Genomic DNA, 56,534 nt, shown 5'->3' on the forward strand with positions numbered 1-56,534 from the left:
TGAAGCACCCGGACAGCAGACCGTCGAGATCAACGGCGACGGTCGCGTGCTCATGCCCGGCATGAGCGATGTCCACGTGCACCTGGTCGGCAACGCGAACACGTTCGTCGATCTGCTCGGTGAATCCGAAAGTCTCCTCGCAGCAAACACTCTCGCCGAAGCGGGACGGATGCTCCTGCGCGGCTTCACATCCGTGCGTGACATGGCGGGTGACACCGCAGGACTGAAGAAGGCCATCGACCGCGGGTCCTTTCCCGGCCCCCGCATCTACCCGTGCCAGGCCGCGATCTCGCAGACCGCAGGCCACGGCGATTTCGGATTCGTCTACGACACACCGTCCGCGCTGGGTGGCAACCAGTCCCGAGCGGAGGACATCGGGTTCATGCGGGTCGCGGACGGTCCGGAACGCATGCTCGCCGCGGTCCGCGAGCAGCTGAAGAAGGGCGCCTCCCAGATCAAGATCATGGTGGGCGGCGGCGCGGCGTCCATGTACGACCCGCTCTACACCTTGCAGTTCACTCCCGAGGAGCTCCGCGCCGGCGTCCGGGCTGCGGAGGACTACGGGACCTACGTCGCAACCCACGTCTACACGGATGCGGGGATCCGCCGTGCCGTCGAGGCCGGCGTGAAATCCATCGAACACGGACACCTCGCTTCCGAAGAGACCGTCGCGATGCTTGCCGAACGGGACGTGTGGCTGTCGATGCAGCCGTTCGCCGAGGCCGATCACCACTACCCGGACCCGGATCGGGCCGACAAGAATCGCCAGATCTGCAACGGCACCGACCAGGTGTACGGCTGGGCGAAGGCGCACGGTGTGAAGGTCGCCTTCGGAACCGATCTGCTCCTCGAACCGCAGGCCGCACCGCTGCAGAGCACGATGGTCACCCGCTTGGCCGACTTCTACACCAATATCGAGGCCCTGAAGATGGTGACGTCGGGCAACGCCGAGCTGCTGCACATGGCCGGCGAACGCGACCCGTACCGGCATGCGAAGCTCGGTGTTATCGCCGAAGGCGCATGGGCCGATGTCCTTCTCGTGGATGGTGACCCGACCGCCGACCTGTCGGTCCTCGGCGACCCCGCCAAGAATCTGGTGGCAATCGTAAAGGACGGCAAGGTCTTCAAGAACGCCCTCTGATCCCGCCTACCCGTTCGGACCCCGGCGCCGCCGAGGTCCGAACGGATCGTCCAGCCTCCGTGGAGAATTCCGATGAGCGACAGTACAGTACCGATCGACGAAAACGCGACGTCCGCGCCAACGGAGCGGCAGTCCATCCTGCGTGCGGAGGGCATCGTCGTCCGCGCATCGTGGGGGCACATCTTCGGCCCCCTCGACCTCACCATCGAAACCGGTGGCGTGACACTACTCTCGGCTCCGGACAGCCGGGCACGTACCGCACTGCTGCTGGCCCTGTGCGGCCGCATGCAGCTGTCGGCCGGGACCCTCACCGCGTTCGGGGCAATCCGGAATCCTCACGCGCTGTTCAAGAAGTCGGCGGTCGCGCTCATCCCGGAAATCGACTACGTCGAGCAGGCGATCACCGTCCAGGATGTGGTCACCGACCAGCTGCGCTGGAACGCGCCCTGGTACCAGCTCGTTCCCCGCGCGAGCGACGACGACATCGAACGGGTCTGCCGGCCGGTCTTCGGTGTCCATCCGGTTCCGAAATCGACAGCATTCGTCGAGGAACTACCCGAACTGGACAATGCACTACTGCGGATCGCGCTCGCGAACATCCGGCGACCACCGCTGCTGGTCGTCGGCGGTGTCGACGGCATGACCCGCGACCACAACCGGCAGCTGCTGCTCGAGCAACTCATCGAGCTGGGCCGGGAGCAAACCGTCGTCACTGCCGACGTCAACGCCTACGAACCGGAACCCGGTGTCCGGAACGTGATCGCCGTGCACGAACTCATCGAGAACGAGTTCGATGCCCTCGGGGACGAGGATCCCCTCTCCGACGAGTTCGCCCGTATCCAGCAGGAAGACGTGAGGTGATCGATGCTTGCCGGACTGTCACCGGGTAGCGACCTCGAGCGCTACTTCCGCGGTCGAATGCCGCGGCTCGCGCTCGTCGTCATCATCCTGATGCCGCTGCTCTACGGCGCCATGTACCTGTGGGCCTTCTGGAATCCCTTCGGCGAAGCCGACAAGATCCCGGTGGCACTGGTCAATGCGGATCGGGGGACCGTCGCCGACGGGCAACCGATGAATGCCGGCGACCAGGTCGCGCAGGCCCTGATCGAATCGGGTCAGCTGGATCTCGCGCTCGTCTCCGTCGAGGAGGCGAAGGACGGCGTCGCCAGCGGCAAGTACTACTTCTCCGTGACGCTGCCGGAGAATTTCAGCGAGGCGGTCGAATCCCCCAACGGAAACGACCCCGTGCAGGCGCAGCTGATCTTCACCTACAACGACACCAACAACTACCTGGCTACCGTGATCGGCCAGGACGCGGCCGAACAGGTCGTCAACCAGGTCAATGCGCAGATCGGGGCGCAGGGCGTCGGGACGGTCCTGACCGGGCTGAGTTCCGCCGGTCAGGGCCTCGAACAGGCAGCATCGGGCGCGGAGCAGCTGGCGGCCGGTCTCGTCACCGCCAACGACGGCGCGCAGGAGCTGGCGACGAACATGGTGACCGCGCGGGACGGCGCAGCCCAGCTGTCCTCCGCGATCGGTGAGATCGACGGGGCCGTCGACGCGGCGACCGGCCCGATCCTGTCGGCGATGGGCACCGTGGCCGGCAGCGGCGTGGACCCGGGCAACCTGGGAGCCCGCGCGGCGGCCCTCGGCAGCCGCATCGACGCGGTCGTCGCGGGCCAGGGCGGCGGCACCCAACAGGGCGTCGCTCTGGTCGATCGGGCCCTCGGAGTGCTCGGGACCATTCCCGGTCCCCAGGCACAGCAGATCGCCGATGCGCTCGGTCCGGTCCGCAACATGCTCTCCCCCCAGGTCGATTCCGCCGCGCTGAACGAACTGGCGACGCTGCGTGCAGAGGCCCTGGCCTTGTCGGCCGAGCTGAACGATCCCGGCAGCCCGCTCCGAATCGGCCTGAACCTGTTGCAGGACACGAACCTACGAGCCGATGTCGAAGCGGTCCGATCCGCCGCGGGCGAGCTCGACAGCGGTGCATCGCAGCTGAGCTCCGGCCTGGTCGAACTCACCGACGGCGCCGCGCAACTCGCCGGGGGAACCGAGCAACTCGTCGACGGCGCGCAGGAGCTGGCGAGCGCACTCGACGCCGGCGTCTCCCAGATCCCTCAGTGGACCGACTCGGAACGCGACGCGGTGGCCAAGACACTGGCCAGCCCCGTCGAACTCACCACGGAGTACACGCAGGAAGCGCCGACGTTCGGTACCGGCTTCTCGCCGTTCTTCATGTCTCTGTCCCTGTTCGTCGGCGGCATCATCACATGGATGCTGTTGACACCGTTGCAGTCCCGACCGATCGCCGCGGGCCTCGGATCGTTCCGGGTGGTCCTCGCCTCGTACGCGCCGGCCCTGGCGGTCGGCTTCCTGCAGGCGTTGATCCTGTACCTGGTCGTGCATCTCGCGGTCGGACTGAAACCCGTTTATGCTCTTGGCACGTTCCTGTTCCTGCTGCTGGTCAGCGCGACGTTCCTCGCGATGATCCAGGCGTTCAACGCGATCTTCGGTGAAGCGGTCGGCCGCGTGGTCACGCTGGCTTTCCTGATGCTGCAACTGGTCTCGGCCGGCGGCATCTATCCGGTGGAGACCACCGCGAAACCGTTCCAGTACATTCACCACTTCGATCCGATGAGCTACACGGTCACCGGCCTGCGCCAGCTCACCGTCGGCGGGATCGACTCGCGCCTCTGGATCTCGCTCGCCGTCCTGATCGGCATCCTCGCGGTGTCGCTGACAGCCAGCGCCCTGTCGGCCCGCCGCGACCGGCAGTACTCGATGGACCGTCTCTACCCCACGGTCGTCGTCTGATCCGTCCTGAACACGGCCCAGCCGTCCCCTCGGACGAATACCCATCCACAGCACACCGCAAGATCCGATTCGATGGAGGAAGTCATGACACTGGACGAACGTGCGGGACGGTTCCCGGCGGACCTGGACGAGAACACGAACGACATGATCGCACTCAACCCGGTCTTCACCCGGCCCGGCGAGGCCAGCCTGCTTCCGAAATTCCGGATGCCGAAGGGAGAATCGCTTCCGGAGACCGCCTACCAGATCATCCACGACGAGGCGATGCTCGACGGGAACGCGCGACTGAACCTCGCGACGTTCGTCGGTACCTGGATGGACGACCACGCCGCCCGCCTGTTCGCCGAGAGCGCGGACAAGAACATGATCGACAAGGACGAGTACCCGGCCACGGCCGCGATCGAGGCGCGCTGCTGGCAGATGCTCGCCGACCTGTGGCACGCCGACGACCCGGAGAACACGATCGGAACGTCGACGATCGGCTCGTCCGAGGCGTGCATGCTCGGCGGACTCGCGCTCAAGCGACGCTGGGAGGCGCGGCGGCGCGCCGAGGGCAAGCCGACGGACAGGCCGAACCTGATCCTGTCGAGCGCGGTGCAGGTCTGCTGGGAGAAGTTCTGCAACTACTGGGACGTCGAGGCCCGCTACGTACCGATCAGCGAGGAACACCGCGTCCTCGACGGCCACGACCTCGACAAGTACGTCGACGAGAACACGATCGGTGTCGTCGCGATCATGGGCGTCACCTACACGGGTATGTACGAACCGGTCGCGCAGATCGCCGCGGCCCTGGACAAGATCCAGGCCGACACCGGGCTGGACGTGAAGATCCACGTCGACGGCGCGTCCGGTGCGATGATCGCACCGTTCTGCCAGCCCGATCTGGAGTGGGACTTCCGGGTCGACCGGGTCGCGTCGATCAACACGTCCGGCCACAAGTACGGCCTGGTGTACCCGGGCATCGGATGGATCGTGTGGCGCGACCGCGAGGCGCTGCCGGAGCAGATGATCTTCTACGTCAGCTACCTCGGCGGGAACATGCCCACCCTGGCCCTGAACTTCTCGCGACCCGGTTCGCAGGTGCTGCTCCAGTACTACATGTTCCTGCGTCTGGGCTGGGAGGGCTATCGGCGGGTGCAGCAGAACTCGCTGGACATCGCGCAGTATCTGGCCGGCAAGATCGCCGAATTCGACGCGTTCGAGTTGTGGAACGACGGCGCCGACATCCCGGTCTTCGCGTGGCGGATGCGCCCGGGCCACACCGACAACTGGAACCTGTACCACCTGTCGGACCGGCTGCGACAGAAGGGCTGGCTCGTCCCGGCGTACCCGATGCCGGACAACCTCCCCGATGTCACGGTGCAGCGCATCGTGGTCCGTAACGGGCTGAGCTTCGATCTGGCGAACTCCCTGGTGGAGGACATCCGCACCGAGGTGGAGTTCCTCGACGGACTCACGTCACCGATGCCGGGCGCGGGGCAGGGCCCGCACTTCCACCACTGACGGGCCGAACCACCGGGCGCGCTGCCGGCATCCACGCAGGACCGGCAGCGCGTCCCCCCGCAGTTCCGCTCGCACTCCATTCCCACCCGCCGCCACCGTTCACCGCGAGGTTGCAGATGCAGATTCTCACGCCCGCCGCGCGTCCCGGATTCCACGTACGACCGACCCTGCCGAAACAGTGCTGGGGCTTCGTCGTCGGGTCGGCCTGCTTCGCGATCGGGTCCGCTCCGGGGCTGACCGGCATCCTCGGACCCTCCGCCAACGTCGTCTTCTTCGTCGGATCGTGGTTCTTCACCGCAGCCGCGCTGATCCAGTTGCTGCTCAGCGGGCCCATGACGACGGAAGTCGATGGTGCACAACTGATCCGGGCCGAATGGCTGTCGGCCGCCGTGCAGTTCTTCGGCACGCTGCTGTTCAACGTGAGCACCGGCGCGGCGTTGCGTGCCCACACCATCGCCGCCGAGAAACACTTCGTGTGGAACCCCGATGCCGCAGGGTCGGTGGCGTTCCTGCTCAGCGGTGTACTCGCCGTCGTCGCCTATTCGCACGTGGCGCGGATGTGGGAGCCTCGGGCCAGAGACTGGTGGGCCGTGTGGGTGAACATGGCGGGTTCGGTCGCCTTCGGGATTTCCGCGGTCGGCGCGTACATCACCCCGGCCGGGACCGCGGAGAGCGATTTCTGGTCGAACGCGGGGACGTTCGTCGGCGCACTGTGCTTCCTCGTCGCCGCGTTGCTGCCCCTGCCGCTCGGCAGCACAGCGAATCCGGCACCGGCCGGTTCGGTGACGGCCGAACCGAACAGGTAGGTCCACCGATGCCACCGACGCCGGCCCCTGTTGCCGGGTTCGATCAGTTGGTGCGGTGGCTGTCGCTCCACGGGTTGAGCATCGTCCTCTGGGTGACGGGTGCGCTGATCACGGCCCGCTTCGTGCAATGGGCGATCGGACGGATCACCCGGCGTATCGACGACGCCTTCGAAGAGTCCGATGCGCTGGTCCGCACCGAATCCGCGAAGCACCGTCATTCCGTCGCCCAGGTGATCGCGTGGATCCTGTATTCGGTCATCTACATCGTCGCTGCGTTCGGGGTCCTCCGTAATCTCGGGATGCCCGTCGCGGGCATCGTGGCTCCGGCCACGATCATCGGCGCCGCACTGGGATTCGGAGCCCAGCGGATCGTGCAGGACCTCCTCACGGGGTTCTTCATCATCACCGAGAAGCAGTACGGGTTCGGCGACCTCGTCAGCCTCGGCGTCTCCGGTTCCAGCGCGCCTGCGGAGGGCACCGTCGAGGACGTGACGCTGCGCATCACCCAGTTGCGTTCCACCGACGGCGAACTCATCACCGTGCCCAACGGCCAGATCATCAAGGCCGTCAACCTGTCCCGGGACTGGGCCCGGGCAGTCGTCGACATCCCGGTCCCGGTGGGTGTGGACATGGCCCAGGTGCACTCCTTCCTCGAACGAGTGGGTCACGAGGCATTTCACGACCCGTCCATCAGGCCACTGCTGCTCGACGAACCCACGGTCTACGGGCTGACCTCGATCGGGATCGAGACCATGACCGTGCGAGTGGTGGCGCGAACCCTGCCCGGCAAACAGTTCGAGGTCGACCGCGATCTGCGGTTCCGTATCGCCCATGCGTTCGGGCAGGCCGGTATCCAGCTCTCCCCCAGCACGATCGCTCACCCGGTCGCGCCCGGGAGACCCGCCGAACAGAGGACCGGTGCATGACACCCGACGGTCACGCCCACCCTTCCCGGGCGACGGGAGCGCCCCGGCGAATCGTCTTGCCGCGGTATCTGTTCGGCGGTCGCGCACGGACCACGACGGTTCTGCTGCTCGTCGTGTTCGTCGTCTCCCTTCTCCTGTATTGGCAACGCGCCGCGTACTACGCCGAACTCGACCGGCAGAACGCGGAACCGCCTCCCGCCCCCGCCCCCGCGACGACCAGTGACACACCGGTGCCGACGACCGCGGCGGTCTCCACGTCGACGCCCGCGCACTCCGTCGACGCACCCACGGTCACCTCTACCGGGACTTCCGCTGCCACGGCATCCCCCGAACCCGAAACCGGCCCGGGCACAACGTCCACGACGGTCGAGGTCGAGGAGACGCGCATCCGAACCACCGACACCGACCCGACGCAACCGGACACCGCGGACTCCGGCACGCCCGGCTGACCGGCTGCCCGGAACTCCGGAATCATCCCCCTCCGAGAGCGAGGTCACCATGGACACCGACGAACCCACCCGACGCGATACCTCGGCGATCGCACCGGAACCACCCGAACCGGCCGGCTGGCGGCCGCTGGTCCTGGTCTGCGTCACCGGTCTCATCGTGGTCTTCAACGCCACGGTGCTGTCCACCGCGATCGGCCGGGTCGTCGCCGATCTCGGTGCCACGGTCTCCCAGGTTCAGCTCGCCATCATCGCGTATGCGCTGATGGTGACGGCGTTCACCGTCACGGGCGGCAAGATCAGCGGGCTCCTCGGCGCGGCTCGCACGCAGCTGCTCGGTCTCGGCATCTACGCCGCGGGCATGCTCGTGTGCTTCGCCGCCGTCGATCCCCGGATGCTCATCGCCGGAGAAGCCGTGGCCGGACTCGGTGGCGCACTTCTGATCCCGAATTCTCTGGCCATTCTGGGCCAGGCATACAGCGGCGCCCGGCGCACGTTCGCGATCTCCGTCCAAGCAGGTACGACCGGTATCGGGGCGGCGTTGGCACTGCTGGTCGGTGGGCTGCTCGTACAGACCTGGGGGTGGCGAGCCCCGTTCCTCCTTCTCCTGATCGCGTTGGCCGTGGCATTCGTGATCGCGCTCGGAACCGATCTGCCGAGAACCGACTCGGGCGGTCTCCTCGATGTTCCGTCGATCGCGCTGTCCGCAGCCGGTGTGCTCCTGCTGGTGATCGGCATCAACCAGGCCGGTGAGTGGGGCCTGCTCCTGGCGCGCGACGCGTCGCCGCTCAGCCTGGCCGGAATCTCCCCGGTGCCGCTGCTGCTCGTACTCGGTGCGCTCGCCCTGCATGCCTTCCTGTCACGGCAACGCCGGTTGTCCGCGTCCGGCCGGGTACCGCTCCTGGACCCCGCGGTGCTCTCCACGACCAAGGCCCGTGCCTGCCTGATCGGTCTTCTCGCCATCAATCTGCTGATGGCGGGTACCAGCTATCTTCTGCCCCTGTACACGCAGATCGTTCTCGGCAAGAGCCCGTTGTCGTCCGCGATCATGATCCTGCCCCTCTCGATCGCCGCTCTGCTGTCGGCGACGTCGACACCGATGCTGATGCGGCGCCTGCCACCGCGGACCCTGCTCATCGCAGCACATCTCGTTTCGGCGAGCGGCGCGGCGCTGTTGGCCCTGACCGTGTCGAATCAGTGGGCGGGTCCGGGGACGTGGCTCGCGGAGATCCTCGTCGGACTCGGCCTGGGGGCGGGTCTGAGTGTGGGCAGCGCGATGTTGATGGAGTCCGCACGGCCGGAACTGTCCGGCGAGGTGGGCAGCGCGCGGGGGGTCGCCGACTTCCTGGGTATCTCGGCGGGCACCGCGATCAGCGGGGCGATCCTGTTGACGACCCTGGCGCAGGCAGCGACCACCCTGGTGACGAAGGACCCCGAAGTCGGACGCCTGGCGGTCCTGGACCTGACGCCCTCGTCGGTGGGTTTCGTCGACAACGACGACCTCGCGGGCCGGCTCGCGATGCTGGGCTTCGACTCTGCCGACATCGGCCGGGCCGTCGAGGTCAACGTCGAGGCTCGGCTCGTCGCCTTGCGGGCGGCACTGTTCACCCTCGCCGTCCTGACGCTCGCGCCGATCGTGGCATTCCGGAACCTGCCGTCGCGGATCGTCCGGCACGGGGAGGCCCGTCCGGCCACCGCCGAATGAGTCCCCGACCGTCGTGGTCCGGCCGGACGGCAGGGGTGAATCTTCCGGGATCACAACGCATTCGGGATCACACCGCATTCGGGATCTTCGCTATTGCTCCCGCAGCGGGCCGACGGCTCGGGACATCCTCGCGCGCAGCGCCCGGACCATCTCGGTGGCCAGCACCGCGTGCCCGGTCATCGTGAAGTGGATCCGGTCGGTGCTGAGCAACTCCGGCCGCAGTCGCAGCGGGTGCTCCCACAGATCCAGCAGCACCGCGTCGTAGTCGGCGGCGAGCGTCCGGACCAGGTCGTTGACCGCCATGACACCGTCGCGGAGGGCGAGCATGTCGTCGCCGACGAACGCGTCGGCCAGGGTGAGCGTGGTGACGGTCGCACCGGTGGCACGAGCCGACGCGAACAGCGACTCGAGATTGCCGGCGGTCCGCCGCAGGTCGGGTCGGCCGGACCACAGGTCGTTGGAACCGCACGTGATGTGGACCAGGTCCGGCGCGAACTCCAGCACGGTGGACAGCTGGGTCTCGACCACCTGTCCGCTGGTGGCGCCCATGCGTCCGGTGTTGAGATACGCCAGGTCCGGATGTGTGGCGCGCAGGGCCCCGGCGACCCGATCGGCCCACGGCGCGGTCGTGTAGCCGGGGCTGGGATCGCCGATGCCCTCGGCGATCGAGTCGCCCATCACGGCATAGCGCGTCCACGGGGCGTCGGCGAGGAGTGCCGCCTGGACCCCGGCGGGGAGGCACATGGGATCCGTCGCCTCGGTCCAGCGCGATGCGGGGACGGCGGTGTCGGACATCGAGTTCGTCATGGCTGACCTCCGTGTCGATGACAAAAGAGAGTACGATCGTTCGTACATATGACAGTACGACCGTTCGTCCACTTCGGCAAGGCATGAGAGGATGATTGCCGTGACGGAACCCGCCTCGACGTCCGACCTGCGGCTGCTCAAGGGCGCACGCACACGCGCGACCATCACCCGGCACGCCGTCGACATCGCGTCGGTCGAGGGACTCACCGGCGTGAGCATCGGACGCCTCGCAACGGATCTCGGCCTCAGCAAGAGCGGCGTCGCGACGCTGTTCGGCAGCAAGGAGAACCTGCAGGTCGCCGCCGTCGACGCAGCCCGGGAGGTGTTCGTCGAGCGCATCGTCCGGCCGGCCCTGAGCGAACCTGCGGGCCTACCCCGACTCCGGGCACTGATCGACCGGTGGCTGGACTACGTGACCGAACCGGTGTTTCCCGGTGGCTGTTTCCGCGCCGCCACCCTCACCGAGTTCGACAGCCGTCCCGGACCGGTCCGCGACGCACTCGCCCGCGATCGCCGGGACTGGCTGGGTCTGCTGGCCGGTGAATACCGACGCGCCCGCGAGGACGGAGCGGTCCCGGACCGCGACCCGGACGAGGCCGCTTTCGAGATCGACGCCGTCCTCGCGGCCACGAACACCGCACTGCGCCTGGACGATGCGCGCGCCGCTGCGACCGCCCGCTCGATCGTCGATCACATCCTGAACGCGAATCCGCGCTGAGCGGCAGTCAGCGCTGGCGATCCGCGGACGCTACCGTGCGCGGACACTCCGCGGCGCAAGCAGCACCCCGGCCGCAATCATGGCGACGGCCAGCGCGAAGTGCAGCCAATTGTCCGCGGTGTTGACAGGAACGAAATTCGCGGAACTGTCCATGTCGATCACCAATCCATATACCCACAGCACCGCGTAGATCACGCCACCACCGACGAGGAATGCCCGGGCGGAGGAGACGGTGCGCGCCATCGCGAGTCCGGCCACCCCGAAGAGCAGGTGCACGATGTTGTGGAGGATCGAGACGTTGAACACGCCGAGCAGCATCGCTTCGGAGTGATGGCCGGCGAAGGTCATGGTGTCGTAGTCGGTCGTGATTCCCGGAATGAACCCGAGAACGCCGACGAGGAGGAACAGCGCACCCACCACCAGGGCGGCGGTCTGCACAGGTGTGCGCGTCATATTTCGTGTTGCGTGCTCGGCCATGATGGTTCCCTTCTTTCGAGTTCTGCCGGCGGGCGAACTCTCGTGCGTTCGGGATCGGGAAGAGCGCTGCAGGGACCTCCGTGGCCTACCCGGGGGGACAGCCGGACAAACCTGCGTGAGTGCACACCCGGGATGTCGGACCCCGGGTGCACCATGGACGAGTGACCGACCTCGTCCTCGACCGCTTCTCCGCGCCCACCCGCGAGTGGTTCGCGGGCGCGTTCGCGGCGCCCACCGCCGCCCAGATGGGGGCGTGGGAGGCGATCTCGTCGGGGCAACACACCCTGGTGGTCGCCCCGACGGGCTCCGGCAAGACGCTCTCGGCGTTCCTGTGGTCCCTCGACCGGTTGGCGGCCGCACCCCGGGACACCCGCGGCACCCGGGTCCTGTACGTCTCGCCGCTCAAGGCACTGGCCGTCGACATCGAGCGGAACCTGCGCTCCCCGCTGGTCGGAATCACCCAGACCGCGAAACGCCTCGGCTCGGATCCGCCGGAGATCACGGTCGGAGTGCGCTCGGGCGACACCTCCCCTGCAGACCGGCGCAAGCTCGTCCAGAAGCCGCCGGACATTCTCATCACCACTCCCGAGTCGCTGTTCCTCATGCTCACCTCCGCGGCCCGCAGCACCCTCGCGACGGTCGAGACCGTGATCATCGACGAGGTACACGCGGTCGCGGCGACCAAACGCGGCGCGCACCTCGCAATCTCCCTCGAACGACTCGACCTGCTCCTTCCGCGGCCGGCGCAGCGGATCGGCCTGTCCGCGACGGTGCGCCCCCACGAGGAGGTCGGCCGGTTCCTGACGGGGCAGTCACCGATCCGGATCGTCGCACCCCCGGCGACCAAGACCTGGGACCTCACCGTCCGGGTGCCGGTGGAGGACATGACCGAACTCGGCGTCGCAGCACCGGACGAGGATTCCCTCTCCGCCACCCCGCAGGCGGGGTCCATCTGGCCGCACGTCGAGGAACAACTCGTCGACCTCATCACCGCACACCGATCGACGATCGTGTTCGCGAACTCGCGCCGCCTCGCCGAGCGACTGACGGCGCGGCTCAACGAGATCCACGCCGAACGCGTCGGCACCGCCGTGGACCGGGAACCCAGACCACCCGCGCAGATCGGCGCGCCGACCGAGGTGAGCTACGGCGCCGAACCACTCCTGGCCCGCGCGCACCACGGCTCGGTGAGCAAAGACCAGCGCGCGTTGATCGAGGACGACCTCAAATCGGGTCGGCTCGCGTGCGTCGTCGCGACGTCGAGCCTCGAACTCGGCATCGACATGGGCGCGGTCGACCTCGTGATCCAGGTGGAGGCCCCGCCCTCGGTCGCCAGTGGACTGCAACGCGTCGGCCGCGCCGGCCACCAGGTCGGCGAGGTCTCGCGCGGCGTGCTGTTCCCCAAGCACCGCACCGACCTGATCCACTGCGCGGTCACCGTCGAACGGATGGTCGCGGGCCGGATCGAAGCGCTTCAGGTGCCCGCGAACCCGCTGGACGTGCTGGCGCAGCAGACCGTGGCCGCGGCAGCGCTCGAACCGCTCGACATCGACGAGTGGTTCGACACCGTGCGCCGCACCGGATCGTTCGCCACGCTCCCACGCTCGGCGTACGAATCCACCCTGGACCTGCTCGCCGGCCGCTACCCTTCGGACGAATTCGCCGAACTGCGACCGCGTCTGGTGTGGGACCGCACCGACGGAACCCTCACCGGACGCCCCGGAGCGCAGCGCCTCGCGGTCACCTCCGGCGGAACGATCCCCGACCGCGGCCTGTTCACCGTCTACATGGTTGGCGAGAAGGCCACGCGGGTCGGCGAACTCGACGAGGAGATGGTGTACGAGTCGCGAGTCGGCGACGTCTTCGCGCTCGGCGCGACCAGCTGGCGGATCGAGGAGATCACCTTCGACCGCGTGCTGGTCTCCCCCGCCTACGGACGGCCCGGCCGGTTGCCGTTCTGGCACGGCGACGGGCAGGGCAGGCCCGCCGAACTCGGCGCCGCCCTCGGCGCGTTCGTCCGCGAACTGGGCCACGCCACCCCCGAGGTCGCCGAAACACGCTGCAAGGAAGGTGGACTCGACCACAACGCCACCACCAACCTGATCCGGCTGCTCGACGAGCAGCGCTCCGCGACCGGGCACCTGCCCACCGACCGCACGCTTGTGGTCGAACGGTTCCGCGACGAGCTCGGCGACTGGCGACTGGTGCTGCACTCGCCGTTCGGGTTGCGGGTGCACGCTCCGTGGGCACTCGCGGTCGGCGCGCGCCTGCAGGATCGGTACGGCGTCGAAGCGAGTCCGACGGCCTCCGACGACGGCATCATCGTCCGGTTGCCCGACACCGCGGACGATCCGCCCGGCGCGGAGATCTTCGTGTTCGACCGCGACGAAATCGAGGACCTGGTGACCGAGCAGGTGGGCGGATCGGCGCTGTTCGCGTCCCGCTTCCGCGAGTGCGCGGCACGGGCTCTGCTGCTGCCGCGCCGCAACCCCGGCAAGCGCGCACCGCTGTGGCAGCAGCGGCAACGTTCGGCCCAGTTGCTGGACGTGGCACGCCGGTACCCGACGTTCCCGATCCTGCTCGAGACGGTCCGCGAGTGCCTGCAGGACGTCTACGACCTGCCTGCGCTGCGAGATCTGTTCGGCCGCATCGCGCGTCGGCAGATCCGCCTGGTGGACGTCGAGACCGCCACCGCGTCCCCGTTCGCGAGCTCGCTGCTGTTCGACTACGTCGGCGCGTTCCTCTACGAGGGCGACAGTCCCCTCGCCGAACGCCGCGCGGCCGCGCTGTCGCTCGACTCGTCGTTGCTGGCCGAACTGCTCGGCCGCGTCGAGTTGCGGGAACTCCTCGACGCCGACGTCATCGTCGCGGCCGAACACGAACTGCAACGACTGGTGCCGGACCGGCGCGCCCGCGACGCCGAGGGGGTCGCGGACCTGCTGCGGCTGCTCGGGCCGCTGACCTCCGCGGAACTGCGCGAGCGCACCACCGCCGACCCGGCGGGGTGGGTTTCCGATCTGGCCGGGCAGAACCGGGTGCTGGAGGTGTCGTTCGCCGGCGCCCTGTGGTGGGCCGCGATCGAGGACGCATCCCGGCTGCGCGACGCCCTCGGTGTGCCGCTGCCGATCGGTGTCCCCGCGGCGTTCGTCGAACCGGTCGCCGATCCGCTCGGCGACCTGATCGGGCGGTTCGCCCGCACCCACGGACCGTTCACCACCGCGGAGGCCGCGGAGCGGTTCGGTCTCGGCGCCGCCGTCGTGCAGGACATCCTGCGTCGCCTGGCCGACGAGAAACGCGTCACGACAGGAGAATTCCGGCCCGGCGCGACGGGAGCGGAGTGGTGCGACACGGAGGTGCTGCGGCGACTGCGGCGCCGATCCCTGGCCGCGGCGCGACAGGAGGTGGAACCGGTCAGCACCGCGACCCTCGGCCGCTTCCTGCCCGCGTGGCACAGCATCGGCGGCGGGTTGCGCGGCATCGACGGCGTCGCGGCCGTCGTCGACCAGCTCGCCGGGTTCCCGGTGCCGGCCAGTGCCCTCGAGCCGCTCGTGCTCGCGCCCCGGGTGCGGGACTACTCCCCCGCGATGCTCGACGAATTGACCGCGACCGGGGAGGTGCTGTGGTCGGGGGCCGGCTCGATCTCGGGCAAGGACGGCTGGGTGTGCCTGCACCCGGCCGACGCCGCGGCGACCACCCTCGCACCGCCCACCGACATCGAGCTGGGCGACACCCACCGGGCGATCCTCGACGCGCTGGCCGGCGGCGGCGGATTCTTCTTCCGTCAGCTCGCCGACGCGCTGGCCGCGCAGGGCCTCGAGGTCACCGACGCGAGTGCCGCCGCGGCCCTGTGGGATCTGGTGTGGGCGGGACACATCGGCGGCGACACCCTCGCCCCGCTGCGCGCCCTGATCGGCGACACCTCCCGCGCCACACCGGCACACCGCGTCCCGCGCCGGGCGCCGCGTTCGCGCATGTACCGGGCCCGGCCGGTGTTGCCGGCGCGGACCGGGCCGCCGACGGTGGGCGGGCGGTGGGCGCTGCTGCCGGAACCGGAACCGCAGTCGACGGTGCGCGCCCACGCGACCGCCGAGCTGCTGCTCGAACGGTACGGGGTGGTGACGCGAGGGGCCGTAGCCGGTGAGTCCGTGCCGGGCGGCTTCGCGCTGATGTACAAGGTGCTCGCCCGTTTCGAGGAATCCGGTCGCTGCCGGCGCGGCTACTTCGTCGATTCGCTCGGCGGTGCCCAGTTCTCGACACCCGAGGTCGTCGACCGACTGCGGTCCTACGGCGAGTCCCTCGAGGGCCGCCACGCCGAGACCCCGACGGTGACGCTCGCAGCGTGCGACCCCGCCAACCCGTACGGCGCGGCACTGCCGTGGCCGGCGCCGCGCGCCGACGACACCACGCGGCACCGCCCGGGACGCAAGGCCGGCGGCCTGGTGGTGCTGGTCGACGGGAAGCTGGTGCTCTTCGTGGAGCGTGGCGGCCGTACCGTCCTGACGTTCGACGACGATCCCGGTGTGCTGCGAGGGGCGTGCGCGTCGCTCGCAGCCACCGTCAAGCGAGGCGGCGTCGACAAGATCGTGGTCGAGAAGGTCGACGGACTCTCGATCCACGGTCACGACTTCGCGGGGCTGCTCTCCGAGGCCGGGTTCTCGGCGACGCCGCGCGGCTACCGGTTACGGGCCTGACATGCCCGAAGGCGACACGGTGTATCGGACCGCGGCGCGGCTGCAGGCGGCACTGTCGGGAAAAACCCTGACGCGCTCCGATTTCCGGGTTCCTCGCTACGCCACCGTGGATTTGTCCGGCGCGGAGGTGGTGGGGACCGTCGCCTACGGCAAACACATCCTGACGCGCTTACCCGAGCACACGGTGCACACACACCTGATGATGGACGGTGAATGGCAGGTCTACGCCCGCGGCGCACGGTGGCGAAAACCAGCGTTCCGGGCGCGCCTGATCCTCGAGACGGCCGATGTGCAGGCGGTCGGTTTCGACCTCGGGATCGTCGAGGTTCTCCCGCGGGATCGAGAGTCCGACGCCATCGGGCATCTGGGACCGGACCTGCTCGGCCCGCTGTGGGATCCGGATCCGGCCGCCGCCAATCTCGCTCGCGACCCCGCACGGCCCATCGGACTGGCCCTGCTCGATCAGCGGGTCCTCGCCGGTATCGGGAACGTGTACCGCAGTGAGCTGTGCTTCCTGCGCGGGGTGCATCCCGGGGCGTCCGTCGCCGACGCGGGCGATCCCGCCGCCTGGGTGGACCTGGCGCACCGGCTGCTCGTCGCGAACCGCGACCGCGCCGTGCGCGTCACCACCGGCGACCGCCGGCCCGGCCGGAACCTGTGGGTGTACGGGCGGGCCGGGCAACCGTGCCGGCGCTGCGGAACCACCGTGGTGTCCGGGTCGCTGGGCGCGTCGACCGACCCGGAGCGGGTGTTCTACCGCTGCCCGTCCTGCCAGCCGGGCCTGCCGGGGCAGCATTGAGCGGGGCACCATTGCGGGGACTCGGGGTGCTGCAACTCAGTGATCCCGCAGCGCCTTGATCAGCTCACTCTTGCGTTTCGACGAATAGCCGCTCAGCCCGATCTCCTTGGCGCGCTTCTTCAATTCCGCGACGGTCCAGTCCTCGTACGAACCGGACTTGCCTCCTTTGCGTCCCACCGACGACCGGCCGCGCGAGGCGGCGGCATTGGAGATCCGTGCGGCCTTCTCCTTCGAGGCGCCGTCGTCGCGCAGATCCTGGTACAGCTTCTCGTCCTTGATCGACGACCTCGGCATCGCATTCCCCTTTCTTCCGGCGAACGGATACCCATCGTGGCGCGCGTCTATGCGCGGCCGGCGTGTTCGACCAGGCTGACGCAGTGCTGCACGAGCGTCTCGCGCGGCACGGTCACGGTGCCGTCCAGGTAGCCCATGAACAGGCTCGTCAGCGCACCGACGACACCGACGGCGACCATGTGCCGCTTCTCGGGGTCCGGGATCATCGTGAGCTGCTGCTGTACGAGCGTGACGAAGGCCGGGGCGAGTTCGACGCCGCTGGTGCCGATCGCGGGTTCGCGCAGCGGCGCCAGCAGCAGCACCCGCCCCATCGCCGGTTCGTCGACCATCAGCTCGACGAACGCGCGGACCGCCGCGTCGGCCCGCGATTCGGCCGGGGCTCCGGCGACCGCGGTGACGAGTGCGTCGCGCGCGCGGTCACCGACCTCGTCGTAGACGGCGCGGACGAACGTGTCCCGATCGCCGAAGCTTTCGTAGAAGTACCGTTCGGTCAGTCCGGCGGCGCGGCACACCGCGCGGACATTCGAGGCTGCCCGGTCGACCGCACCGAGCAGCTGTATTCCTGCCGTGAGCAGGGCCTCGCGCCGAACGCGGCGACGCTCCTCGAGGGCGGTTCCCGCCCAGCTTCGGCGCGTTGTCTCCACAGCTCAATCCTGTCATTGACCCCTGCGCGGGGGAATCCTACTCTGACAATATGCGTAGTCAGAACTCGCCGGTACCGCTCGGGCCGGATTCGCTCACCTGGAAGTACTTCGGCGGGTGGCGCGGCATGCTGTTCGGCCCGTGGGCCGGGTCGATGCAGAACATGCACCCGGGCCTCGGCACGGCCGTCGAGCAGCATTCGAAGTTCTTCGACGAACGCTGGGAACGGCTGTACCGCTCGCTGTACCCGATCTACGGTGTCGTCTTCGACGGACCCCGCGCCCCCGAGACCGCCCGTCAGGTGCGCGGCTACCACGACACCATCAAGGGCATCGACGCCCGCGGCCGCAAGTACCACGCGTTGGATCCCGACACGTTCTACTGGGCACACGCCACGTTCTTCTACAGCCTGGTCGTGTCCGTCGAATGGTTCGACGGACCGCTCCCCCTCGCCGACAAGCACCGATTGTTCGACGAACACGTGCAGTGGTACCGCCTGTACGGGATGTCGATGCGCCCGGTCCCCGAGTCGTGGGAGGCGTTCCTCGGCTATTGGGACCACATGTGCCGGAACGTCCTCGAGGACAACAAGGCCACCCGCGACGTCCTCGACCTGTCGCACCTCGACCGGCCGCCGTTCCTGCAGTGGTTCCCGGCACCGGTCTGGCGGGCCGTGCGTCCGGTCGTCACCCGCGGATTCCTGTGGCTGACCGTCGGTCTCTACGACCAGCCCGTGCGCGACCTGCTCGGCCTGTCGTGGTCGCGCCCCGAACAGCGCCTGCACCGACTGATCGGCCGTGCCATCGGCCTCGGCACCCGGCTCGTGCCGTGGCGCTACCGCTACCATCCGCGGGCCCGCGCCGGGTGGGACCGCACATCAGGCCGTATCCGGACCGAGGCCGCGATCGTGCACACACCGGCCCGGAACCTGCCGCCGCTCGACCGCCGCGACTCCCCCGTCCACTACAGCCCGGAGGTGGCTGCACGCGGAAGCCGGTGACGGCGGGGAAGCACGCGGACCCGGCGGCCGCATGCCACTCTGTCTGCATGAAGGTCGACGCCCACGCCATGCTGCACGGTCCCCTGTTCTCCCGGAGCCTGCCCCTCGACCGCAGCAACGCCGCCAGCCGCATCAGCGCGTACATCTACGGCAACATCCTGGTGCTGGCGGCGCTCGTGCCGGTGCCGGCCGAGGAGAAGCACGTCGGTATCGCGATCGTCCTGGGCACTACGTTGTCGACGTTCGTCGCTCACATCTTCGCCGAGGCGGTCGGGCACAGCGTGCGGCAGGGCGCGCAACTGACCGCCGCCGATCGCTGGCGGGAGGTCCGCAATTCGGTGCCGATCCTCAGCTCCGCGGTGATGCCCTGTGTGATCCTGATGGTCGGATGGATGGGCTGGCTCGAGCCGCGGACCGCGCAGTTGCTCGCCGAGGTCGCGGTGCTGGTGCGGATCGGCGGCATCGTCTTCGTCATCGGCAGGCTCAACCGTAAACGCCCCAGCAAGGGCTGGCTGATGAGCGCCGCGGCGATCACGCTGGTCGCGGTCACGGTCGTGCTCACGAAGGTCCTGCTGACCCACTGACGCCCTGAACCACCGGCCGGCCGAGGAACGCCTACCCCCAGACCGGCACCGGTTCGAGGATCTCCGCGCGGGCCTCGGGTGCCGCCGCCCGCAACGCGTCCGCGGACTGGTCGTCGGGCCGGCTCTGGGACCGCACCTCGGCGTCGACCCGAGCCCGATAGGTGTCGATCTCCCGATCCACCGTCGCCGCGTCCCAGTCCAGGATCGGCGCGACGAGCCGCGCGACCTGCTCGGCGCAGTGCACCCCGCGGTGCGGATATTCGATGGCGATCCGGGTGCGCCGCGCGAGCACGTCCTCGAGGTGCAGCGCGCCCTCCGCGGCGGCCGCGTAGACGACCTCGACCTGCAGGTACTGCGGCGCGTCGGTGAGCGGTTGCAGCAGTTCCGGCTTGCCGTCGGCGTAGGCGAGTACCTCTTCGACGAGCGCGCCGTACCGATCGAGCAGGTGTTTGATCCGGTACGGGTGTACCCGGTACTGCTCGGCGAGGTGCATCGTCTGGTTCACGAGCGCGAAGTAACCGTCCGCGCCGACCAGCGGCACCTTCTCGGTGATCGACGAGGCGATGCGCGACGGAATGTCCTCGGCCGCCAGATCGACGGCGTCCTCGGCCATCACGCGGTAGGTGGTGTACTTGCCGCCCGCGATCGCCACCAGTCCGGGCGAGACCCGCGCGACGGCGTGCTCGCGCGACAGTTTCGACGTCTCGTCGCTCTCCCCCGCGAGCAGTGGGCGCAGACCCGCGTACACGCCGTCGATGTCCTCGGGGGTCAGCGGGGTGACGAGCACCTCGTTGACGTGGTCGAGGATGTAGTCGATGTCGGCCTTCGTCGCCGCGGGGTGCGCGAGGTCGAGATTCCAGTCGGTGTCGGTGGTGCCGATGATCCAGTGGTTGCCCCACGGGATGACGAACAGCACCGACTTCTCGGTGCGCAGGATGATCGCGGAATCGGCGACGATGCGGTCGCGGGGCACGACGATGTGCACGCCCTTCGACGCGCGCACCCGGAACCGGCCGCGCTGACGCGACAGGGCCTGGATCTCGTCGGTCCACACACCGGTCGCGTTGATGACCACGTGTGCCTTCACCTCGGTGACGGAACCGTCCTCGGAATCGCGCACCTGCACGCCCGACACCCGGTCCGCTTCCCGCAGGAATCCGACCACCTGCGTCGACGTGCGCACGACCGCGCCGTAGTGCGCGGCGGTCCGTGCCACCGTCATCGTGTGCCGTGCGTCGTCGACGACCGTGTCGAAGTAGCGGATCCCGCCGATGAGCGACGACCGCTTGAGACCCGGCGCCATGCGCAGTGCCCCCGACCGGGTCAGGTGTTTCTGCGCGGGTACGGACTTCGCGCCGCCCATCCGGTCGTAGAGGAAGATCCCGGCGGCCATGTACGGCCGTTCCCACCCCCGGTGCGTGAGCGGGAACAGGAACTCGAGCGGTTTGACCAGATGTGGGGCGAGCGTCGTCAGCGACAGTTCCCGCTCCCGCAGCGCTTCTCGGACCAGGCCGAACTCGAGCTGTTCGAGGTACCGCAGACCACCGTGGAACATCTTCGACGACCGGCTCGAGGTGCCCGACGCGAAGTCCCGCGCCTCGACGAGAGCGACGCGCAGCCCGCGGGTCGCGGCGTCGAGCGCGGCGCCGGCACCGACCACACCGCCGCCGATGACGACCACATCGAACTGTTCGGAGCCCAGCCGCTGCCATGCCTCGCGGCGCTGCTCGGGTCCGAGGATCTGCACTCCCGGTTGGTTGCTCACCACGCCACTCCCCGTGCCTCGTCGACATATCCGGACCCAGGCTCACAACAGTAGACGAGAAGTCCGATGCCCCGTAAAACCGACCGATACTTGCTGTTGCCCTTCTGTGTCTCGGCGAAAGTGCGCAATACCTCCAATCACCGAAGCACGAGACACACCCGACTCGGTTTGCACGCGGTGAGCACACCACCGGCTGCCTCCCACCGGGTCGACCACGGCTGCTGGCCCGCGCACGACCAGGGCGACCGTTCACGACGAACCGGATCGATTGTGTCGGTGCCCGACGATACCGTCGAAGTCGCAGTCGAGCAGTGCGAGATGGTCCCGGCACACGAACCGATCGACGACGACACCATCGGCGAACCGATCGGACTCGACGACATCGACACCCGCGTCCGGTGGCTGCTGCGGAGTATGTACCGTCGGGTTTCGCGGGGTGTGCGATGTCAGTTGGTCGCGCGTACCCGCCGGAGCGGCAAGACGGACTCGGGGGCCGCGCAGGCCCCGCGGGTGCGGATCACCGACATCCACACTGCGTCCGGGCTGCGACGAACCGCTCAGCCGCCCGGCGGCTATCACACCGCATGTGCGAGGCGTGCAATGTGGGTGGGAATCGTGATCATGTGGCGCGGGTGAACCTCGCCAGACGCGGCTTGGCGGGGCGCAGAAGAGCGGTCGGTATCCGTGGCGGAAGGCCGGAGATCCGGACCATCGAGGACACCCCGGTCCGGAAGTGTCGGGAGAAGACGTGCCCGACCCCGGCGAGGCCTCGGCATCGCCGGGTCCGCCACAGCATTCCGGCCGCGCCACCCTCCGCGGGGTGCCACAGTCGACGACTTGTCCTGGGCCTGAAGCGTCGGTGTGGGACACGGTGGAACCCGCAGCATCGTGTGGTGGTGTGGGTAGCCGTGAGGGACGTGGATCTTCACCGCCTACCACGCAGGTGGCAGGAAGTACCAGATTTGCGTAGACGCTAGTAGTTTTCACCCCGTACCGCTGATCCTGAGCGCAACCCACCCGAGTGAGGACGGCCGTGAACCAGTACATCGCCGCAGTCGACCAGGGCACCACGTCGAGCCGCTGCATCGTCTTCGACCACGACGGCCGCATCGTCTCGGTCGCACAGACCGAACACGAGCAGATCTTCCCCCGTTCGGGCTGGGTCGAACACGACCCCGAGACGCTGTGGACGAACACCCGGGAAGTCGCGGCGCTGGCACTGGCCAAGGCCGACCTGCCCGTCGGCTCGATCGTCGCGATCGGCATCACGAATCAGCGTGAGACGGCGGTCGTGTGGGATCGCAGCACAGGGAAACCGGTGTACAACGCGATCGTGTGGCAGGACACCCGCACCGATCGCCTCATCGGTGAACTCGCCGGCAGCGAGGGCGTCGACCGGTATCGCAAGACCACGGGGCTGCCTCTGTCGACGTACTTTTCGGGCCCGAAGGTGCGGTGGATCCTCGACAACGTCGAGGGCGCCCGGGCGAAGGCCGAGGCAGGGCAGCTGGCCTTCGGCACCGTCGACAGCTGGATCGTGTGGAATCTGACCGGCGGCATCGGCAACGGCACGCAGGAACCGGGTGTGCACGTCACCGACGTCACCAATGCGTCGCGCACGATGCTGATGAATCTCGAGACACTGCAGTGGGATCCGCAGATCTGCGCGGACTTCGGAATTCCCATGTCGATGCTGCCGCAGATCCGGAGCTCCTCCGAGGTGTACGGCTACTCGCGTGAACGCGGCCCGCTCGCCGGCGTTCCGGTCGCCGGGATCCTCGGCGACCAGCAGGCCGCCACGTTCGGACAGGCGTGTCTGTCCCCCGGCGAGGCAAAGAACACCTACGGCACCGGAAACTTCCTGCTGCTCAACACCGGTACCACACCGGTGCGCAGCGAACACGGCCTGCTCACGACGGTCTGCTACCGGATCGGCGACGCGCCCGCGGTGTACGCGCTCGAAGGATCCGTCGCGGTAACCGGGTCGCTCGTGCAGTGGCTGCGCGACAATCTCGGAATCATCCGCACCGCAGCGGAAATCGAGGACCTCGCCGCGACCGTCCCGGACAACGGCGGCGCCTACTTCGTGCCGGCGTTCTCCGGGCTGTTCGCGCCCCGTTGGCGTCCCGATGCCCGCGGCGTCATCGCGGGCCTGACCCGGTTCGTCAACAAGGGCCACCTGGCGCGAGCCGCCCTGGAGGCCACCGCGTACCAGACCCGGGAGGTCATCGAGGCCATGCGCGCGGACTCCGGTGTGGAACTGCACACCCTGAAGGTCGACGGCGGCATGGTCGCCAATCGGACGCTGATGCAGTTCCAGGCCGACATCCTCGGCGTGCCCGTGGTGCGTCCGGTGGTCGCGGAGACGACCGCACTCGGCGCGGCCTATGCCGCCGGACTGGCCGTCGGGTTCTGGGAAGGCGAAGACGACCTCCGCCGCAACTGGGCGATGGGCCACACGTGGGAACCCGCCCTCGACGAGGCCGAACGCGAGCGGCTGTACGGCGAGTGGAACAAGGCTGTCGAACGCACCTACGACTGGACCTGAACCTGCGCGCGGGCATCTCCGGCGGCCCGCACCGCCGCACCCAGCCGCCTGACCGCCTCGGCGAGTTCGTCCTCCGCGGACGTCGCGAAACACAGTCGCGCGGAGCGCGTGTGGTCGCCGGCGACCGCGAACGCGTCGCCCGGCACGAATGCCACACCGAGACCCGCTGCGACGGGGAGCAACTCGGCGGCGGGCACCGCGAGGGGCAGTGTCGTCCAGGTGAACATGCCGCCGCGCACCGGCGAGTACGTGACGTCCGGGCCGAATTCCGCCGACAGAGCGTCGGTCAGGGCATGTGCGCGGGAACCGTACGTGCCGCGCAGGGTGGTCAGGTGGGCGTCGAGCCAGGCGGTATCGGCGAGCAGATCCGCGGCGATCCGCTGCGTCAGCGACGACCCGCACAGGTCGGCGCCCTGCTTGAGCAGTTCGACGGAGGCGCACACGTCGCGGTCGGCGAGCAACCAGCCGACGCGCAGCGCCGGGGCGATGATCTTCGACGCGCTGGACAGGCGGATCACCCGGTCGGTGTGGGAGGCGATCGGCGCCGGGGGCGGTGTACCGAACCAGAGGTCGCCGTACGGGTCGTCCTCGACGATGCGGAATCCGTAGCGCTCGGAGAGGGACGCGAGGTGCGCGCGCCGCGGCGCCGACAGCACCGCGCCGCGCGGATTGTGGAAGGTGGCGACGGTGTGCACGAGCACCGGACGCGCACCGCCGGCGAGCAGTTCCTCGAGCGCATCGGTGTCGAGCCCGTCGTCGTCGACCGGGATCGGGGCGAGGGTGGCCTCGGCGGCCCGGAACACCTGCAGCGCACCGGTGTACGACGGTTCCTCGACGACGACGAGATCGCCGGGATCGAGCAGTGCCTGCGCGATCAGGCTCAGCGCCTGCTGCGAGCCGTGGGTGACGACGACCTGCTGCGGATCGACGGCGCGGCCGAGACGGCCGCTCTCGCGGGCGGCGATCACCGTGCGCAGGTCCGCGAGCCCGCAGGTCTCGGTGTACTGGGCGCTCGCCGGGTCCGCGAGAGCGGACACCGCGGCCTCGGCGAGCCGCGCGGTCGGCAGCAGCTCGGCGGCCGGCAGACCGCCTGCGAGGCTGATGACCTCGGGACGGGACGTCAGTTCGAGCAGATCTCGGATGGCGGAACTGGTCAACCCGTCGAGACGGCGGGCTCGGATTCGTGTCATGAATACTCCACGAGCAGAGTGGTTTGCGAACGAGGCGAGCACCGAGCGTCCGGATCTGCGGGCGGAGAAGTGCCGTGACGAGCGACCGTGGGTACGGCCGGACCCGGAACAAGCCTACCTCATCACGGCACCACCATGTGAAATAGCAATCTCACACCGTGAGACGTGCCACGTTCAGTCCAGATCGTCGTGCCGCATCAGTTGCCGCGCCGCCTCGGTGATCGACCCGCTCAGCGACGGGTACACCGAGAAGGTCGCCGCGAGATCGTTGACCGACAGGTTGTTCTGTACGGCGATCGCGATCGGCAGGATCAGCTCCGACGCCGTCGCCGCCACCACGACGCCACCGATGACCACACCGGTCGCGGGACGGCAGAAGATCTTCACGAAACCGCGCTTGAGGCCCGCCATCTTCGCGCGGGGATTGGTGTTCAGCGGCAGCATCACGGTCCGCGCCGGGATCTCCCCGTTGTCGATCGCGGCCTGACTGACACCGACCGTGGCGATCTCCGGGCGCGTGAACACCGCGGACGCAACGGTTTTGAGCTTGATGGGGCTCACACCTTCGCCCAGCGCGTGATACATCGCGATGCGTCCCTGCATCGCCGCGACGGAGGCGAGCGGCAGCAGACCGGTGCAGTCGCCGGCCGCGTACACGCCCGACACCGCCGTTCGCGACACCCGGTCCACCGGAAGATAACCGCCGCGATCGAGCTCGAGGCCGACACGCTCGAGCCCGAGGCCGGAGGTGTTGGGAACCGAACCGACGGTCATCAGGGCATGGCTGCCCTCGACGATCCGACCGTCGGCGAGCAGCACGCGCACCCCGTCCTCGGTGCGTTCGACCACGTCCGCGCGGGCATGCTTGACGAGGGTGACCCCGCGCTCGGCGAATGCGTCCTCGAGCACGAGCGCGGCGTCCTCGTCCTCGTGCGGCAGCACGCGATCCCGACTCGACACGAGAGTGACCTGCACGCCGACCTCGGTGTACGCCGAGACGAATTCCGCACCGGTGACACCGGAACCGACGACGATCAGGTGCTCGGGCAGCTTGTCGAGGTCGTAGAGCTGCCGCCAGGTGAGGATGCGCTCGCCGTCCGGCACCGCGCCCGGCAGGACCCGGGGGCTCGCGCCGGTCGCGATGAGCACGACGTCGGCGTCGAGCACCTTCTCCTCGCCGGTGAACAGATTGGCGCGAACCTGATGGGCGGCCATGCCGATCTCACGGTCGATGAGTTCGCCGTGGCCGGAATAGATCGCCACCCCGGCCGCCTCGAGCTTGGTGCGGATGTCGGCGGACTGAGCGCGGGCCAGACCCTGGACGCGGGCGTGGACCTGCGGCAGCGACACGGCGGCGCGTTCGAGCTCGATGCCGAGGTCCGCGGCGCGGCGCATGTCGGTGCGCACGCCGGTCGACGCGATGAAGGTCTTCGACGGCACGCAATCGAACAGCACGCAGGCGCCGCCGATCCCGTCCGAATCGATCAGTGACACCGTCGCGCCGTACTGGGCCGCCACCAGCGCAGCCTCGTAGCCCGCAGGCCCACCGCCGATGATCACGATCCGGGTCATTTTTCTCCTCTGTATCGATTCCGAGATGGTCCTCGGGCCGGTTTCAGGGAGCGCAGGGTCACCACGCCCCCGCGACAACGCTATGCCACCCGGTGCGGGCAGCGCATACGGACACACGGAGCCGACGACGAGCGCCCCGAATCCTGCGGCGTGCGGTCACCGATTAGCCTTAGGCACGTGCCGATCTACGCCGCCTACGGGTCCAACATGCATCCGGAGCAGATGCTGCAGCGCTGCCCGCACTCACCGATGGCCGGCACCGGATGGTTGCACGGCTGGCGATTGACGTTCAGCGGTGCCGACCTCGGTTGGGAAGGTGCCCTCGCGACCGTCGTCGAGGACGAGGACGCGAAGGTCTTCGTGGTGCTCTACGACGTACCGGACGAGGACGAGCGCAGCCTCGACCGCTGGGAGGGCTCCGAACTGGGCTTCCACCGCAAGATCCGGGTGCGTGTGGATACCGCGGACGGGCCGGTTCTCGCGTGGCTGTACGTCGTGGACGCATACGAGGGCGGCCTGCCGTCCGCACGGTATCTCGGTGTCATGGCCGATGCCGCGGAGATCGCCGGTGCCCCGTCGGACTATGTCATGGATCTGCGGACCCGAAACAGCCGCAACGTCGGCCCGGGCAGGCCCGACGCGTTCTGACGAGCCCGCCGGGCCGTCAGCCCGCGTAGAACGGCACCGGCGCGCACACCCGCACCGACACCGCGTCGCCGGCCCGGAGGTCGTCGACGCTGCCGCGCAGCGAGCGGATCGCCGCGCCGGGACCGTCGACCCGCACCTCGCTGTGGGCGCCGCCGAAGGCGATGTCGCGGATCGTGAACGGCGAGTCGTCCAGTGCCGGTTCGACGGCGATCTGTTCGGGTCGCACCAGGATCCGGCCGGTGCCCCGGCCCGGGGCGATGAGCTGCACCTTCCCCACCGCCGTGTGGGCATGGTCGCCCTCGGCCTCGGCGTCGAGCACGATCGCTTCGCCCACGAACTCCCCCACCGCGATCGATGCCGGAGTCCGGTACACCTCCTCCGGGGTCCCGGCCTGCGCGAGCCGGCCGTCGAGCATCACCGCGACCCGGTCCGCGATTGCGAGCGCCTCAGCCTGATCGTGCGTCACCAGCACCGCCGCAACCTGCTGTTCCCGCAGCAGGACACGCACGTCGGCGCGCAGGCTGGATCGCAGGCCCGCGTCGAGCGCGCTGAACGGCTCGTCGAGCAGCACCACCGCAGGCCGCGGCGCGAGCGCCCGGGCCAGCGCGACCCGCTGCTGCTGCCCGCCGGACAGCTCGCTCGGCTTGCGCCGCCCCATCCCGGCGAGGCCGACCAGATCGAGCAGTTCCTCGACGCGACGGGCCCGCGCGGCCCGCTGCCGGACCCGCGAGTCCCAGGTGGGCCGGGTGAGTCCGTATCCGATGTTGCGGGCGACGTCCAGGTGCGGGAACAGCGCTCCCTCCTGAGGAACCAGGCCCACGCCGCGGCGCTCGGGCGGCAGGTCGGTCACGGTTCTTCCGTCCGCGACGACCCGGCCGGCGGCGGCCGGGTGCAGGCCCGCGATCACCCGCAGCAGCGTGGTCTTGCCCCCGCCGGACGGACCGAGCACCGCGAGCAGATCGCCCCGCGGAACCTCGACGGACACGTCTGTGACGACCTCGGTGCGCCCGTAGCGGGCACACACCTTGTCGACGGTCAGTCCGTTCACTCCTCACCACCACTTTCCGCGTCGACGCGACCGCGCAGCAGCCGGCCCAGGATCAGCGACGGCAGCGCGGCGATGAGCACGAGGATCACCGCATACGGTGCCGCCGAACCGTATTCGAGTGTTTCGGTGTGCTTCCACATGCCGGTCGCCAGGGTCTCGTGCCCGATCGGGACGAGCAGCAGCGTCGCCGGAAGTTCCTTCGCGATGGTGAGGAACGCCAGTGCGCATCCGGCGACGACCCCCGGCGCGGCGAGCGGAATGGTCACCCGCAGACCGGTGAGGAACCGGCCGCTGCCGAGCGTCGCCGACGCGTCCTCGAGTCCGGACGGGATCGCGGCGACCGCGGCATGGATGGATCCCACGGCGAGGGGCAGGAACAGCACGGCATAGGCGATCAGGAGCATCGGGGTGTGCTGGTACCACTGCGGCAGCAGCCGGATCCCGAAGAACACGAGCGCCAGGCCGACGGTGATACCGGGCAACGCGAAGCCGACGTAGGCGGCGCTCTCGGTGAACCGGGCCAACGGCGACGTCGAGCGGGCCGCGAACACGCCGACCGGCAGGGCCAGTGCGGTGGTCAGCAGGGCGCCGAGCGCGGCGACCCACAGTGTGTAGGCGGTCGCGGTCCAGATGGCGGACCAGTCGACCGACGCCTGCTGCGACTTCCACAACCAGCGGGCCAGCCCGGCGACCGGGACGCCCACGGAGACGGCGAGCACGGCGGTGAGGAAACCGACCGCCGGAAGCCGTCCGGTTCCGAGCGGCACCGCGCCCGGGGTGCGGGCGGCGCCGGAGCCGACGCGGGCGGTCGCGCCGCGCCTCACGCCGCGTTCCGACACGGTGAGGATCACCGCGAGCACGACCAGGACCAATCCGAACACGGCGGCCGGGGTGCGGTCGAGCAGGCCACGGTAGCTGCCGTAGATCGCGAGGGTGAACGCCTCGTAGCGCATGAGCGCGACCGCCCCGAAGTCGCTGAGCGTGTACAGCGCGACGAGCAGTCCGCCGGCCGCCGCGGTGGGCCACACCTGCCGCAACGTCACCGTCAGGGTGGTGCGGATGCGGGAGCGACCCAGCGTGCGGGCCACCTCTTCCAGGCCCGGATCGATCGAGGCGAGAGCCGCCGCCACCGGAAGGTACACGTAGGGGAAGGACGCGCAGGTGAGCACGAGCGCCGCACCGACGAATCCCTCGAGCGCGGGGAACTGGGCGATCCAGACGAAGCCCGACACGTACGACGGGATCGCCAGCGGCACGCTGAGGGCGAGCGCGAACCACCGGCGTCCGGGGAGATCGGTTCGGGTGGTGAGCCATGCGGCGGCCAGCCCCACGACGAGGCACGCGACGGTGACGGTCAGCGCGAGAATGCCGCTGCGCCACACCAGGTCGAGGGTGCGCTGCCGGAAGACCAGCGACCACACCCGGTCGGGTCCGTCGGCGAAGGCGCGCATCACCAGGTGGACGACCGGAGCGAGCGCGAACACGGCCACACCCAGCGCGGCCAGGGCCAGTATCGGTCGGCCGCGTCGGGCGCGGAGCGGAGCGGAGAGCACGATCAGATGAAGTCCAGTTCCTGAAGCAGCGCCTGGGTCTGCTCGAGCGACGCGAGTTCGGCGAGTTCGATGTCGGAGGTGCCGACCTCGGCGAGCGGACGCAGATCGTGCTTCGTCTCGACGCCGGAGACGATCGGGTATTCGGAGGTCTCGTCGGCGAAATAGGTCTGCGACTCGGGCGAGAGCAGGGCGGCGACGAACTGCTGGGCCTGTTCCGGCTGATCGGTGGTCGCGAGGACAGCGGCCCCGGCGATGTTCACGAGTGCGCCCGGATCACCGGCCTGGAAGTAGTGGATCTGGACGGCGAGGTTGTCGGCACCCTTCTCCTCGGCGAGTCCGTACCAGTAGTAGTGGTTGGTCAGCCCGAGGGTGACCTGGCCGCTGTCGACACCCTCCATGAGCGGGCCGTTGCCTTCGAACGCGACGGGCTCGTTGGCCTTGAACGCCTCGAGCCACTGCCGGGCACCGTCCTCACCGCGCGACACCCGCAGGCCGGTGACGAACGCCTGGAACGACGCGTTGGTCGGGGCGAACCCGATCTGTCCCTTCCACTTCGGGTCGAGCAGGCCGTCGATCCCGGTGGGCAGATCCTGCGGCTGCACCTTCTCGTCGTTGTAGACGAGCACGCGGGCCCGGGCCGAGGTCGCCACCCAGGTGCCGTCGGCGGCCCGGTAGTACGGAGGCACCAGGTCGGTAACGGAGGCGGGCAGCGCCTCGAGCATCCCCGCCTGGTCGAGGAGACCGAGAGCGCCTGCGTCCTGGCTGAACACGACGTCGGCGGGGGACGAGGCGCCCTCCTCGACGAGCTTGCCGGTGATCTCGGGGGTGCCGCCGTAGACGACCTCGATCGGGAACCCGAGCGTGTCCTCGAGCCGGTCGATGAGCGGCGCCACCAGGTTCTCGCTGCGGCCCGAGTACAACGTCAGCGCGCCGCTGCCGTCCCCGGACTCGTCGGACGCGGTGTCGCTGTCACTGCCGCAGGCGGCGAGAACGGCCACCAGCGCCCCGGCCGTCAAGGCGGCGGCAATCCTGCGTCGAACGTGCATCCCGGACCTCCTGTTGTGAGCTGTCACCCACTCGGAACTTACAGGTTCAGGTCAGGCTAAGCTCAGCCGGGCGTTTCACCCGGCGCCGAGGACGAGGTTCGTCAGCACTCGCACCCCCACCGGGAGCGCCCGCTCGTCGAGATCGAACGTGGGCTGGTGGATGTCGAGTTCCGGGCCCGTCCCGAATCCCACACCGAGCCGGCCCATCGCCCCGGGGACCTGCTCGAGGTACCACGAGAAGTCCTCTCCACCACCGGATTGCGGGGTGTCGGACAGGGCGTCGGGGTCGGTCGCCCGAATCGCAGCCTCGAACATGCGCGCCGAGACCTCGTCGTTGACGACCGGGGGCACACCGCGGCGGTATTCCAGTTCGTAGCTGACTCCGGTCGGGGCGAGCAGACCGTGCACGACCTCGCGGACCATGGGTTCGAGCAGTTCCCACGTCTCGTGATCGCCGGTGCGAACGGTTCCGGCGAGCATCCCGGTGCGCGGGATCGCGTTCGGCGCCTTCCCCGCGCTGACCGCTCCCCAGACCATGACGGTGCCGGTGCGGGGATCGATCCGGCGGCTGAGCATGCCGGGCAGGCCGGTGATGACGGTGCCGAGCCCGTAGACGAGGTCGCCGGTCAGATGCGGGCGCGAGGTGTGACCCCCCGGCGAATCCAACACCAGTTCGACGGTGTCGGCGGCGGAGGTGATCGCACCGACCCGCATACCGATCTTTCCCGCCTCCAGGCGCGGATCGCAGTGCAACGCGAAGATCCGGGACACGCCGTCGAGGCCGCCGGCTGCCACGACATCGAGGGCGCCGCCCGGCATGACCTCCTCGGCGGGCTGGAACACCAGCCGCACGCCGACGGGTAGTTCGGGCACCTCGTTCAGCGCGAGCCCGGTTCCGAGCAACACGGTGGTGTGGGCGTCGTGACCGCACGCGTGCGAAACCCCGGGGACGGTGGACGCGAACGGCAGCCCCGTCAGCTCCTGCATCGGCAGCGCATCCATGTCGGCGCGCAGTGCGATCCGGGGTCCCGTCGCGGGCCCGAGATCACAGATCACGCCGGTGCCGCGCGGCAGCACCTTCGGGTCGAGCCCGGCCGCGGACAGGTGCTCGGCGACGAACTCGGTCGTCGCGTACTCCTGACGGGCGAGTTCGGGGTTCGCGTGGATATGACGACGCCATGCGGTGAGGTCCTCGGTGTGGTCCCCCAGCCACTTCTCGACATACCGGTTCATCGGCGCGCGACCCCCTCGAGGAGACGATCCCGCTGGTCGGCATCGGTCGCGACGCGGACCGCGGTCGCCGCGAGCGCCCGGGCTCCGTCGAGCACCGCCCGATCCGCGGACTCGGTGACACACGCGGCCGCAAATGCGGCCTGATGCGTGACCGCACCACCCGAATCGAGCCCGATGACCGGATGGATACCCGGCACCACATTCGTCACGTTTCCCATGTCGGTGCTGCCCAGCGGGCGCGCTCCTTCCTCCTCGACGGGCAGCGGTGCCCGTCCCATGCCGATGATCACCTCACGATATGCCTGCACCAGCCACGGGTCGGGAGTGAGTTCGGTGTAGGTGGGTGACACCGTCCGGATCCGGTGGGTGCAGCCGGTGGCCAGCGCCCCGGCCGTGAAGCAGTTTCCGGCGCGTTCGGACAGGTCGGCGAGCGAATCCGCGGTCGCCGCGCGCAGGTAGTACAGCAGCTCGGTGTGCGCCGGCACGATGTTCGGGGCGGTGCCGCCGTCGCTGACGATGCCGTGGATCTGCTGTCCGGGCAGCAGGTGCTGACGCAGCAGCCCGATCGCGACCTGGGCGACGGTCGCGGCGTCGGCGGCGTTGCGTCCGTACTCGGGTGCCGCCGAGGCGTGCGCCTCGCGGCCTTCGTAGGTGACGGCGATGTCCGCCAGCGCCAGCGAGGTCGCACCCGTGATGTCGAACGGACCCGGGTGCACCATCATCGCGGCGGCGACGTCGTCGAACACGCCGTGTTCGAGCATGAGAACCTTGCCGCCCCCGGTCTCCTCGGCGGGGGTTCCGATGACCCGCACGGTGATTCCCAGGGCGTCGGCGATCGCCGCGAGACCCAGACCCGCGCCGGCCGCGGACGCGGCGATGATGTTGTGACCGCAGGCGTGACCGATGCCCGGCAAGGCGTCGTACTCGGCGCAGATCCCGATGACGAGATCGCCGCTGCCGAAGCGGGCGTCGAATGCCGTGGGCAGGTCCGCGATTCCGGTGCGGATCTCGAATCCGGCGCCGCGCAGAACCTCGACGACCTTCGCGGCGCTGCGGTGCTCGTCGAACGCGAGTTCCGGTTCCGCGTGGATCGAATGCGACAGGCCGATCAACTCGTCGGACGCAGCCTCGATCACCCTGTCCGCTTCGGTCGTCACATCGTCCAGTCTGTCATGCCCGCCCGCGGTCCCAGCGTCAGCCGAAACGGAAGTTCGACTCGTCCGTCTTCGTCTCGAGCGCGGCGACGAGCGGCTCGTGCAGGCCGCGCTTGACGACACCGAGGTTCGCTCCGCGCGTGGAGATCAGGCCCGCGGCCCGCTCGACGGCCGCGGCCAGGACCGCGTCTCCGTCTACGGTGTGCGCGACGATTCCGGCGGCGAGCGCGTCGGAGCCTCCGTAGCGGCGGCTCGTGGTGACGGCCTCGACCGCCGTGCTGCTGCTCAGGCGGGTGCGCAACAGCGCCGACATCCCGACGGTGAACGGCATGCCGAGCTGCACCTCGGGCAGGCACCAGAAGCCGCGGTCGGCGCGCATCACGGCGAAGTCGTGGGTGAGCGCGAGCATCGCCCCGGCACCGAACGCGTGACCCTGGATCGCGGCGACGGTCGCGGCGGGGAAGGTCAGCATCCGCACGTACAGCGCGTGCACGGAATCGAGGTAGCCGGGCAGGTCGGCGAGGTTCGCGAAGATCCAGTCGGTGTCGAGGCCGTTGCTCCAGAACTTGCCGGTCGCGGCGGTCACCAGCGCGGCGGGGCCCTCGTGCGCCTCGACCTCGTCGAGCAGCGCGCCGATCTCGGCGAGCCGGTCGGGGTGGAAGCGGTTCTCGTCGACCTCCTGGTCCCGGTTGCCGAGGTACAGGACGAAGACGTCGCCGTGGCGTTCGAGGTATGGCATGGACATGAGGATAAACCCTCTTGCTACTCGCGAGTAACAATCCGGTTGGCGTTAGTGTCTGCGCCATGGGAGCACCCGACGCGATCCTCGATCCCCCCGCCGAAGCCGGGCGGGCCGCCGCCGTCCTCGCCGAGCGCTCCGGAGTGGCGGCGCACCCGGTCGCCGTGGTGCTCGGCTCGGGATGGCGCGCCGCCGTCGAACGGTTCGGGCCGACGGTCGCGGACGTGTCCATGAACGACCTGCCCGGCTTCACACCACCCACCGCGGCCGGCCATCCCGGAACCGTACACTCGGTCACGGTCGGACAGACGCCGGTGCTGTTGCTGTCCGGGCGCATCCACGCCTACGAGGGCCACGACCTGAGCAGGGTCGTGCACCCGGTGCGCACCGCGGTCGCAGCCGGCGCCCGCACCGTGATCCTCACCAACGCCGCCGGCGGCATCCGCCCCGACCTGACGGTCGGCGAGCCCGTGCTGATCGCCGACCACCTCAACCTCACCGGCCGCTCACCGCTGGTCGGCGCCCAGTTCGTCGATCTCGTCGACGCCTATTCCGCCGACCTGCGCGCCCTCGCCCGCGAGATCGACCCATCGCTCGCCGAGGGCGTGTACGCGGGTCTCCCCGGTCCGCACTACGAGACGCCCGCCGAGATCCGGATGCTGCGCACCCTCGGGGCCGATCTGGTGGGCATGTCCACGGTGCACGAGACGATCGCCGCGCGCGCCGCCGGCGCCCGCGTACTCGGTATCTCGCTGGTGACCAACGCGGCCGCGGGCGTGACCGGCGAGCATCTCGACCACGCCGAAGTCCTGGCTGCCGGTCAGGCCGCGGCCCGCCGCATGGGTGATCTGCTGCGCGAACTGGCGGGCCGGCTGTGAGCCTGCGCTTCGGCACCGCGGGGCTGCGGGGGCCGGTCGGCGACGGGCCGGACTGCATGAACGTGCCCGTCGTCGAACGCACGACCGCCGGGCTCGCCGCCTGGCTCGACGCCAACGGGCACGGCGGCGGCACCGTCGTCGTCGGCCGCGACGCCCGAACCGGCTCTCCCGAATTCTTCTCCGCGGCAACGGAAGTCCTCGCCGCCGCGGGATTTCGGGTGGTCGCACTCCCCCGCCCCTTGCCGACACCGGTCACCGCGTACGCGGTGCGCACGCTCGGTGCCGTCGCCGGGGTGCAGATCACCGCGTCGCACAATCCCGCCGCCGACAACGGCTACAAGGTGTACGTCACCGGCGGCGCCCAACTGGTCTCCCCCGCCGACCACGAGATCGAAGCGGCGATCGATGCGGTCGGCGACGCCGTGACCCGCACACCCGTGACACCCTCGGGCGGGGATCTCGTCGAGCGGTACCTCGCGCGGGTCGCGACGCTGCCGCGGTCACCACATCGAAACGTGCGGATCGCGCTCACCGCGCTGCACGGGGTCGGCGGCGAGACCGCGGTCGCGGCGCTGCGGGCCGCCGGGTTCACCGACGTGCACGTCGTCGCATCCCAGTTCGCGCCGGACCCGGCGTTCCCCACCGTGGCGTTCCCCAACCCCGAGGAACCCGGCGCCACCGACGCACTGCTGGCGCTCGCCACCGACGTCGGCGCGGACGTCGCGCTCGCACTCGACCCGGACGCCGATCGCTGTGCGGTGGGGGTGCCTGCAGCCGGCGGCTGGCGGATGCTGCGCGGCGACGAGACCGGTGTGCTGCTCGGCGACCACATTCTCGCCGGAGCGCGCCCCGGAGCCCTGGTCGCGACCACGATCGTCTCGTCCACACTGCTCGGGAAGGTCGCAGCCGCGCGCGGCGCCCGCTTCGCACAGACCCTCACCGGCTTCAAGTGGCTGGTCCGCGCCGGGGAGGGTCTGGTCTACGCGTACGAGGAGGCGATCGGTCACTGCGTCGACCCCGACGCGGTGCGCGACAAGGACGGCATCGCGACCGCAGTCGTCGTCGCCGACCACGTGGCGGATCTGAAGGCGCGCGGTCGCACGCTGCTCGACGCGCTCGACGACCTGTACGCCGAATTCGGTGTGCACCTGACCGATCAGGTCGCGATCCGGGTCGCCGACCTCGCGCGGATCGGCCGGATCATGACATCGCTGCGGGCGGCGCCGCCGGCCGAACTGGCCGGCGAGGCGGTGCGCGTGACCGATCTCGCCCGTGCCGAGACACGGCTGCGGACCGACGCGCTCGTGTTCGAGGGCGCGACGGTCCGCGTCGTCGTCCGGCCGTCCGGTACCGAACCGAAACTCAAGTGCTACCTGCAGGCGATCGCGGCGGACGGACACCACGACAGCGCCGCCGGGACGCTGGCGGCGCTGCACGTGTGGGCAACCGGCCTGGCCGGTTGATTCGGATCGTCAGACCCGTTGCGGCACACCGTAGGTGACCACGGTATCGCCCTTGGCGGTAGTCGCCTTCGCGAACGGACGGACGGTGACGGGGCCGATCGCGCCGGACACGGCGCCGTGCACCCCCGCGATGCGCACGGTGACGCCGCTACCGTCGAAGGCCAGATTCTCGACGATCGGCACCTCGGTGATCCCGCCGGGTTCGAGCTCCACCTCGATCTCCTGCTCGGGAATGATCGAGCCGCCGAGCTCGGCGTTGCTGCCCACCCCGAGACCGAGTCCGAGACTCGGGGCACCCCCATCGCCAGGGAATCCGAGATCCACGCCGAAGTCGACACCGCTGCCGACCCCCCAGTCGAGGCTGGGAGTGAAGATGTGCACGATCGCGCCGGGCAGCGCGACCGGATAGCCGATCTGGTAGCCGAAGGTGAGCTTGGTGCCGGTGAACGAGTCGGCTCCCGGACCGGTGATCCGCACGGCGGCGACGCCGTCGTTGAAGAACTCGACGCTGAGCGGTGAGCTGTCGAGCGGCGGGACCGACTGGATCGACGTGTCCGCCTGCAGGACTTCGATCGTCGCGCCGCCGTCGAGCGGCATGGACCGGGCGTTGTCGACAGCGGCTGCCGCGGTGCCCGGATTCACCATCATCGTCCACGCCGCGGCCACACCCAGCGCAGTGATTCGGAGGCCCCGTCGAGATTTCTCAGCGGAATTACGGACCATCGTGTACCCCATTTCACGGGCCGTCGGAGGCGGAAGGTGATCTTGCCGTGCATGCTCAGCGTAGTGAGCCCGACGCATCGGTGTGGCCCAGATCATGAAGACTTGATAACGGATCGGGCGCCGGAAGGCGTCACACCAGCCCCATGGGCACCATATATCCCGAATCGGGCACATATGTCGCGACTCGGTCGCGGGTCTCGTGTTGGGGTTGTCCGTCGACGCTGTCGGCTAACGCGGTCCGAACTGCCGGTCGCCCGCGTCGCCGAGACCCGGAACGATGTACTTGTTCTCGTTCAGGCCCTCGTCGATCGTCGCGGTCACCAACCGCACCGGATACCCGTACGACGCGAGCGCCTCGACGCCCTGCGGCGCCGCCACCACACAGATCGCGGTGATGTCGGTCGCGCCGCGGGAGACGAGAATCTCGATCGTGTGCACCATCGACCCGCCGGTGGCCAGCATGGGATCGAGCACGAAGACCGGCAGGCCGGACAGGTCGTCGGGCAGCGACTCGAGATAGGGGACCGGCTCGAACGTCTTCTCGTCGCGCGCGAGGCCGACGAAACCGACCTGCGCCTGCGGGATCAGCGCGTGTGCCTGGTCGACCATGCCCAGCCCGGCCCGCAGGACCGGAACCAGCAGCGGCGGCTGCTGCAAGCGCACCCCGGTGGTCGTCGCCACGGGCGTGCGAACCTCGAACTCCTCGATCGGAGCATCCCGGACCGCCTCGTAGACGAGCATCTGGGTCAGCCGCCTCAGCGCGTGCCGGAAGGCGGCGTTGTCGCTGCGCTCATCGCGCAGGATCGTGAGCAGGGAGGCGGCGAGCGGGTGGTCGACCACGAGCGAATCCATGCCCGAAGGATAGAACGATGGAACCGGCCGCCCTCCGCATGCGTCGAACCCCTCGAGAGGGATCGATCCGACATCCGAGGGGGACGTGAGTCGTGAGAGGCGAGTTTCGGCAAGACGGCGTACAGGTACGTCCGGAGACCATCGCAGCGTTCGGTTGCACAGCCGGAGAGATGGCCGAACGAATGCGCGGCGCGGTCGACGAGATCCGAGGTGGCGCCCCCGAACACCTGGGGGCCGGGCTCGGGCCGATCGGCGCGGGATTCGTCGCGGCGCTGGTCACGGCGCATCGCACACACGAACAGCACGTGTCCCGGATCGTGACCGCACTCGACGGCATGGCGGTGGTCGCCGCGGCCACCGCGGCCGGCTACGACACCCACGAGACCGGGTGGTCCACGGGTCTGCACGACGCGGGAGCGAAACGATGACGATCGGGGCCGACCTGCTTGCGGCTCCGCTGACGGATCTGCTGACCGCGTTCGGCACCGGCACCGCGCCCGCGCTCGATCCGGCCGCGGCGCTGCGGGCCGGGACGGTGATCGCCGAGGATGTGCACGCCGCCGGCCGCACCGCGCTCGCCGACCTCGTGTGGGACTGGACGGGCACGGCGGCGGACACCGCGGTGTACAGCGCCGAGCGACTGCTCGCCGACACCCTGGCCGCCGCAGATCGCGGCACCGCGATCGCCGCGGTCGCGATCGACGGCACCGCGACGATCGTCGGTGGCGCGGCCGAACTCGCCCGCATCGTCGACTCGTTCGGCTCGGTGGCCCGGAGCCTCGAACCCGCGCTGACGCTGCCCCAGGGCCAGCTGATGCTGCTGGGCGCCGCGCTCGACCATCTCGCGGAGGGACTCGACGTCCTGGCCCGGGTGACGTCCGAACTGGCACAGCACACCGACCGGCTCACGGCGCTGCTGCCGGAGACGCCGCCCGCACCGGCAGGGGTGGGCCCCGCGGAAGCCGATCCCGGTTCCGGCGCCGACCGGGCGCTGTACAGCGGCGGCGACATCGCGCCGGGATCCGGGTCACCCGATCGCGCGGTGAACCTGCCCGACGGCAGCGTGGCGACCGCACCCAACGCCACAGCCGCCGCGGCGGTGCGTCATGCATTGTCCCAGTTGGGAACCCCGTACGTGTGGGGTGGTACCACACCCGGGCAGGGTCTCGACTGCAGTGGGCTGACCCAGTGGGCATACGGCCAGGCCGGCGTCGAACTCCCCCGGCTGGCCCAGCAGCAGGACGTCGGGACGCCGGTCGCCGCGGACTCGGTCCTGCCCGGCGACCTGGCCGTCTGGGACGGGCACGTCGCGATGGTCGTCGGCAACGGCCTCATGGTCGAAGCGGGAGATCCGGTCGCCGTCACCCCGATCCGCACCGGCAACAGCGGCATGGCGTTCGACGGGTTCTACCGGCCCACCGGATGAGAGGGAACCGGTCGGCGACCCGCTGCGTCCAACCGGTTATGAACGTCCAACCGGATAGAAACATCACGACAGCTACCGCCAGCAACGCGGCGGGCACCGTCTCGGTGCGCACGACGGATCAGGGGGTGCCGGTAGACCTGCAGATCGACCCTCGTGAACTGCGCCACGGGGCCGGGCACCTGGCCGGGCAGATCCTCGCGCTCAGCCGCCGCGCCGCCCTCGAAGCCGCGGCGCAGCGTCGCAGCGACCTCGCCGCCCAGGGCATGCCGGAGATCCTGCTGGACCGAATGGGCCTGCCCACCCGGGACGAGGTCGCGCGCACCCAGCAGGCCGACGACGAACAGCAGCGACCCACGTCCTGGCTGAGGTCGGTGTGAGCGCGCGGCAGGTCGACGAGATCGTCGAGCGGGCACGGGAAAGGCTGGGCATGCTCGAGGACGTGATGGCCGGGCTCGGCAACGCGACAGCCGACGCGACGAGCGCAGACGGACGGGTGCGGGTGCGCGTCGACGGCGGCGGCGGAATGATCGCGCTGGATCTGGCGGAGTCGGCGTGCCGGCTCGACGCCGCCGAGGTGTCCGCGACGATCCTCGCGACCGCGCACGAGGCCGCGCGGATCGCGGCCGGAAAACGCGCTCGTCTGCTCTCGGAACTGCGCGACTCGTTCCGGTGACGGCCGTATCGTCGACTCCCGGCTATGTCTTCGGGCGCGAGGTGGCTAGGCTTCCCGCCATGGCTGGAGACATCGTCCCGATCGAGCTCGGTCTCACCGACGACAACCTCGTCACCCTGTGGGCGCCCCGGTGGCGCGAGGGCGACGACGAGTGGGAGGCGTTCCTCGGCCACGGCGACCATCTGTACGGGTTTCCCGGCGTCGCCGAACTGGTCGCGTTCGTCCGCTCGGATGCCGACAACGACCTGGTCGAGCATCCCGCGTGGCCGGTCGCCGCGAAGCTCTCGGCCGTCGAGTTCGAACCCGACGACGCCTATCGCTTCGACATCGTCGGGGTGCCCGAGCTGGTCGCCGAGGACGTCGACCCGGAGATCGTCTCGCAGCTCCAGGACACGTTCGACCTCGTCCACAGCCTCGGCGAGGTGTGCGAACTCGAACCGGTGACGAAGTTCTTCGATCGGCCCGAGATCGCGACGCTGCTGCAGCACGGCGCGGGCGCGTTCGAGGGCGACGGGGGTGAGGACCTGTGGAACCGGGTCGGCACCGCGGTCGCCGAGGACTGGGACGCGGTCATCGACTCGCTCGACGCGATCGTCGCCACCCCCGACGTCGATGCCGCGATCGTCGCGGAGATCGAGTCCGAACTGGTGGCTGCCGAGGAGAACGTCGTCGAGGCCGACGACACGGTCGAGGGCGAGGACGACGACTACGAGTTCGACGACGAGGACACTGACGAGGCCGTCGGCGACGACTTCTGGGGCGCGGTCGGCATCGACCCGATCAAGATCATCACGAGCGACGGCACCTGGTTCACGTTGCGGTGCTACATCGGCGAGGACGAGGACGCGCTGTTCCTCGGCAGCAACGGCCTGATCTCGGCGTTCGGTTCCGAGCGTGCCCTCGCCCGCTACCTGGCCGACCGCCACGACCACGATCTGGCGACGGTGAGCACCTACGACGAGATCCGCCACGCGGCCACCGACGGCTCGCTGGAAGTCGAGGTGAGCGACGACAACGTCTACGTGCTCACCGGCATCGCCGACGACATCGCCGAGGGCACCGACGCGGTGGATCCGGATCAACTCGACCTCGCGGTCGAGTTGTTCACCGACGCAGCCAACTACGCCGGCGACGACTCCACCGACGCCGCCCTCGCCGGTTCCACGGAGCTGGGCTGGTTCGTCAACTACGTGCTCGAGCCCGATTCGAGCCGCCTGGCACCGAGCGCTCCGTTCGATGCCGAGGTCGCGGCGTGGCGTGAACTCGAGCGCGAGTTCGAGGCACGGCTGCGGAAGCAATAGCCGCCGCGGTGTGCCTCTGTGGCGCCGCCGGCCGCCACTGAGGCACACCGGGCGCTACGCGCCGATCAGGATCGCGTAGCCCGGCTTGATGACGTCGTCGATCAACTCGAGGCGCTGATCGAACGGAAGGAACGCCGACTTCATCGCGTTGATGGTGAACCGTTCGAGGTCGACCCAGCCGTATCCGAACGCCTCGACCAGGCGCATCATCTCGTTTGTCATCGTGGTGTCGCTCATCAGCCGGTTGTCCGTGTTGACGGTGACCCGGAACCGCAGCCGCGCGAGCAGATCGAACGGGTGGTCCTCTAGCGTCGCGACCGCGCCGGTCTGCACGTTCGAGCTGGGGCACAGTTCCAGCGGAATCCTCTTGTCCCGCACGTAGTTCGCCAGCAGACCGAGTGTCGCGGTGCCGTCGTCCGCTACGGTGATGTCGTCGACGATCCGCACCCCGTGGCCGAGCCGGTCGGTGCCGCAGAACGCGACGGCCTCGTGGATGGACGGCAGCCCGAAGGCTTCACCGGCATGAATGGTGAAGTGCGCGTTGGCAGCCCGCATGTACTCGAATGCGTCGAGGTGACGACTCGGCGGGTACCCGGCTTCGGCGCCGGCGATGTCGAATCCGGCGACACCCCGATCGCGGAACCGCACGGCGAGCTCCGCGATCTCCCGTGAGCGCGCGGCGTGCCGCATCGCGGTGAGCAGGCATCCCACCCGAATGCGGCCGCCGGTCGCCGCGACCGCGGACTCGCCGGACCGGAATCCCTCGAGCACGTGTTCGACGACCTCGTCGAGGGTCAGGCCGCGCTCGAGGTGCTGTTCCGGCGCGAAGCGGACCTCCGCGTAGACGACGCCGTCGGCGGCGAGGTCCTCGACACACTCGCGGGCGACCCGCTCGAGCCCGTCGGCGGTCTGCATGACGGCGACGGTGTGCTCGAACGTTTCGAGGTAGCGCACGAGCGATCCGCTGTCCGCCGACTGCCGGAACCATCGGGCCAGGCCGGTCGCGGTGTCCGCCGGCAGGGTGTGGCCGCACGCGTCGGCGAGGTCGAGGACCGTCGCCGGGCGCAGGCCGCCGTCGAGGTGGTCGTGGAGCAGGACCTTCGGTGCGGTACGCACCTGCGGGGCAGTCAGCTCGTTCATGCCCCGACGGTAGTCGGCTACCCGGAGATCCGCTCCACGATGAGAGTCCGCTCGGCACCCGCCTCGGCGGCCACCCGCACGCCGCCTTGCAGCGTGGTGAGCGCGGCCGGAATCTTCTCCGGGGTGTCGGTGTGCAGGGTCGCGAGGACCTGCCCGGCGCGCACCGCATCTCCCGGTTTGGCGTGCAGTTCCACACCGGCACCGGCCTGCACTGCCTGTCCCCGGCGTTCCCGGCCGGCCCCGAGGCGCCACGCCGCGACCCCCACCGCCATGGCGTCGAGTTCGGTGAGGATTCCGTCGGCGTCGGCGCGCAGCGTCTCGGTGTACGTGGCGGTGGGCAACGCCGCGTCCGGATCGCCACCCTGCGCGGCGATCATCGCGCGCCACCGGTCCATCGCCGAGCCGTCGTTGAGGCGGTCCGCGGGGTCGACGCCGTCGATCCCGGCGAGGGCGAGCATCTCCCGCGCCAGCGCGAGGGTCAGCTCGACCACGTCGGACGGTCCGCCCCCGGCGAGGACCTCGACGGCCTCCCGCACCTCGAGCGCGTTACCGGCAGTGCGCCCGAGCGGGGTGTCCATGCGGGTGATCAGCGCCACGGTGGGCAGACCTTCGTCGCCGCCGAGCTCGACCATCGTGCGCGCGAGTTCGCGGGCGTCGCCCAGTTCGGTCATGTAGGCGCCGGAACCGACCTTGACGTCGAGGACCAGCGCGCCCGCCCCTTCCGCGATCTTCTTGCTCATGATCGAGCTGGCGATGAGCGGGATCGATTCGACGGTGCCGGTGACGTCGCGCAGCGCGTACAGCTTGCGGTCGGCCGGGGCCAGGTCTTCGGTCGGGGCGCACACGACCGCGCCGATCGCCGGATCGGTGAGGATTTCGGCCATCTCGACGGTGTCGAGGTCCGCGCGCCAGCCGGGGATCGATTCGAGCTTGTCGAGGGTGCCGCCGGCGTATCCGAGTCCGCGTCCGGACAGCTGCGGCACGGCCGCTCCGCAGGCCGCGACGAGCGGTGCGAGCGGCAGCGTGATCTTGTCGCCGACACCGCCGGTGGAGTGTTTGTCGACGGTCGGCAGGCCCAGCCCGGTGAAGTCGAGCCGACGTCCGGAGTCGATCATCGCGGTGGTCCAGCGGGCGGTCTCGGCCCGGGTCATACCGCGGAACCAGATGGCCATCGCAAGGGCGGCCATCTGCTCGTCGGCGACGATGTCGTGGGTGAACGCCCTGATCACCCAGTCGATCTCGGCGCCGGTCAGTTCCAGGCCGTCGCGCTTGTGCCGGATCACGGAGACGATGTCAGGCACGGTCGTCTCCCTGCGGGTGCACGGCCGCCAGGTCGTCGGGCCCGAAGGCGTCGGGCAGCAGTTCTCCCATCGGCCGCGGTCCTCGGGGCGTGTCGACGAGCAGCTCGGGTCCGCCGTGCTCGATGAGAAGCTGGCGGCAGCGGCCGCACGGCATCAGAACGGCGCCGCGGGCGTCGCAGACCGAGATCGCCCGCAACCGTCCGCCACCACCGGAAATGAAGTTACCGACGAGTACACATTCGGCACAAAGTCCCACCCCATGTGAGACATTCTCCACATTGCACCCACTCACCGTCGCGCCGTCCACGGTGAGCGCCGCCGCCCCCACCGGGAATCGCGAGTAGGGCGCGTACGCACGCTCCATCGCTTCATGTGCTTTGGCGCGCAACGTTTTCCACTCGACCTCCGACATGGTTCCCCATCCTGTCACGGTGGTGGAGCCAACGTTCGGCGACCCCCACCGCACCAGATCACAGTTGGAAAGGCAAACCTAACTTGGCATTTGGGTAGTGTACGAATCGCGGTGGAGATTAGTTCCCAGGTTTCCGATGGGTTTAGAGTCTGAACAAGTCGGTTCAGGTTCTCGTCGGGCCCGTGCTGCGGAATCCCCCACAGGCTAGAGCGGCTCGACGCGTCCACCATTGACGTTGGAGGCACAGCACTCGATGAGCAGCACGACTGAAGCCGCCCCCGCACCGGCGGGGCGCACACGGTCGCTTTACCGGGGAGACCCCGGAATGTGGTCCTGGGTTCTGCACCGGATCACAGGCGTGGCGACGTTTTTCTTCCTTTTCGTCCACGTTCTGGACACGGCACTCGTCCGGGTCAACCCCGAGACCTACGACAGTGTCATCGACACCTACAAGACCCCGCTCGTCGGCCTGATGGAGCTGGCGCTGGTGGCGATGGTTCTCTACCACGCACTCAACGGCCTGCGCGTCATGCTCGTCGACTTCTGGTCCAAGGGACCGAAGTACCAGCGCGTGATGCTCTGGACGATCCTCGCGATCTGGTTCGTGGTGATGATCCCCGCGGCCGGACGCATCTTCTACAACATGTTTGCGGGGCACTGACATGAGTGAAGCGAAGACTCTCGCCACGGCGTACGACCGCCCGGCCGGCCTCGACAACCCGCGCTCGCCGCGGCGTCAGGCCAAGAACAACTTCGAGCTCTACGCCTGGCTCTTCATGCGTCTGTCCGGTCTCGCACTGATCATCCTCGTGCTCGGCCACCTGTTCATCATGCTGATGCTCGACGACGGTGTGCACCGCATCAACTTCGCGTTCGTCGCAGGCCGCTGGTCCAGCCCGTTCTGGCAGTTCTGGGACCTGTCGATGCTGTGGCTTGCGCAGCTGCACGGCGGCAACGGCCTTCGCACCGTCATCGCGGACTACTCGCGCAAGGACTCGACCCGCTTCTGGCTCAACACGATCCTCGCAGTGTCGATGATCCTGATCATGGGCCTGGGCACCTACGTGATCTTCACTTTCGACCCCAACATCGTTGCGAGCTAGGGGAGCCAACACTTCATGCAGGAACATCGTTATGACGTGGTCATCGTCGGAGCCGGCGGCGCCGGTATGCGCGCGGCCATCGAGGCCGGCCCCCGGGCCCGCACCGCGGTTCTGACCAAGCTCTACCCGACGCGCAGCCACACCGGTGCCGCGCAGGGCGGCATGTGCGCCGCGCTGGCCAACGTCGAAGAAGACAACTGGGAATGGCACACCTTCGACACCGTCAAGGGTGGCGACTACCTCGCCGACCAGGACGCCGTCGAGATCATGGCCAAGGAGGCCATCGACGCGGTGCTCGACCTGGAGAAGATGGGTCTTCCCTTCAACCGCACCCCCGAAGGCAAGATCGACCAGCGCCGCTTCGGTGGTCACACCCGTGACCACGGCAAGGCCCCGGTCCGTCGCGCGTGCTACGCCGCCGACCGCACCGGACACATGATCCTGCAGACGCTGTACCAGAACTGCGTCAAGCACGACGTCGAGTTCTTCAACGAGTTCTACGCGCTGGACATCGCGCTGACCGAGACCGAGGACGGTCCCGTCGCCACCGGTGTCATCGCGTACGAGCTCGCCACCGGTGAGATCCACGTCTTCCACGCGAAGTCGATCGTGTTCGCCACCGGCGGCTCGGGCCGCATGTACAAGACGACGTCCAACGCGCACACCCTCACCGGTGACGGCCTGGGCATCATCTTCCGCAAGGGCCTGCCGCTCGAGGACATGGAGTTCCACCAGTTCCATCCGACGGGACTCGCGGGCCTGGGCATCCTCATCTCCGAGGCCGTCCGCGGCGAGGGCGGTATCCTCCGCAACGCCGACGGCGAACGTTTCATGGAGCGCTACGCCCCCACCATCAAGGACCTCGCGCCGCGCGACATCGTCGCCCGCTCGATGGTGCTCGAGGTGCTCGAGGGTCGCGGTGCCGGTCCGAACAAGGACTACGTCTACATCGACGTCACGCACCTCGGTGAGGACGTCCTCGAGGAGAAGCTCCCGGACATCACCGAGTTCGCGCGCACCTACCTCGGCGTCGACCCGGTCACCGAGCTCGTCCCGGTGTACCCGACCTGCCACTACGTGATGGGTGGTATCCCCACCAACGTCCAGGGCGAGGTCCTGCGCAACAACGACGAGATCGTCAAGGGCCTGTACGCCGCCGGCGAGTGCGCGTGCGTGTCCGTGCACGGCGCGAACCGCCTCGGCACGAACTCGCTGCTCGACATCAACGTGTTCGGCCGTCGCGCCGGCATCGCTGCCGCCGAGTACGCGAACAACACCGAGCACGTCGAGCTGCCCGAGTCCCCCGCGACCTACGTCGAGGAGTGGCTCGACCGCATCCTGAATGCGGGCGGCAAGGAGCGCGTCGCCGACATCCGCCGCGACCTGCAGCAGTCGATGGACAACAACGCGTCGGTGTTCCGCACCGAGGAGACCCTCACGAAGGCGCTCGAGGACATCCACGAGCTGAAGAGGCGCTACAAGAACATCACGGTCCACGACAAGGGCAAGCGCTACAACAGCGACCTGCTCGAGGCCGTCGAGCTGGGCTTCCTGCTCGAGATGGCCGAGGTCACCGTCGTCGGCGCGCTCAACCGGAAGGAATCGCGCGGCGGTCACGCTCGCGAGGACTACCCGAACCGCGACGACGCCAACTACATGCAGCACACCATGGCGTACAAGGTGGGTACGGATCTGATCTCCGACATCCGCCTGGATTACAAGCCGGTGGTCCAGACCCGGTACGAGCCGATGGAGCGGAAGTACTGATGACTACTCTCGAGAAGAACGACACCGCCGCCACGGATCTGCCTCCCGTGCCCGAGGGCGCCGTCATGGTCACCCTCAAGATCGCCCGGTTCAACCCCGAGGACGGCAAGGGACAGCACTGGGATTCGTTCCAGGTGCCGGCGCTCCCCAGCGACCGCATGCTCAACCTGCTGCTGTACGTGAAGGGCTACCTCGACGGGACCCTCACCTTCCGCCGCAGCTGCGCGCACGGGGTGTGCGGCTCCGACGCGATGCGGATCAACGGCGTCAACCGCCTGGCCTGCAAGATCCTCATGAAGGACATGCTGTCCAAGGACGGCAAGCCGGTGACCATCACCGTCGAGCCGATCCGCGGCCTGCCGGTCGAGAAGGACCTGATCGTCGACATGGAGCCGTTCTTCGACGCGTTCCGTGCCGTCAAGCCGTTCCTCATCACCACGGGCAACGAGCCGACCCGCGAGCGCATCCAGTCGCAGGCCGACCGGCACCGCTTCGACGACACCACCAAGTGCATCCTGTGCGCGTGCTGCACCACGTCGTGCCCGGTGTACTGGAGCGACGGGTCGTACTTCGGCCCCGCCGCAATCGTCAACGCGCACCGGTTCATCTTCGATTCGCGTGACGAGGGTGCCGCCGAGCGTCTCGACATCCTCAACGACAAGGACGGCGTGTGGCGCTGCCGCACGACCTTCAACTGCACCGACGCGTGCCCCCGTGGCATCCAGGTGACGAAGGCGATCCAGGAGGTCAAGCGCGCGCTGCTGTTCGCCCGCTGACCCCGCACCACCACGACTCCACAGTCGCGACGGAACGCGGGTCCGGCCCTTTCGGGGTCCGGGCCCGCGTTCTGCGTTTCCCGGTCGGCGCTTCTGCCCGCGGCAGACGCCGGGGGTCAGCCCGGCACGACCACGCCGCGTCCGAGAATGCTGCCCTCCCGCAGCCGCCGATACGCCTCGGGACCCTGGTCGAGGGTGAACGTCTCGGTGTGGATGTCGAGCTTGCCGGCACGGGCCAGGGCGATGACCTCCATCAGCTCGGTGCGGGACCCCCAGTACGGGGTCACGACGGAGGCCCCGAACGGAACCAGGAAGAAGCCGACCTTCGCATGGGCACCGGCATGGATCCCGACGATCGAGATGTGCCCGTCGATCGCGACGGCCTCCTGGGCCATGTCGATCGTCGACTGGGCACCGACGAAGTCGAACACCACGGTGGCGCCCTCGCCGCCGGTCAGTTCGCGGATCGCGGCGGCCGCGCTCGCGTCGGACCGGATCGCCACGTCGGCGCCGACCGTGCGGGCCAGCTCCAGCCGGTCCTCGTCGAGGTCCACCGCGACGATCCGGGCCGCGGTGATCGCCCGCAGGATCTGGATGCCCACGTGACCGAGTCCGCCGACACCCACGACCACCGCGGTGGATCCGGGGCCGAGCAGCGGCAGAACCCGGTTGATCGCGTGGTACGGGGTCAGACCGGCGTCGGTCAGCGGGGCCGCGGCGACCGGGTCGAGGTCACCGATGGGCACGAGATGCCGGGCGGAGTCGACGATCATGTATTCGGCCATGGAACCGGGGGAACCGAGCCCGGGCGGGGTGATCCCGAGGCCGGTGGCGCGGGTGCAGTAGTTCTCGCGGCCACGGGAGCACTGGTGGCAGCTGCCGCAGCCCCACGGCCCGTACACGGCGACCGCGTCCCCCACAGCGAGGTCGGCGACGCCCGCGCCGAGTTCGGCGACGGTACCGACCCCCTCGTGGCCGAGCGTCAGCGGCAGCCCGTACACGTATCCGTCCGCGGGCAGGTCCATCACGAAGATGTCGGAGTGGCACAGTCCGGCCGCGGTGACCTTCAGCAGCACCTCCCCCGGGCCCGGAGACGGTGTGGGAATCTCGACGACGACCGGCTCCGCACCGATCTCGGTGTACTGGACGGCTTTCATGAACCGAACAGTACGGCCGTTCCGTCCTCGCGTCAGCCGATGTCGCCGAATCGACCGCTCCTGTTCACCGAACCGGCCCGTAGGTGGTGAACTGCGGCTATCGTGGACGCGACGAACGGAGTCCCCGTGTCCGGCAATCCCTCTCGATCGGCCCGCGCTCGCATCGTCGCCGCCGTCGCGTTCCTGCTCGCTTCCGTGACGAGCACCGTGCTCCCTCCGGCGGCGTCAGCCGACACGCCCCTGTGCGCGTGGCGGTTCATGTCCGACGAGACGGTACTCAACGTCGCGTTCCCGGACGTGAACGCCACCTACTGGGTGCTGCCGTACGCATTGGGTCCCGGCGACTCGATCGAGTTGTCCGGCAACTACACCGCCGCCCGGTACTTCTCGCTCAACACCTACGACACCAACTTCGACACGATCGACACGTTGCGGGACAACATGATCGTCCCGGATTCCGGCAGCGGCAACCCGTTCCGGGATGCGTCGGCCCGGAGCCTTCCTCCGTCGCAGCGGAAGTGGCACGCCACCCTCGTCACGGGTCCGGCGGACCACGCGCGCAACGAGATTCAGGCTCTGCCTGCCGGCCAGGGCACGCCGGCGGGTTTCCTGATCATCCGCGTGTACGTGCCCGACGACGCCGCGTCCCCCAGCGGCGGCGTGCCGTTGCCGGATGCGACGATGCGGCTCGGCGGGGTCACCGTGCCGCGGCAGCCGTGCGAGCAGCCGTTCGATCCGAACGGCTACACCGGACCCCTCGCAGATCTCGCGGAGGCCGGCTTCGATCAGGTCATCGCCGGTGCCGCGAGCGGCGCGTTCCCCGGCGACACCCCCGAGACGGTGTTCGTGAACCCGGCGAGCTCGTCCGGCCTGTTTCCCAACGGGGACAACAAGTATCTCGGGACCGCCCTGACCTATCAGCCGGGGCGGATCGCCGTCGTGCGGGGGAAGGCGCCACTGTTCCCGGACACCCGCGCGGGTGTGCCGGCCACCGATCCGGATCAGCAGGTGCGGTATTGGTCGGTGTGCCAGAACGATCGGGTCTCGCCCTATCCGGTGGTGGCGTGCGCGGCGGATTTCGAGACCGCACTCGATGCGTCGGGCCACTACACCTATGCGGTCGCCGCGCCCGCCGATCTCACCTCCGTCGCCGATCCGACCGTGACGGTGCTGCCGTGGGGCGACACCGCGGTCCCGAGAAAGGTGCTGTTCCTGCGCTACATGCTGCCGTCGCCGGCGTTCTATCCGCAGTCCATCCAGGCGTCGCAGGACAGCGGGACGGACCCGGCAACGGTGATGGGACCGTACTATCCGACGGCCGTGTACTGCGCGGCGTCGACCTTCGTCGCGGGCGGCTACGAGGCGTGCGTGGACGAGGCGGCCGTGACCGCCCCTGCGGGCTGACCCCGCCACCCGCTCATTTCCGGGTGCGGCGGCGCGACCCGAGCAGCGCGCCACCCAGAAGGCCCGCACCGATGAGGGCAAGGCCGCCGCGAACGCCGGGTCCCTGGTGCACCTCGAGCCGCGGAGTGATCGTCGCCGGTTCCGGCGCGGGCACGTGCGCCAGGGCCAGGTTCTCCTTTTTCGACGCCGCCCACGCCGTGCACAGCAACAGCAGTTTCGCGGTCAGGTTGGCGAAGACCAGCACGCCGAGGATCGGGCCGAACGCGACACCGGCCGGCCCGCCCAGCACGGCCTCGAGGTAGATCGAGCCGACCTGTTTGAACACCTCGAATCCGATGGCGCCGATCAGCCCGGCCTGCGCGGCGCTGCGCAGGGTGACCGGTTCGCGCGGCAGCCGCGCGATCACCCACGTGAACACCGCCCAGGTCGCGCAGAGGGCGATGAGAAGCGCGGCGATCCGCAGCCCGACACCGACCCCGACGACGTTCTCCAGGTTCAGCAACTCCACGAGTTTCGCCATGATCGATCCCCGGCTCACCGCCGACAACCCGAGCGAGACGATCATCGCGAGCCCGAGGCCGAGCAGGGCCACGGCGTCGTGCAACTTGGAGACGAGGAAGTTCCCCTTGTCCCGCGGGTGGTCCCACATCGCGGTGAGACCGTCCCGCAGGTTGGCCATCCACCCGAGTCCGGCGTACGAGGCGGCGAGCAGACCGATGAGGCCGACGGCGCCGCGGGAATCGATCGCCGAGTCGATCAGGCTCTGCACGGTGTCGCCGAGCTGGCCGGGAATGTTCTCGGCGATGACGTCCTGTATCTGCTCGAGGGTGCCGGGCCGGCCGGCGAGCACGAAACCGGCGATGGAGAACGCCACCATGACGATCGGCACCAGCGCCAGCACCGTGAAATACGTGATGCCGGCGGCGTAGTAGTCGCCCTTGTTGTCCTGGTAGCGCAGTCCTGTCCGCACCGTGTGGTCGAGCCAGGGGTGGGCCGCCCGCTGTCGGTCGAGGAAGCCGGGTTTCTTCTCGGCGCTCGCGTCGGCCATCCGTGACGCTCCTTCGGCGGTCTACTTGCGGGGCAGGAATCCCACCTTGTCATAGACCTGGGCGAGTGTCCGGGATGCCACGTCGCGAGCGCGGTCCGCGCCGTTGGACAGGATCCGGAGCAGTTCGGCTTCGTCGGACAGGTACTCGTCGACCTTCGCCCGCAGCGGCGTCACGAACTCGGTGAGCACCTCGGCGGTGTCGTTCTTGAGGTCGCCGTAGCCCTTGCCCTCGTATCCGGCGACGAGGTCGTCGATGTCGCGGCCGGACAACGCCGATTGGATCGTGAGCAGGTTGCTCACCCCCGGCTTGGTGTCGCGGTCGAAGCGGATCTCCCGTTCGTTGTCGGTGACGGCCGACTTGATCTTCTTCGCGGACACCTTCGGATCGTCGAGCAGGTTGATCAGACCCGCGGCGGTGTCGGCCGACTTGCTCATCTTCGACGTGGGGTCCTGCAGGTCGTAGATCTTCGCGGTGCCCTTGACGATGTGGGGTTCGGGCACGACGAAGGTCTTGCCGTACCGCTTGTTGAACCGCTGCGCGAGGTCGCGGGTCAGTTCGAGGTGCTGACGCTGGTCCTCGCCGACGGGCACCTTCTGCGCGCGGTAGAGCAGGATGTCCGCGGCCATCAGCATCGGGTAGGTGAACAGCCCGACGCCGGCGTGCTCGGCACCCTGCTTCGCGGACTTGTCCTTGAACTGGGTCATGCGGCTGGCCTCGCCGAAACCGGTCATGCAGGTCAGCACCCACGACAGTTCGACATGCTCGGGCACCTGGCTCTGCACGAACAGCACCGACCGGTCCGGGTCGATGCCCAGCGCCAGCAGCTGCGCGGCCGAGACCAGCACCCGATTGCGCAGCTCCTTCGGGTTCTGCGGGACGGTGATCGCGTGCAGATCGGGAATGAAGTAGTAGGCGTCGAACTCGTCTTGCATCGGCACCCACTGCTGCAACGCACCGAGGAAGTTTCCGAGGTGGAAGGAATCCGAGGTGGGCTGAATGCCGGACAGCACCCGAGGCCGGGCGGTCGGCGCGGTGGCGTTCTGATCTGCAGTGCTCGACATGCTCTCGATACTGTCACGCACCGGGTTCGGTGCTGCGACCGAGGTCGCCGTGCCCGGCCGCCGCGAATCGCTCCACCACGGTCGCACTGTGTTCCGCCGGAACCTGCAGGATCACCCGCAGCGGTATCTGCCCGAGTACCGCGACGAACCACGCGAGCTGGTCCGGTTCGCCGGTGAGCAGTTCGTGCGCGTCGAACACGAGCACCGACGGATCGTCGGCCTCGCGCACCTCGGACAGACACTCGTCGAAGGCGTCCTTGTTCGCACCGAAGTAGTACGGGAACTGCAGTGCCGCGGCGAACTCGTCGAACAACAGCCCGAGGGTCGTCATCCGCCGGCCGCGCACGTGCACGACGACGTGCCCGTCCTGCTGCAGTTGTTCCTCGAGGTCGGCGGCACCGGCACGGGTGGTCTCCAGCAATGTCAGGTCGGCTCGCATCAGCACATCCTCGTGAACGACTCGTAGTGATCGGCGGTGTACCACACCGATCCGTCCGCACCGGTGACGATGCGTTCGGCGTCGCGGCTGCGTCCCGGCTTCTTCGGATTGACGTCCCACTCCCGGTAGGCCGCCGGTTGCCCGTCGTCGCCGACGGCAGGCAGCTCGCCCTCGTAGTTGCCGAATCGGCGGCCGCCCTCGGTTCCCGGGGCGTCGTCCGGGGGCCAGTCGCCCGCGTCGATGAGCTCGAGGGTGTCCCACACGTGGTCCGGAATCGGTCCGGCCGGGTCGCAGGTGACGGTGTCGCCCCCGGGCGGAACCGCGGGGGACGCGGGCGGGGCCGACAGCAGCGGTGCCACGGACGATCCCGTCTCCGAGCCCCCGCAGGCCGCCACGAACAGCGCAACGAGCGCGGCCAGCAGCGCGAACAGGGCCGTCCGGGTGTGCCGGCTCACCGGAATTCGACCGTCACCGGCGCGTGGTCCGACCAGCGTTCGGCGTAGGTGGCGGCCCGTTCGACGCGGGCGGTGGTCACCAGGTCGGCGAGCGTCGGCGTCACCAGGTGGTAGTCGATGCGCCAGCCCGCGTCGGTGTCGAAGGCCTTGCCGCGGTACGACCACCACGAGTAGGGGCCGGCGACGTCGCCGTGGTGCTCGCGCACGACATCGCGCCACTGACCGGTCGCGAGGAGATCGCCTACCCATTCGCGTTCATGGGGCAGGAACCCGGACTTGCGGATATTGCCCTTCCAGTTCTTGATGTCCCGTTCGGTGTGCGCGATGTTCCAGTCGCCGCACACGAGCATGTGCCGGTCCGCCCCGACGACCTCGGCGGCGCGCTCCCCCAGGTACGCCGCAAGCGATTTCATGAATCGCTCCTTCTCGTCCTGCTTGGGGGTTTCCGCCTCGCCGGTCGGCAGGTAGAGACTTCCGACCGTCAGGTCGCCGAAGTCGGCCTCGAGGTAGCGGCCGGTGTCGGCGAAACTCTCGTCCCCGAACCCGACGCGGACCGCGTCCGCCGGAACGCGGGACAGGATCGCGACACCGGCCCGGCCCTTGGCGGAGGATTCGGCGCCGACGACCTGCCAGCCCGCGGCGAGGGCGGGAGCGATCGCCGTGTGGAACTGCTTCTCGGTCGCACGGACTTCCTGCAGGCACACGATGTCGGCGGCCGACGCCGCGAGCCATTCGAGCAGGCCCTTGGTGGCCGCGGCGCGCACGCCGTTGACGTTGACGGTGGTGATGATGCGAGGCACGCCGGTCACCGTATCCGACGCAGACGACGGATCCGGACCGGCGGGACGGTGTCGAGTCGGACGGACACGGCGAGGACAGCGACCCCCGCGAGCGCGAGCACGGACCCGACCGCGGCGGGGGCCGTGTAGCCGAGCCCGGCGGCGATGACGAGGCCACCGAGCCACGCGCCGAGCGCGTTCGCGGCATTGAGCGTGGCGTGATTCAGGGATGCGGCAAGGGACTGGGCCTCGGCGGCGACGTCCATGAGCCGGGTCTGCAGCCCCGGGATCAGTGCGGCGTTGGTTGCGCCGATCAGGAACAGCAGAACGAACGCGGTGACCGGGTGACGGGCACCGGCGACGAACAGGCCCAGCAACGTGGCGTAGACGATCATGCCGCCGATCAGGCCGGGGATCAGCGCGCGGTCGGCGATGCGGCCGCCGGCCAGACTGCCCACGACCATGCCCGCGCCGTACACGGCCAGCCCGATCGGGACCGTCGAGCGGGCGACGCCGGTGACGTCGGTGAGGGTCGTCGCCAGGTAGGTGTACAAGCTCGACAAAGAGCACCACTGAAAGAGAAGGCCCGACGTGAGCGGTCACTCACGACGGGCCGGTTGTCCGACTAGTCAGGAGTCGAACAGTGCCCCAGCATACCCATGCCCACCCGCAGGGTGGTATCCGTCGCGGCCCACGTCTGGCCGACAACTTCAGCGTCCTCTCGAACGCTCTCCTCAACGACGAACGTCTCAGCTTCCGCGCCCGTGGTCTCCTCGCCTGGTTGCTGTCCAAGCCCGCCGACTGGCACATCCGCTCCGAAGCGATCGCCGCCGCCTCCCCCCTTGAGGGCCGCGAAGCGATCCGCACCGTCATGCGCGAACTCATCGCCGCCGGCTACCTCGTCCGCGAGAAGCACCGCGACGCGGACGGCCGCTTCTCCACCATCCAAACCATCTACGAAGTGCCTGGCACCCCCGGCGAAACCCCTGAACCGCCGACGCCCAGAAAAGCGAAAGTCGGTCGGGCGCGCGACGGGAAAACGGGCGCCTTTACAAAGAACCCATCACCAAGAACTGAAACAAACAACAACCCCGCACCTCAGGCACCCACCTCACTTGGTGACGCCCTCGCCACGGTGTCGTCGTCGGAGATCACCCGAGAAGAACTCAAACGCAACCGCCAGAAGATCGCCGACCTCGAGGCCGCCACACTCGCCGTGGGCCTGCCCGCCAGCTACTCACGCATCAAACCCGACCAGAAAAGGATCCTGCTCGAGCTGATCGACCGGCACGGCATCGACGCGCTCGCCCAGGCGGCCGTGCGTGCTCACCGGCCCGAGAACCCGACCATGCACGTCCACGGCTGGATCCGCCTGTGGCAAGCGATGTCGGCATCCGGCGCCACCCGCAAGGACGAGACACCTTCGCCCGCCCAGTACAACTCCGCAAAGTGCCCCGATTGCGACGACATCGGCATGGTCATGAACGAGAACGACCTCGGCGTGCGCTGCCACTGCCGCACCACCAGGGCCGCCGCATGACCGCCGCGTTCACCACCGCACCCGCCGACGCGCAGCTCCGCGCACTCGCCGGCCAACTGCGGCACGACGCCACCATGACCAGCCTCGACACCGTCGATGGCGCCGCGGCCCGTATGCGCCGCTACGCCGAGCTCCTCGACCAGGTCGCCGCCACCCTCACCGACCAGGAGACCCCGTGACCACACTCCGCCCCCACCTGCCGTCGCGGCACACCATCGCCGTCGCAGCAATCGCCGCCGGCTTCCTCGTATTGGCCTGGCGCACCGGCCGCGGACCGTTCCGCACCATCCCCGTCAGCACCATCTACGGAGGTACCTGGTGAACACGACCACACCGCTGAACGAGGACGAGCGTCGAATCCTCAACCGCTTCGGCGCCATCACCATCTGCAGAGTCGCATCCAGCCGCGGCGACCAAGACCAATACCTCGAAGACCACTTCGGAGGCATGGGCACCCGCAGCTGCACCGTCACCTGGCCCGGCATCGGCCGCGGGCACGGACCCTTCGCACTGGTCCGCACACGGGGAATCGTCGTCGTCCGAACCGAAGACTGGGACATCATCACGGGGAAGGTCACGCAGCCGGTTCACGTCCTCACGTGGAAGCGGATCCGCGAATGGGTCGCGACCATCTCCGACGAGCTCGCCGAGCGGTGCGCAGTCGCCTCCTACGGATACGCCAATCACACGGCCTGCGCCGAACTCGCCGAGCTCCTGCTCGCGCCGACCACCCTCACCGAGACCGAGGAGCTGACCCTGTGGTGAACACCTTCCCGAAGCCGACCATGCCGAGCGGGCACACCGTCGCAGTCTTCCTCGCCGCGACAGCCGCACTCGCCGTCGCATCCGCCGCATTCACCCGCAGCTTCTCCGCGCTGTCCGCGCTCGCCGTGATGCACCAGTGGCCGGCCGACCAAGCGTGGATCCTGCCTGTCGCACTCGACGGCATGATCATCGTGCCGACCGTCGCAGCTGTCGTGCGA

57 protein-coding genes and 1 pseudogene (1 of these 58 running past the window's edge) are annotated in these 56,534 nt (G+C 69.2%); 33 read left to right on the plus strand and 25 right to left on the minus strand.

Annotated features, from left to right (window positions below; genetic code table 11):
* The 8 genes from RZ1_RS19720 to RZ1_RS19755 all read left to right on the plus strand — a co-directional run.
* Positions 1–1,141, plus strand: a 1,141-nt coding sequence (locus tag RZ1_RS19720) for a metal-dependent hydrolase family protein (RefSeq protein ID WP_072814209.1), incomplete at its 5' end; no start/stop codon positions are given.
* 72 nt (positions 1,142–1,213) lie between these two features.
* Positions 1,214–2,002, plus strand: coding sequence for an ATP-binding cassette domain-containing protein (locus RZ1_RS19725; RefSeq protein WP_072814210.1), 789 nt, complete (start codon positions 1,214–1,216; stop codon positions 2,000–2,002).
* A gap of 3 nt (positions 2,003–2,005) precedes the next feature.
* Positions 2,006–3,958 (plus strand): YhgE/Pip domain-containing protein, encoded by a 1,953-nt coding sequence (locus RZ1_RS19730; protein ID WP_072814211.1) that lies wholly within the window; start codon positions 2,006–2,008, stop codon positions 3,956–3,958.
* Between the two features lie 84 nt (positions 3,959–4,042).
* Positions 4,043–5,461 (plus strand): glutamate decarboxylase, encoded by a 1,419-nt coding sequence (gene gad, locus RZ1_RS19735; protein WP_072814321.1) that lies wholly within the window; start codon positions 4,043–4,045, stop codon positions 5,459–5,461.
* Between the two features lie 116 nt (positions 5,462–5,577).
* A complete protein-coding gene (locus RZ1_RS19740; RefSeq protein ID WP_072814212.1) occupies positions 5,578–6,267 on the plus strand; it encodes a hypothetical protein in 690 nt (229 codons plus the stop codon).
* An 8-nt stretch (positions 6,268–6,275) separates the two neighbouring features.
* Positions 6,276–7,193: a mechanosensitive ion channel family protein gene (locus RZ1_RS19745; protein ID WP_072814213.1), complete on the plus strand. Its 918-nt coding sequence runs from the start codon at positions 6,276–6,278 to the stop codon at positions 7,191–7,193.
* The gene (locus RZ1_RS19750; protein ID WP_072814214.1) at positions 7,190–7,642 is read left to right on the plus strand and encodes a hypothetical protein; all 453 of its coding nucleotides are present in this window, start codon (positions 7,190–7,192) and stop codon (positions 7,640–7,642) included. Before RZ1_RS19745 ends, RZ1_RS19750 begins: the two co-directional genes overlap by 4 nt.
* A 49-nt stretch (positions 7,643–7,691) precedes the next feature.
* Entirely contained in the window at positions 7,692–9,344 is a 1,653-nt protein-coding gene (locus RZ1_RS19755) for an MFS transporter (protein WP_072814215.1), read from the plus strand.
* Between the two features lie 90 nt (positions 9,345–9,434).
* On the opposite strand, the gene RZ1_RS19760 is transcribed toward RZ1_RS19755, so the two are convergent.
* On the minus strand, positions 9,435–10,151 hold the full coding sequence (locus tag RZ1_RS19760) for an SGNH/GDSL hydrolase family protein (RefSeq protein WP_238072073.1): 717 nt from the start codon (positions 10,149–10,151) through the stop codon (positions 9,435–9,437).
* 91 nt (positions 10,152–10,242) lie between these two features.
* Here RZ1_RS19760 and RZ1_RS19765 point away from each other — a divergent pair, with 91 nt between their 5' ends.
* Complete coding sequence (locus RZ1_RS19765; RefSeq protein ID WP_072814216.1) at positions 10,243–10,869, plus strand: TetR/AcrR family transcriptional regulator; 627 nt, start codon at positions 10,243–10,245, stop codon at positions 10,867–10,869.
* Between the two features lie 30 nt (positions 10,870–10,899).
* On the opposite strand, the gene RZ1_RS19770 is transcribed toward RZ1_RS19765, so the two are convergent.
* Positions 10,900–11,322 carry a DUF4383 domain-containing protein gene (locus tag RZ1_RS19770; RefSeq protein WP_072814217.1) on the minus strand — a complete coding sequence of 141 codons (423 nt, stop codon included), beginning with the start codon at positions 11,320–11,322 and terminating at the stop codon, positions 10,900–10,902.
* 185 nt (positions 11,323–11,507) lie between these two features.
* On the opposite strand from RZ1_RS19770, the gene RZ1_RS19775 reads away from it, so the two are divergent.
* Together RZ1_RS19775 and RZ1_RS19780 are read left to right on the plus strand one after the other, a co-directional pair.
* Positions 11,508–16,037, plus strand: a complete 4,530-nt coding sequence (locus tag RZ1_RS19775; protein WP_072814218.1) for an ATP-dependent helicase — start codon at positions 11,508–11,510, stop codon at positions 16,035–16,037.
* 1 nt (position 16,038) lies between these two features.
* Positions 16,039–16,836 (plus strand): DNA-formamidopyrimidine glycosylase family protein, encoded by a 798-nt coding sequence (locus RZ1_RS19780; RefSeq protein ID WP_072814219.1) that lies wholly within the window; start codon positions 16,039–16,041, stop codon positions 16,834–16,836.
* Positions 16,837–16,872: 36 nt separating this feature from the next.
* On the opposite strand, the gene RZ1_RS19785 is transcribed toward RZ1_RS19780, so the two are convergent.
* Together RZ1_RS19785 and RZ1_RS19790 are read right to left on the minus strand one after the other, a co-directional pair.
* Positions 16,873–17,130 (minus strand): DUF7218 family protein, encoded by a 258-nt coding sequence (locus RZ1_RS19785; RefSeq protein WP_072814220.1) that lies wholly within the window; start codon positions 17,128–17,130, stop codon positions 16,873–16,875.
* A 47-nt stretch (positions 17,131–17,177) separates the two neighbouring features.
* Entirely contained in the window at positions 17,178–17,774 is a 597-nt protein-coding gene (locus RZ1_RS19790) for a TetR/AcrR family transcriptional regulator (RefSeq protein WP_072814221.1), read from the minus strand.
* A gap of 50 nt (positions 17,775–17,824) precedes the next feature.
* On the opposite strand from RZ1_RS19790, the gene RZ1_RS19795 reads away from it, so the two are divergent.
* Positions 17,825–18,772, plus strand: coding sequence for an oxygenase MpaB family protein (locus RZ1_RS19795; RefSeq protein WP_072814222.1), 948 nt, complete (start codon positions 17,825–17,827; stop codon positions 18,770–18,772).
* A 47-nt stretch (positions 18,773–18,819) separates the two neighbouring features.
* Positions 18,820–19,356: a hypothetical protein gene (locus RZ1_RS19800; RefSeq protein ID WP_072814223.1), complete on the plus strand. Its 537-nt coding sequence runs from the start codon at positions 18,820–18,822 to the stop codon at positions 19,354–19,356.
* A gap of 31 nt (positions 19,357–19,387) precedes the next feature.
* Here RZ1_RS19800 and glpD read toward each other — a convergent pair whose 3' ends face one another.
* Positions 19,388–21,121 (minus strand): glycerol-3-phosphate dehydrogenase, encoded by a 1,734-nt coding sequence (gene glpD, locus RZ1_RS19805; RefSeq protein ID WP_072814323.1) that lies wholly within the window; start codon positions 21,119–21,121, stop codon positions 19,388–19,390.
* A 276-nt stretch (positions 21,122–21,397) separates the two neighbouring features.
* Here glpD and RZ1_RS19810 point away from each other — a divergent pair, with 276 nt between their 5' ends.
* Together RZ1_RS19810 and glpK are read left to right on the plus strand one after the other, a co-directional pair.
* Entirely contained in the window at positions 21,398–21,757 is a 360-nt protein-coding gene (locus RZ1_RS19810; protein ID WP_139281903.1) for a hypothetical protein, read from the plus strand.
* 397 nt (positions 21,758–22,154) lie between these two features.
* Positions 22,155–23,669 (plus strand): glycerol kinase GlpK, encoded by a 1,515-nt coding sequence (gene glpK, locus RZ1_RS19815; RefSeq protein WP_072814225.1) that lies wholly within the window; start codon positions 22,155–22,157, stop codon positions 23,667–23,669.
* Here the strand turns inward: glpK and RZ1_RS19820 are convergent.
* The gene (locus RZ1_RS19820; RefSeq protein ID WP_072814226.1) at positions 23,654–24,859 is read right to left on the minus strand and encodes an aminotransferase-like domain-containing protein; all 1,206 of its coding nucleotides are present in this window, start codon (positions 24,857–24,859) and stop codon (positions 23,654–23,656) included. The genes glpK and RZ1_RS19820 overlap by 16 nt on opposite strands.
* A gap of 174 nt (positions 24,860–25,033) precedes the next feature.
* Positions 25,034–26,431 carry an NAD(P)H-quinone dehydrogenase gene (locus RZ1_RS19825; RefSeq protein ID WP_072814227.1) on the minus strand — a complete coding sequence of 466 codons (1,398 nt, stop codon included), beginning with the start codon at positions 26,429–26,431 and terminating at the stop codon, positions 25,034–25,036.
* A gap of 177 nt (positions 26,432–26,608) precedes the next feature.
* Here RZ1_RS19825 and RZ1_RS19830 point away from each other — a divergent pair, with 177 nt between their 5' ends.
* On the plus strand, positions 26,609–27,079 hold the full coding sequence (locus RZ1_RS19830) for a gamma-glutamylcyclotransferase family protein (RefSeq protein WP_072814228.1): 471 nt from the start codon (positions 26,609–26,611) through the stop codon (positions 27,077–27,079).
* Between the two features lie 16 nt (positions 27,080–27,095).
* Here the strand turns inward: RZ1_RS19830 and RZ1_RS19835 are convergent, their stop codons facing one another.
* The 6 genes from RZ1_RS19835 to RZ1_RS19860 all read right to left on the minus strand — a co-directional run bounded on the left by RZ1_RS19835 (position 27,096) and on the right by RZ1_RS19860 (position 33,852).
* On the minus strand, positions 27,096–28,127 hold the full coding sequence (locus RZ1_RS19835; protein WP_072814229.1) for an ABC transporter ATP-binding protein: 1,032 nt from the start codon (positions 28,125–28,127) through the stop codon (positions 27,096–27,098).
* Positions 28,124–29,680: an ABC transporter permease gene (locus tag RZ1_RS19840; RefSeq protein ID WP_244899360.1), complete on the minus strand. Its 1,557-nt coding sequence runs from the start codon at positions 29,678–29,680 to the stop codon at positions 28,124–28,126. The genes RZ1_RS19835 and RZ1_RS19840 overlap by 4 nt, the downstream gene beginning before the upstream one ends.
* 2 nt (positions 29,681–29,682) lie before the next feature.
* Positions 29,683–30,726 carry an iron ABC transporter substrate-binding protein gene (locus RZ1_RS19845; protein WP_072814230.1) on the minus strand — a complete coding sequence of 348 codons (1,044 nt, stop codon included), beginning with the start codon at positions 30,724–30,726 and terminating at the stop codon, positions 29,683–29,685.
* A 75-nt stretch (positions 30,727–30,801) separates the two neighbouring features.
* Positions 30,802–31,959: a M20 family metallopeptidase gene (locus tag RZ1_RS19850; protein ID WP_072814231.1), complete on the minus strand. Its 1,158-nt coding sequence runs from the start codon at positions 31,957–31,959 to the stop codon at positions 30,802–30,804.
* Entirely contained in the window at positions 31,956–33,116 is a 1,161-nt protein-coding gene (locus tag RZ1_RS19855) for a M20 family metallopeptidase (protein ID WP_072814232.1), read from the minus strand. The genes RZ1_RS19850 and RZ1_RS19855 overlap by 4 nt, the downstream gene beginning before the upstream one ends.
* Positions 33,117–33,153: 37 nt before the next feature.
* Positions 33,154–33,852, minus strand: coding sequence for an enoyl-CoA hydratase/isomerase family protein (locus tag RZ1_RS19860; RefSeq protein WP_072814325.1), 699 nt, complete (start codon positions 33,850–33,852; stop codon positions 33,154–33,156).
* A 65-nt stretch (positions 33,853–33,917) separates the two neighbouring features.
* Here RZ1_RS19860 and RZ1_RS19865 point away from each other — a divergent pair, with 65 nt between their 5' ends.
* A complete protein-coding gene (locus RZ1_RS19865) occupies positions 33,918–34,730 on the plus strand; it encodes a purine-nucleoside phosphorylase (protein ID WP_072814233.1) in 813 nt (270 codons plus the stop codon).
* A complete protein-coding gene (locus RZ1_RS19870) occupies positions 34,727–36,193 on the plus strand; it encodes a phospho-sugar mutase (RefSeq protein ID WP_072814234.1) in 1,467 nt (488 codons plus the stop codon). The genes RZ1_RS19865 and RZ1_RS19870 overlap by 4 nt, the downstream gene beginning before the upstream one ends.
* A 9-nt stretch (positions 36,194–36,202) precedes the next feature.
* Here RZ1_RS19870 and RZ1_RS19875 read toward each other — a convergent pair whose 3' ends face one another.
* Both RZ1_RS19875 and upp read right to left on the minus strand, forming a co-directional pair.
* Positions 36,203–36,916 carry an MspA family porin gene (locus RZ1_RS19875; protein ID WP_072814326.1) on the minus strand — a complete coding sequence of 238 codons (714 nt, stop codon included), beginning with the start codon at positions 36,914–36,916 and terminating at the stop codon, positions 36,203–36,205.
* Positions 36,917–37,144: 228 nt separating this feature from the next.
* Positions 37,145–37,768 (minus strand): uracil phosphoribosyltransferase, encoded by a 624-nt coding sequence (gene upp / locus RZ1_RS19880; protein ID WP_072814235.1) that lies wholly within the window; start codon positions 37,766–37,768, stop codon positions 37,145–37,147.
* Positions 37,769–37,860: 92 nt separating this feature from the next.
* On the opposite strand from upp, the gene RZ1_RS19885 reads away from it, so the two are divergent.
* Genes RZ1_RS19885 through RZ1_RS19905 form a run of 5 tightly spaced genes read left to right on the plus strand, consistent with a single transcriptional unit; the run spans position 37,861 to position 41,168 of the window.
* Complete coding sequence (locus RZ1_RS19885) at positions 37,861–38,196, plus strand: type VII secretion target (RefSeq protein ID WP_072814236.1); 336 nt, start codon at positions 37,861–37,863, stop codon at positions 38,194–38,196.
* Complete coding sequence (locus RZ1_RS19890) at positions 38,193–39,194, plus strand: C40 family peptidase (RefSeq protein WP_072814237.1); 1,002 nt, start codon at positions 38,193–38,195, stop codon at positions 39,192–39,194. Before RZ1_RS19885 ends, RZ1_RS19890 begins: the two co-directional genes overlap by 4 nt.
* Before the next feature lie 38 nt (positions 39,195–39,232).
* Positions 39,233–39,571, plus strand: coding sequence for a hypothetical protein (locus tag RZ1_RS19895; RefSeq protein WP_072814327.1), 339 nt, complete (start codon positions 39,233–39,235; stop codon positions 39,569–39,571).
* Entirely contained in the window at positions 39,568–39,867 is a 300-nt protein-coding gene (locus tag RZ1_RS19900) for a YbaB/EbfC family nucleoid-associated protein (RefSeq protein ID WP_072814238.1), read from the plus strand. Before RZ1_RS19895 ends, RZ1_RS19900 begins: the two co-directional genes overlap by 4 nt.
* 59 nt (positions 39,868–39,926) lie before the next feature.
* Complete coding sequence (locus tag RZ1_RS19905; protein WP_072814239.1) at positions 39,927–41,168, plus strand: SatS C-terminal domain-containing protein; 1,242 nt, start codon at positions 39,927–39,929, stop codon at positions 41,166–41,168.
* Between the two features lie 54 nt (positions 41,169–41,222).
* Here RZ1_RS19905 and RZ1_RS19910 read toward each other — a convergent pair whose 3' ends face one another.
* The 3 genes from RZ1_RS19910 to RZ1_RS19920 are packed head-to-tail and all read right to left on the minus strand — an operon-like array spanning position 41,223 to position 44,021.
* Positions 41,223–42,308, minus strand: coding sequence for an adenosine deaminase (locus RZ1_RS19910; protein WP_072814240.1), 1,086 nt, complete (start codon positions 42,306–42,308; stop codon positions 41,223–41,225).
* A gap of 17 nt (positions 42,309–42,325) precedes the next feature.
* Positions 42,326–43,609 carry a thymidine phosphorylase gene (locus RZ1_RS19915; RefSeq protein ID WP_072814241.1) on the minus strand — a complete coding sequence of 428 codons (1,284 nt, stop codon included), beginning with the start codon at positions 43,607–43,609 and terminating at the stop codon, positions 42,326–42,328.
* Positions 43,602–44,021, minus strand: coding sequence for a cytidine deaminase (locus RZ1_RS19920; RefSeq protein ID WP_072814242.1), 420 nt, complete (start codon positions 44,019–44,021; stop codon positions 43,602–43,604). The genes RZ1_RS19915 and RZ1_RS19920 overlap by 8 nt, the downstream gene beginning before the upstream one ends.
* A gap of 253 nt (positions 44,022–44,274) precedes the next feature.
* On the opposite strand from RZ1_RS19920, the gene sdhC reads away from it, so the two are divergent.
* Genes sdhC through RZ1_RS19940 form a run of 4 tightly spaced genes read left to right on the plus strand, consistent with a single transcriptional unit; the run spans position 44,275 to position 47,667 of the window.
* On the plus strand, positions 44,275–44,682 hold the full coding sequence (gene sdhC / locus RZ1_RS19925; protein ID WP_072814243.1) for a succinate dehydrogenase, cytochrome b556 subunit: 408 nt from the start codon (positions 44,275–44,277) through the stop codon (positions 44,680–44,682).
* Position 44,683: 1 nt separating this feature from the next.
* On the plus strand, positions 44,684–45,124 hold the full coding sequence (locus RZ1_RS19930; RefSeq protein ID WP_072814244.1) for a succinate dehydrogenase hydrophobic membrane anchor subunit: 441 nt from the start codon (positions 44,684–44,686) through the stop codon (positions 45,122–45,124).
* Between the two features lie 15 nt (positions 45,125–45,139).
* Positions 45,140–46,891 (plus strand): succinate dehydrogenase flavoprotein subunit, encoded by a 1,752-nt coding sequence (gene sdhA, locus RZ1_RS19935; RefSeq protein WP_072814245.1) that lies wholly within the window; start codon positions 45,140–45,142, stop codon positions 46,889–46,891.
* Entirely contained in the window at positions 46,891–47,667 is a 777-nt protein-coding gene (locus RZ1_RS19940) for a succinate dehydrogenase iron-sulfur subunit (RefSeq protein ID WP_072814246.1), read from the plus strand. The genes sdhA and RZ1_RS19940 overlap by 1 nt, the downstream gene beginning before the upstream one ends.
* A gap of 116 nt (positions 47,668–47,783) precedes the next feature.
* Here RZ1_RS19940 and RZ1_RS19945 read toward each other — a convergent pair whose 3' ends face one another.
* Entirely contained in the window at positions 47,784–48,824 is a 1,041-nt protein-coding gene (locus RZ1_RS19945) for an NAD(P)-dependent alcohol dehydrogenase (protein ID WP_072814247.1), read from the minus strand.
* 126 nt (positions 48,825–48,950) lie between these two features.
* On the opposite strand from RZ1_RS19945, the gene RZ1_RS19950 reads away from it, so the two are divergent.
* On the plus strand, positions 48,951–50,228 hold the full coding sequence (locus RZ1_RS19950; RefSeq protein ID WP_072814328.1) for a hypothetical protein: 1,278 nt from the start codon (positions 48,951–48,953) through the stop codon (positions 50,226–50,228).
* A 13-nt stretch (positions 50,229–50,241) separates the two neighbouring features.
* Here the strand turns inward: RZ1_RS19950 and yhjD are convergent, their stop codons facing one another.
* From yhjD to RZ1_RS19980, 6 genes and pseudogenes are all read right to left on the minus strand, one after another.
* Positions 50,242–51,276: an inner membrane protein YhjD gene (gene yhjD / locus RZ1_RS19955; RefSeq protein WP_072814248.1), complete on the minus strand. Its 1,035-nt coding sequence runs from the start codon at positions 51,274–51,276 to the stop codon at positions 50,242–50,244.
* Between the two features lie 21 nt (positions 51,277–51,297).
* Positions 51,298–52,338 (minus strand): tryptophan--tRNA ligase, encoded by a 1,041-nt coding sequence (gene trpS, locus RZ1_RS19960; RefSeq protein ID WP_072814329.1) that lies wholly within the window; start codon positions 52,336–52,338, stop codon positions 51,298–51,300.
* Between the two features lie 13 nt (positions 52,339–52,351).
* The gene (locus tag RZ1_RS19965) at positions 52,352–52,777 is read right to left on the minus strand and encodes a barstar family protein (RefSeq protein WP_083583807.1); all 426 of its coding nucleotides are present in this window, start codon (positions 52,775–52,777) and stop codon (positions 52,352–52,354) included.
* Positions 52,777–53,232 carry a guanyl-specific ribonuclease gene (locus RZ1_RS19970; protein WP_072814250.1) on the minus strand — a complete coding sequence of 152 codons (456 nt, stop codon included), beginning with the start codon at positions 53,230–53,232 and terminating at the stop codon, positions 52,777–52,779. The genes RZ1_RS19965 and RZ1_RS19970 overlap by 1 nt, the downstream gene beginning before the upstream one ends.
* Positions 53,229–54,032, minus strand: a complete 804-nt coding sequence (locus RZ1_RS19975; RefSeq protein ID WP_171061535.1) for an exodeoxyribonuclease III — start codon at positions 54,030–54,032, stop codon at positions 53,229–53,231. Before RZ1_RS19975 ends, RZ1_RS19970 begins: the two co-directional genes overlap by 4 nt.
* A gap of 5 nt (positions 54,033–54,037) precedes the next feature.
* A pseudogene (locus RZ1_RS19980) lies at positions 54,038–54,568 on the minus strand (MFS transporter); the annotation flags it as partial.
* Positions 54,569–54,654: 86 nt separating this feature from the next.
* On the opposite strand from RZ1_RS19980, the gene RZ1_RS19985 reads away from it, so the two are divergent.
* The 5 genes in view from RZ1_RS19985 to RZ1_RS20000 are tightly spaced (each overlapping or abutting the next) and all read left to right on the plus strand, a layout consistent with a single transcriptional unit that may run on beyond the window.
* Entirely contained in the window at positions 54,655–55,551 is an 897-nt protein-coding gene (locus RZ1_RS19985; protein WP_072814253.1) for a hypothetical protein, read from the plus strand.
* The gene (locus tag RZ1_RS19990; RefSeq protein WP_072814254.1) at positions 55,548–55,730 is read left to right on the plus strand and encodes a hypothetical protein; all 183 of its coding nucleotides are present in this window, start codon (positions 55,548–55,550) and stop codon (positions 55,728–55,730) included. The genes RZ1_RS19985 and RZ1_RS19990 overlap by 4 nt, the downstream gene beginning before the upstream one ends.
* Complete coding sequence (locus tag RZ1_RS30585; protein ID WP_169918015.1) at positions 55,727–55,873, plus strand: hypothetical protein; 147 nt, start codon at positions 55,727–55,729, stop codon at positions 55,871–55,873. Before RZ1_RS19990 ends, RZ1_RS30585 begins: the two co-directional genes overlap by 4 nt.
* Positions 55,870–56,316, plus strand: a complete 447-nt coding sequence (locus RZ1_RS30590; RefSeq protein ID WP_072814255.1) for a hypothetical protein — start codon at positions 55,870–55,872, stop codon at positions 56,314–56,316. Before RZ1_RS30585 ends, RZ1_RS30590 begins: the two co-directional genes overlap by 4 nt.
* Positions 56,313–56,534 carry the 5' end (the start) of a helix-turn-helix domain-containing protein gene (locus tag RZ1_RS20000; RefSeq protein ID WP_169918017.1) on the plus strand. Its footprint extends 615 nt past the window's final position, so the window shows 222 of its 837 coding nt (coding positions 1–222); its start codon is at positions 56,313–56,315; its stop codon lies off the right edge, out of view. The genes RZ1_RS30590 and RZ1_RS20000 overlap by 4 nt, the downstream gene beginning before the upstream one ends.

Origin of the sequence: Rhodococcus zopfii NBRC 100606 = JCM 9919 (assembly GCF_001895025.1) — a bacterium.
GTDB lineage: Bacteria > Actinomycetota > Actinomycetes > Mycobacteriales > Mycobacteriaceae > Rhodococcus > Rhodococcus zopfii.

Excerpts from the sequence above, each read along its gene's own strand:
- RZ1_RS19725 (WP_072814210.1), top strand. The coding sequence starts at position 1,214 with ATGAGCGACAGTACAGTACCGATCGACGAAAACGCGACGTCCGCGCCA.
- RZ1_RS19730 (WP_072814211.1), top strand. The coding sequence starts at position 2,006 with ATGCTTGCCGGACTGTCACCGGGTAGCGACCTCGAGCGCTACTTCCGC.
- gad (WP_072814321.1), top strand. The coding sequence starts at position 4,043 with ATGACACTGGACGAACGTGCGGGACGGTTCCCGGCGGACCTGGACGAG.
- RZ1_RS19740 (WP_072814212.1), top strand. The coding sequence starts at position 5,578 with ATGCAGATTCTCACGCCCGCCGCGCGTCCCGGATTCCACGTACGACCG.
- RZ1_RS19745 (WP_072814213.1), top strand. The coding sequence starts at position 6,276 with ATGCCACCGACGCCGGCCCCTGTTGCCGGGTTCGATCAGTTGGTGCGG.
- RZ1_RS19750 (WP_072814214.1), top strand. The coding sequence starts at position 7,190 with ATGACACCCGACGGTCACGCCCACCCTTCCCGGGCGACGGGAGCGCCC.
- RZ1_RS19755 (WP_072814215.1), top strand. The coding sequence starts at position 7,692 with ATGGACACCGACGAACCCACCCGACGCGATACCTCGGCGATCGCACCG.
- RZ1_RS19760 (WP_238072073.1), bottom strand. The coding sequence starts at position 10,151 with ATGACGAACTCGATGTCCGACACCGCCGTCCCCGCATCGCGCTGGACC.
- RZ1_RS19765 (WP_072814216.1), top strand. The coding sequence starts at position 10,243 with ATGATTGCCGTGACGGAACCCGCCTCGACGTCCGACCTGCGGCTGCTC.
- RZ1_RS19770 (WP_072814217.1), bottom strand. The coding sequence starts at position 11,322 with ATGACGCGCACACCTGTGCAGACCGCCGCCCTGGTGGTGGGTGCGCTG.
- RZ1_RS19780 (WP_072814219.1), top strand. The coding sequence starts at position 16,039 with ATGCCCGAAGGCGACACGGTGTATCGGACCGCGGCGCGGCTGCAGGCG.
- RZ1_RS19785 (WP_072814220.1), bottom strand. The coding sequence starts at position 17,130 with ATGCCGAGGTCGTCGATCAAGGACGAGAAGCTGTACCAGGATCTGCGC.
- RZ1_RS19795 (WP_072814222.1), top strand. The coding sequence starts at position 17,825 with ATGCGTAGTCAGAACTCGCCGGTACCGCTCGGGCCGGATTCGCTCACC.
- RZ1_RS19800 (WP_072814223.1), top strand. The coding sequence starts at position 18,820 with ATGAAGGTCGACGCCCACGCCATGCTGCACGGTCCCCTGTTCTCCCGG.
- RZ1_RS19820 (WP_072814226.1), bottom strand. The coding sequence starts at position 24,859 with ATGACACGAATCCGAGCCCGCCGTCTCGACGGGTTGACCAGTTCCGCC.
- RZ1_RS19825 (WP_072814227.1), bottom strand. The coding sequence starts at position 26,431 with ATGACCCGGATCGTGATCATCGGCGGTGGGCCTGCGGGCTACGAGGCT.
- RZ1_RS19845 (WP_072814230.1), bottom strand. The coding sequence starts at position 30,726 with ATGCACGTTCGACGCAGGATTGCCGCCGCCTTGACGGCCGGGGCGCTG.
- RZ1_RS19850 (WP_072814231.1), bottom strand. The coding sequence starts at position 31,959 with ATGAACCGGTATGTCGAGAAGTGGCTGGGGGACCACACCGAGGACCTC.
- RZ1_RS19860 (WP_072814325.1), bottom strand. The coding sequence starts at position 33,852 with ATGCCATACCTCGAACGCCACGGCGACGTCTTCGTCCTGTACCTCGGC.
- RZ1_RS19865 (WP_072814233.1), top strand. The coding sequence starts at position 33,918 with ATGGGAGCACCCGACGCGATCCTCGATCCCCCCGCCGAAGCCGGGCGG.
- RZ1_RS19875 (WP_072814326.1), bottom strand. The coding sequence starts at position 36,916 with ATGGTCCGTAATTCCGCTGAGAAATCTCGACGGGGCCTCCGAATCACT.
- upp (WP_072814235.1), bottom strand. The coding sequence starts at position 37,768 with ATGGATTCGCTCGTGGTCGACCACCCGCTCGCCGCCTCCCTGCTCACG.
- RZ1_RS19890 (WP_072814237.1), top strand. The coding sequence starts at position 38,193 with ATGACGATCGGGGCCGACCTGCTTGCGGCTCCGCTGACGGATCTGCTG.
- RZ1_RS19895 (WP_072814327.1), top strand. The coding sequence starts at position 39,233 with ATGAACGTCCAACCGGATAGAAACATCACGACAGCTACCGCCAGCAAC.
- RZ1_RS19905 (WP_072814239.1), top strand. The coding sequence starts at position 39,927 with ATGGCTGGAGACATCGTCCCGATCGAGCTCGGTCTCACCGACGACAAC.
- RZ1_RS19910 (WP_072814240.1), bottom strand. The coding sequence starts at position 42,308 with ATGAACGAGCTGACTGCCCCGCAGGTGCGTACCGCACCGAAGGTCCTG.
- RZ1_RS19920 (WP_072814242.1), bottom strand. The coding sequence starts at position 44,021 with ATGTCGGAGGTCGAGTGGAAAACGTTGCGCGCCAAAGCACATGAAGCG.
- sdhC (WP_072814243.1), top strand. The coding sequence starts at position 44,275 with ATGAGCAGCACGACTGAAGCCGCCCCCGCACCGGCGGGGCGCACACGG.
- RZ1_RS19930 (WP_072814244.1), top strand. The coding sequence starts at position 44,684 with ATGAGTGAAGCGAAGACTCTCGCCACGGCGTACGACCGCCCGGCCGGC.
- sdhA (WP_072814245.1), top strand. The coding sequence starts at position 45,140 with ATGCAGGAACATCGTTATGACGTGGTCATCGTCGGAGCCGGCGGCGCC.
- RZ1_RS19940 (WP_072814246.1), top strand. The coding sequence starts at position 46,891 with ATGACTACTCTCGAGAAGAACGACACCGCCGCCACGGATCTGCCTCCC.
- RZ1_RS19945 (WP_072814247.1), bottom strand. The coding sequence starts at position 48,824 with ATGAAAGCCGTCCAGTACACCGAGATCGGTGCGGAGCCGGTCGTCGTC.
- yhjD (WP_072814248.1), bottom strand. The coding sequence starts at position 51,276 with ATGGCCGACGCGAGCGCCGAGAAGAAACCCGGCTTCCTCGACCGACAG.
- trpS (WP_072814329.1), bottom strand. The coding sequence starts at position 52,338 with ATGTCGAGCACTGCAGATCAGAACGCCACCGCGCCGACCGCCCGGCCT.
- RZ1_RS19965 (WP_083583807.1), bottom strand. The coding sequence starts at position 52,777 with ATGCGAGCCGACCTGACATTGCTGGAGACCACCCGTGCCGGTGCCGCC.
- RZ1_RS19990 (WP_072814254.1), top strand. The coding sequence starts at position 55,548 with ATGACCGCCGCGTTCACCACCGCACCCGCCGACGCGCAGCTCCGCGCA.